Source organism: Bifidobacterium intestinale (assembly GCF_023656765.1).
GTDB classification, from domain to species: Bacteria; Actinomycetota; Actinomycetes; order Actinomycetales; family Bifidobacteriaceae; genus Bifidobacterium; species Bifidobacterium hominis.
Genome location: NZ_JAMOKR010000004.1, coordinates 1 through 57,671 on the forward strand (window position 1 = coordinate 1; position 57,671 = coordinate 57,671).

Annotated in this window: 45 protein-coding genes, 1 other RNA gene and 1 pseudogene (1 of these 47 running past the window's edge); 16 read left to right on the forward strand and 31 right to left on the reverse strand. The window is 55.8% G+C overall.

The features are described from left to right. A partial coding sequence (locus tag NBH13_RS08735) for an IS3 family transposase (protein WP_350446133.1) occupies positions 1–78 on the forward strand: 78 nt, incomplete at its 5' end. A gap of 125 nt (positions 79–203) precedes the next feature. Here NBH13_RS08735 and NBH13_RS05975 read toward each other — a convergent pair. The 3 genes from NBH13_RS05975 to NBH13_RS05985 all read right to left on the reverse strand — a co-directional run bounded on the left by NBH13_RS05975 (position 204) and on the right by NBH13_RS05985 (position 3,450). Beyond that, a complete protein-coding gene (locus NBH13_RS05975; RefSeq protein ID WP_144171178.1) occupies positions 204–2,525 on the reverse strand; it encodes a RelA/SpoT family protein in 2,322 nt (773 codons plus the stop codon). A 155-nt stretch (positions 2,526–2,680) separates the two neighbouring features. After that, complete coding sequence (dut, locus tag NBH13_RS05980) at positions 2,681–3,157, reverse strand: dUTP diphosphatase (protein ID WP_065447216.1); 477 nt, start codon at positions 3,155–3,157, stop codon at positions 2,681–2,683. After that, positions 3,157–3,450 (reverse strand): DUF4193 domain-containing protein, encoded by a 294-nt coding sequence (locus tag NBH13_RS05985; RefSeq protein ID WP_022245122.1) that lies wholly within the window; start codon positions 3,448–3,450, stop codon positions 3,157–3,159. Before NBH13_RS05985 ends, dut begins: the two co-directional genes overlap by 1 nt. Positions 3,451–3,599: 149 nt before the next feature. On the opposite strand from NBH13_RS05985, the gene sepH reads away from it, so the two are divergent. Further along, the gene (gene sepH / locus NBH13_RS05990) at positions 3,600–4,637 is read left to right on the forward strand and encodes a septation protein SepH (RefSeq protein ID WP_250779281.1); all 1,038 of its coding nucleotides are present in this window, start codon (positions 3,600–3,602) and stop codon (positions 4,635–4,637) included. 15 nt (positions 4,638–4,652) lie between these two features. Here sepH and NBH13_RS05995 read toward each other — a convergent pair whose 3' ends face one another. Next, positions 4,653–5,879, reverse strand: coding sequence for an alkaline phosphatase family protein (locus NBH13_RS05995; RefSeq protein WP_250779282.1), 1,227 nt, complete (start codon positions 5,877–5,879; stop codon positions 4,653–4,655). An 85-nt stretch (positions 5,880–5,964) separates the two neighbouring features. Here NBH13_RS05995 and NBH13_RS06000 point away from each other — a divergent pair, with 85 nt between their 5' ends. Continuing rightward, positions 5,965–8,652, forward strand: coding sequence for a DNA gyrase/topoisomerase IV subunit A (locus tag NBH13_RS06000; protein WP_250779283.1), 2,688 nt, complete (start codon positions 5,965–5,967; stop codon positions 8,650–8,652). A gap of 131 nt (positions 8,653–8,783) precedes the next feature. Here NBH13_RS06000 and NBH13_RS06005 read toward each other — a convergent pair whose 3' ends face one another. The 3 genes from NBH13_RS06005 to NBH13_RS06015 are packed head-to-tail and all read right to left on the reverse strand — an operon-like array spanning position 8,784 to position 14,177. Then, positions 8,784–13,397: a DEAD/DEAH box helicase gene (locus tag NBH13_RS06005; RefSeq protein WP_180753699.1), complete on the reverse strand. Its 4,614-nt coding sequence runs from the start codon at positions 13,395–13,397 to the stop codon at positions 8,784–8,786. Positions 13,398–13,426: 29 nt separating this feature from the next. Continuing rightward, positions 13,427–13,642: a helix-turn-helix domain-containing protein gene (locus NBH13_RS06010; RefSeq protein WP_099571257.1), complete on the reverse strand. Its 216-nt coding sequence runs from the start codon at positions 13,640–13,642 to the stop codon at positions 13,427–13,429. A 1-nt stretch (position 13,643) separates the two neighbouring features. Further along, positions 13,644–14,177, reverse strand: a complete 534-nt coding sequence (locus NBH13_RS06015; protein WP_144090572.1) for a DUF2975 domain-containing protein — start codon at positions 14,175–14,177, stop codon at positions 13,644–13,646. A gap of 295 nt (positions 14,178–14,472) precedes the next feature. On the opposite strand from NBH13_RS06015, the gene NBH13_RS06020 reads away from it, so the two are divergent. After that, positions 14,473–15,810 (forward strand): DUF4153 domain-containing protein, encoded by a 1,338-nt coding sequence (locus NBH13_RS06020; RefSeq protein ID WP_250779284.1) that lies wholly within the window; start codon positions 14,473–14,475, stop codon positions 15,808–15,810. Here NBH13_RS06020 and NBH13_RS06025 read toward each other — a convergent pair. The 4 genes from NBH13_RS06025 to NBH13_RS06040 form a co-directional block, all read right to left on the reverse strand. Next, the gene (locus NBH13_RS06025) at positions 15,795–17,000 is read right to left on the reverse strand and encodes an MFS transporter (RefSeq protein WP_099571260.1); all 1,206 of its coding nucleotides are present in this window, start codon (positions 16,998–17,000) and stop codon (positions 15,795–15,797) included. The genes NBH13_RS06020 and NBH13_RS06025 overlap by 16 nt on opposite strands. Before the next feature lie 208 nt (positions 17,001–17,208). After that, the gene (locus NBH13_RS06030) at positions 17,209–19,509 is read right to left on the reverse strand and encodes a DNA gyrase/topoisomerase IV subunit B (RefSeq protein ID WP_144171174.1); all 2,301 of its coding nucleotides are present in this window, start codon (positions 19,507–19,509) and stop codon (positions 17,209–17,211) included. A 121-nt stretch (positions 19,510–19,630) separates the two neighbouring features. Continuing rightward, the gene (locus NBH13_RS06035) at positions 19,631–20,977 is read right to left on the reverse strand and encodes an RNA polymerase sigma factor (protein WP_236824317.1); all 1,347 of its coding nucleotides are present in this window, start codon (positions 20,975–20,977) and stop codon (positions 19,631–19,633) included. Positions 20,978–21,164: 187 nt separating this feature from the next. Beyond that, the gene (locus NBH13_RS06040) at positions 21,165–21,824 is read right to left on the reverse strand and encodes a DUF4192 domain-containing protein (protein ID WP_250779286.1); all 660 of its coding nucleotides are present in this window, start codon (positions 21,822–21,824) and stop codon (positions 21,165–21,167) included. Positions 21,825–22,030: 206 nt separating this feature from the next. Here NBH13_RS06040 and NBH13_RS06045 point away from each other — a divergent pair, with 206 nt between their 5' ends. Together NBH13_RS06045 and NBH13_RS06050 are read left to right on the forward strand one after the other, a co-directional pair. Continuing rightward, complete coding sequence (locus NBH13_RS06045; RefSeq protein ID WP_144164323.1) at positions 22,031–23,119, forward strand: polyprenyl synthetase family protein; 1,089 nt, start codon at positions 22,031–22,033, stop codon at positions 23,117–23,119. Between the two features lie 138 nt (positions 23,120–23,257). Continuing rightward, on the forward strand, positions 23,258–25,462 hold the full coding sequence (locus NBH13_RS06050) for a Stk1 family PASTA domain-containing Ser/Thr kinase (RefSeq protein WP_144164325.1): 2,205 nt from the start codon (positions 23,258–23,260) through the stop codon (positions 25,460–25,462). 138 nt (positions 25,463–25,600) lie between these two features. Here NBH13_RS06050 and NBH13_RS06055 read toward each other — a convergent pair whose 3' ends face one another. After that, a complete protein-coding gene (locus NBH13_RS06055) occupies positions 25,601–26,311 on the reverse strand; it encodes a lysophospholipid acyltransferase family protein (protein ID WP_099571265.1) in 711 nt (236 codons plus the stop codon). A gap of 51 nt (positions 26,312–26,362) precedes the next feature. Here NBH13_RS06055 and NBH13_RS06060 point away from each other — a divergent pair, with 51 nt between their 5' ends. Then, positions 26,363–26,938, forward strand: coding sequence for a hypothetical protein (locus NBH13_RS06060; RefSeq protein ID WP_099571493.1), 576 nt, complete (start codon positions 26,363–26,365; stop codon positions 26,936–26,938). A 174-nt stretch (positions 26,939–27,112) separates the two neighbouring features. Here the strand turns inward: NBH13_RS06060 and trpD are convergent, their stop codons facing one another. The 3 genes from trpD to hpf all read right to left on the reverse strand — a co-directional run bounded on the left by trpD (position 27,113) and on the right by hpf (position 32,188). Next, positions 27,113–28,168 (reverse strand): anthranilate phosphoribosyltransferase, encoded by a 1,056-nt coding sequence (trpD, locus tag NBH13_RS06065; RefSeq protein ID WP_250779287.1) that lies wholly within the window; start codon positions 28,166–28,168, stop codon positions 27,113–27,115. 259 nt (positions 28,169–28,427) lie between these two features. Continuing rightward, positions 28,428–31,304 carry a preprotein translocase subunit SecA gene (gene secA / locus NBH13_RS06070; protein ID WP_250779289.1) on the reverse strand — a complete coding sequence of 959 codons (2,877 nt, stop codon included), beginning with the start codon at positions 31,302–31,304 and terminating at the stop codon, positions 28,428–28,430. Positions 31,305–31,516: 212 nt separating this feature from the next. Further along, positions 31,517–32,188, reverse strand: a complete 672-nt coding sequence (gene hpf / locus NBH13_RS06075; RefSeq protein ID WP_099571268.1) for a ribosome hibernation-promoting factor, HPF/YfiA family — start codon at positions 32,186–32,188, stop codon at positions 31,517–31,519. 177 nt (positions 32,189–32,365) lie between these two features. Between hpf and rnpB the strand changes: the two genes are divergently transcribed. Next, positions 32,366–32,728: RNase P RNA component class A (rnpB, locus tag NBH13_RS06080), an RNA gene on the forward strand. A 73-nt stretch (positions 32,729–32,801) separates the two neighbouring features. On the opposite strand, the gene NBH13_RS06085 is transcribed toward rnpB, so the two are convergent. The 9 genes from NBH13_RS06085 to miaB form a co-directional block, all read right to left on the reverse strand. Then, positions 32,802–33,482 (reverse strand): regulatory protein RecX, encoded by a 681-nt coding sequence (locus NBH13_RS06085; RefSeq protein WP_099571269.1) that lies wholly within the window; start codon positions 33,480–33,482, stop codon positions 32,802–32,804. Positions 33,483–33,485: 3 nt separating this feature from the next. Then, positions 33,486–34,667: a recombinase RecA gene (gene recA, locus NBH13_RS06090; protein ID WP_099571270.1), complete on the reverse strand. Its 1,182-nt coding sequence runs from the start codon at positions 34,665–34,667 to the stop codon at positions 33,486–33,488. 254 nt (positions 34,668–34,921) lie between these two features. Further along, positions 34,922–35,155 carry a DUF3046 domain-containing protein gene (locus NBH13_RS06095; RefSeq protein WP_180753391.1) on the reverse strand — a complete coding sequence of 78 codons (234 nt, stop codon included), beginning with the start codon at positions 35,153–35,155 and terminating at the stop codon, positions 34,922–34,924. 90 nt (positions 35,156–35,245) lie between these two features. Then, positions 35,246–35,758: a helix-turn-helix domain-containing protein gene (locus NBH13_RS06100; protein ID WP_144164028.1), complete on the reverse strand. Its 513-nt coding sequence runs from the start codon at positions 35,756–35,758 to the stop codon at positions 35,246–35,248. A gap of 59 nt (positions 35,759–35,817) precedes the next feature. Beyond that, positions 35,818–36,384 carry a CinA family protein gene (locus NBH13_RS06105; RefSeq protein ID WP_099571272.1) on the reverse strand — a complete coding sequence of 189 codons (567 nt, stop codon included), beginning with the start codon at positions 36,382–36,384 and terminating at the stop codon, positions 35,818–35,820. 7 nt (positions 36,385–36,391) lie between these two features. Beyond that, on the reverse strand, positions 36,392–37,072 hold the full coding sequence (pgsA, locus tag NBH13_RS06110; protein ID WP_099571273.1) for a CDP-diacylglycerol--glycerol-3-phosphate 3-phosphatidyltransferase: 681 nt from the start codon (positions 37,070–37,072) through the stop codon (positions 36,392–36,394). Between the two features lie 67 nt (positions 37,073–37,139). Next, a complete protein-coding gene (locus NBH13_RS06115; protein ID WP_250779290.1) occupies positions 37,140–39,938 on the reverse strand; it encodes an FtsK/SpoIIIE family DNA translocase in 2,799 nt (932 codons plus the stop codon). A gap of 138 nt (positions 39,939–40,076) precedes the next feature. Continuing rightward, positions 40,077–41,060: a tRNA (adenosine(37)-N6)-dimethylallyltransferase MiaA gene (miaA, locus tag NBH13_RS06120; protein WP_144164024.1), complete on the reverse strand. Its 984-nt coding sequence runs from the start codon at positions 41,058–41,060 to the stop codon at positions 40,077–40,079. 43 nt (positions 41,061–41,103) lie between these two features. Continuing rightward, positions 41,104–42,558, reverse strand: a complete 1,455-nt coding sequence (gene miaB, locus NBH13_RS06125) for a tRNA (N6-isopentenyl adenosine(37)-C2)-methylthiotransferase MiaB (protein WP_180753701.1) — start codon at positions 42,556–42,558, stop codon at positions 41,104–41,106. Positions 42,559–42,690: 132 nt separating this feature from the next. On the opposite strand from miaB, the gene NBH13_RS06130 reads away from it, so the two are divergent. After that, positions 42,691–43,419 carry a GTP pyrophosphokinase gene (locus NBH13_RS06130; RefSeq protein ID WP_250779291.1) on the forward strand — a complete coding sequence of 243 codons (729 nt, stop codon included), beginning with the start codon at positions 42,691–42,693 and terminating at the stop codon, positions 43,417–43,419. Here NBH13_RS06130 and NBH13_RS06135 read toward each other — a convergent pair. Further along, positions 43,406–44,401, reverse strand: a complete 996-nt coding sequence (locus NBH13_RS06135; protein WP_250779293.1) for a DMT family transporter — start codon at positions 44,399–44,401, stop codon at positions 43,406–43,408. The genes NBH13_RS06130 and NBH13_RS06135 overlap by 14 nt on opposite strands. A 118-nt stretch (positions 44,402–44,519) precedes the next feature. Continuing rightward, positions 44,520–45,353: a Bax inhibitor-1/YccA family protein gene (locus NBH13_RS06140; RefSeq protein ID WP_250779294.1), complete on the reverse strand. Its 834-nt coding sequence runs from the start codon at positions 45,351–45,353 to the stop codon at positions 44,520–44,522. A 276-nt stretch (positions 45,354–45,629) separates the two neighbouring features. On the opposite strand from NBH13_RS06140, the gene NBH13_RS06145 reads away from it, so the two are divergent. Beyond that, the gene (locus tag NBH13_RS06145; RefSeq protein ID WP_180753702.1) at positions 45,630–46,145 is read left to right on the forward strand and encodes a hypothetical protein; all 516 of its coding nucleotides are present in this window, start codon (positions 45,630–45,632) and stop codon (positions 46,143–46,145) included. On the opposite strand, the gene NBH13_RS08765 is transcribed toward NBH13_RS06145, so the two are convergent. Next, on the reverse strand, positions 46,123–46,773 hold the full coding sequence (locus tag NBH13_RS08765; RefSeq protein ID WP_250779295.1) for an AAA family ATPase: 651 nt from the start codon (positions 46,771–46,773) through the stop codon (positions 46,123–46,125). The two genes, NBH13_RS06145 and NBH13_RS08765, sit on opposite strands and share 23 nt — an antisense overlap. A 9-nt stretch (positions 46,774–46,782) precedes the next feature. Further along, on the reverse strand, positions 46,783–47,436 hold the full coding sequence (locus NBH13_RS08770; protein WP_502801762.1) for an AAA family ATPase: 654 nt from the start codon (positions 47,434–47,436) through the stop codon (positions 46,783–46,785). A 322-nt stretch (positions 47,437–47,758) separates the two neighbouring features. Between NBH13_RS08770 and NBH13_RS06160 the strand changes: the two genes are divergently transcribed. The 3 genes and pseudogenes from NBH13_RS06160 to NBH13_RS06170 all read left to right on the forward strand — a co-directional run bounded on the left by NBH13_RS06160 (position 47,759) and on the right by NBH13_RS06170 (position 51,025). After that, positions 47,759–48,178 carry a nuclear transport factor 2 family protein gene (locus NBH13_RS06160; protein WP_099571277.1) on the forward strand — a complete coding sequence of 140 codons (420 nt, stop codon included), beginning with the start codon at positions 47,759–47,761 and terminating at the stop codon, positions 48,176–48,178. Between the two features lie 446 nt (positions 48,179–48,624). After that, positions 48,625–48,861 (forward strand): annotated as a pseudogene (locus tag NBH13_RS08775) (response regulator transcription factor); the annotation flags it as partial. Positions 48,862–48,913: 52 nt separating this feature from the next. Next, positions 48,914–51,025, forward strand: coding sequence for a GmrSD restriction endonuclease domain-containing protein (locus NBH13_RS06170; RefSeq protein WP_250779297.1), 2,112 nt, complete (start codon positions 48,914–48,916; stop codon positions 51,023–51,025). A 43-nt stretch (positions 51,026–51,068) separates the two neighbouring features. Here the strand turns inward: NBH13_RS06170 and NBH13_RS06175 are convergent, their stop codons facing one another. Further along, on the reverse strand, positions 51,069–51,728 hold the full coding sequence (locus NBH13_RS06175) for a response regulator transcription factor (RefSeq protein ID WP_250779397.1): 660 nt from the start codon (positions 51,726–51,728) through the stop codon (positions 51,069–51,071). Beyond that, on the reverse strand, positions 51,728–53,077 hold the full coding sequence (locus tag NBH13_RS06180; protein WP_250779298.1) for a sensor histidine kinase: 1,350 nt from the start codon (positions 53,075–53,077) through the stop codon (positions 51,728–51,730). The genes NBH13_RS06175 and NBH13_RS06180 overlap by 1 nt, the downstream gene beginning before the upstream one ends. Positions 53,078–53,309: 232 nt before the next feature. Between NBH13_RS06180 and NBH13_RS06185 the strand changes: the two genes are divergently transcribed. From NBH13_RS06185 to NBH13_RS06195, 3 genes are read left to right on the forward strand one after another with little or no spacing between them, the layout of a single operon-like run. Beyond that, a complete protein-coding gene (locus NBH13_RS06185) occupies positions 53,310–54,308 on the forward strand; it encodes an ABC transporter ATP-binding protein (RefSeq protein ID WP_099571279.1) in 999 nt (332 codons plus the stop codon). 30 nt (positions 54,309–54,338) lie between these two features. After that, complete coding sequence (locus NBH13_RS06190; RefSeq protein ID WP_250779299.1) at positions 54,339–55,583, forward strand: ABC transporter permease; 1,245 nt, start codon at positions 54,339–54,341, stop codon at positions 55,581–55,583. Continuing rightward, positions 55,570–56,859, forward strand: coding sequence for an ABC transporter permease (locus tag NBH13_RS06195; protein WP_250779300.1), 1,290 nt, complete (start codon positions 55,570–55,572; stop codon positions 56,857–56,859). The genes NBH13_RS06190 and NBH13_RS06195 overlap by 14 nt, the downstream gene beginning before the upstream one ends. 69 nt (positions 56,860–56,928) lie before the next feature. Here NBH13_RS06195 and NBH13_RS06200 read toward each other — a convergent pair whose 3' ends face one another. Next, positions 56,929–57,671 carry the 3' portion of an AraC family transcriptional regulator gene (locus NBH13_RS06200; protein ID WP_350446137.1) on the reverse strand. It continues 337 nt past the right edge of the window, so 743 of the gene's 1,080 nt are visible here — the last part of the coding sequence; its start codon lies off the right edge, out of view; the stop codon is at positions 56,929–56,931.

A 57,671-nucleotide genomic window follows, 5' to 3' on the forward strand; every position in this document is an offset into this window, starting at 1 on the left:
TGGAACACCAGACGGCGCCAGATACGACTCGAGGGACACACCCCGGAGGAGTTCCGGAGCATGTCCCTCGCGGTCTAGGGCTGTATCCTAATTAACAACGTCCAACAAACGGGGCGCAGTTCACAGTTCACTTGAGGGGCTTTTCATTATTTCCGAGAGGATCTGCAGCAGTTCAGATGAGTCTCACGACCGCACTGATTGTGTCAGATTTTACGCAAGCGTGGTTCGGCGGAATCCTTGGCACCGGTGATACGGTACACGTCGAACACGCCTTCGATCTTACGCACTGCGGCAAGCAAAGTGTTCAAATGCTGCGGATCAGCCATTTCAAAGCTGAACTGGCTGGTGGCCACACGATCGGTACCCGTGGAAATGGAGCCGGAAATAATGTTCACACCATGATCGGAAAGCACACGCGTCACATCACTCAGCAGATGCGGGCGATCAAGCGCCTCCACTTGAATCTTGACCATGAACACGCCCTTGGTGCTGGTCCACTGCACATCGACCACGCGTTCTGGCTGACGCTTCTGCAAGTCCAGCATGTTCTGGCAGTCCACACGATGCACGGATACGCCCTGATTGCGGGTGATGAAGCCAATAATCTGGTCTCCAGGCACCGGCATGCAGCATCGGGCAAGCTTGACCCAAATGTCTCCCACGCCTTTGACGGAAATACCCAGCGCGCTGGTGGTCTTCTTGGTGCGTTCCACCTGCTTGAGCGGCAGCGCCTCCTGTTCCACTTCTTCGTTCACTTCGTCGCTGCCCGCATCGCGAACCAAGTGCGAAATGACGTTCTGAGTGGAGATCTGCCCTTCACCGATTGCCACGAACACAGCCTCAGCATTGGCGAGATTCAACTCGTCAGCAATACCGACCAACGCTTCGGGAGTCAACAATGTTGCGATCGGAAGGTTGCGCTTGCGCATGGCTCGCGTCAGTTCATCGCGACCTTCTTCAATAGCTTCGGTACGACGTTCCTTGCTGAACCATTGGCGAATCTTGTTACGGGCTTTCGGGCTCTTCGCGAAGCTCAGCCAGTCACGAGACGGACCAGCTGATTCGGACTTCGACGTGAGCACTTCAACGGTGTCGCCGTTTTCAAGCTTGGTGTCGAGCGGCACCAAACGGCCGTTCACACGAGCACCCATGGTACGGTGACCGACTTCGGTATGCACCGCATAGGCGAAATCAATCGGTGTCGCCTCGGCAGGCAACGATACGATCTTGCCTTTCGGTGTGAACACGTAAACTTCGGAAGCACCCAGATCTTCCTTCAGAGAGCCCAGAAACTCGTTGGAATCCGGAGTCTCACTCGTCCAGGCGGCAAGCTGCTGAATCCACTTGAGATTGTCGGCTTCGCTCAACTCCTGATTCTCGCCACGCTTGCGATCGGACTTATCAGGCGAGCTCAACGCGCGACCGGCCTGACCGTTCTCCTTGTACTTCCAATGCGCGGCGATACCGAATTCCGCACGACGATGCATATCCCACGTGCGAATCTGAATCTCGACAGGCTTGCCGCCAGGGCCAACCACCGTGGTGTGCAAGCTCTGATACATGTTGAGTTTCGGCATGGCGATGTAATCCTTGAAACGACCTGGAACAGGGTTCCAACGCGCATGCACCGCACCCAACGCAGCATAACAATCCTGGATCGTATCGACGATGATGCGTACACCCACCAAATCGTAGATATTCGCAAAATCATGTCCGCGTACGATCATTTTCTGATAAATCGAGAAATAATCCTTCGGACGTCCCGTCACGTACGCCGAAATGTTCTGCTCGTCAAGATCTTCGTTAATCTCAGCAAGAATCTGCTTCAAATACACGTCTCGCTGGCCCGCACGACGTGCGACAAGCACCACGATTTCGTTATAGATTTTCGGATAGAGCACTTTGAAGCTGAGCTCTTCCAATTCGGTTTTGATGGCATTCATACCGAGACGATTGGCAAGTGGCGCATACACGTCGAGCGTTTCGTGCGCTTTCTTCTGTGCGCTCGGCGTTTTGACGTAACGCCACGTACGCGCGTTATGCACGCGATCGGCAAGTTTGACGACCAGCACACGCACATCCCGGCTCATCGCGACCACCATCTTGCGGATGGTTTCAGCCTGAGCGGAATCGCCGTATTCCATCTTGGAAAGCTTGGTGACGCCATCGACCAAACCTGTCACGGTATCGCCAAACTCGGCACGGCACTCGTCAAGCGTGTAGTCGGTGTCTTCGACCGTATCATGCAGTAGGCCCGCGGCCACAACCAGCGGCCCCATGCCAAGGTCCGCAAGAATCTGCGCCACAGCCAACGGATGGATGATGTACGGTTCGCCCGACTTGCGCCGTTGTGAAGAATGCTGCTTGACTGCACGCTCATAAGCACGTTCAAGAATGCTCATATCCTCATCGGGATGATGGTATTCGCACATCTTCAGAATCGGCTCAAGCGGATCAAGCGGATTCGTGCTGATCTCGCAGCCCAACATTCGGGCAGAACGAACCTCGTGTTCAATGTCTCCCATCGTCCACCTCCTCGCTCGCAATGCTCCCTATACTACCCGTGCATCACGGTATGTCCGAGGTATCCGACCGCGTGTTGCACGGCCAGATACCCCCGAAAACCATTGTGTCGCCAGCATTTGCGGATTCTTGGCACTTATGCCTCCGCATGCTCGGTTCAGGAAGCCACGCCGGTGGATCCGAAGCCACGCTCAGCACGGTCAGATCCGGGCAACGTCTCCGCTTCGATGAACCTAGCCTCGACATAACGCTGGATGACCAGCTGCGCGATGCGGTCCCCCGGGTGGAACGTCACGGTGTGTTCCGGATCAAGATTGATCAGAGGCACCTTGATTTCGCCACGGTAGCCCGCGTCAATGGTTCCAGGTGCGTTCAACACGGTAACGCCCTGTTTGACGGCAAGACCGGACCGTGGATGTACCAAGGCCACATAACCCGCTGGAAGCGCTATCGCCACTCCCGTAGGCACCAGCGCCCTCTGGAACGGCTTCAATGTGACTTCCTCGGTGGTACGCAAATCGGCGCCGGCATCCCCGGCATGGGCATAGTACAGTTCCGCCGGTTGGTCGGGATTCAGCGACTTTACTAGAACCTCGACGTTTTCCGGCTCGTTGTATGTTTCGTCGAACGCCATCAGGCAGCGCACTCCTGACACACCGGCTGGCCATCGTCAGTGGTGTATGCGAGCTGGCTGCGATGCTTCACCAGGAAGCATTCGGAACAGATGAACTCGTCCCCCTGCATAGGAATGACGGTCACCGAAGCGTCCTCGTTGCTGAGGTCTGCGCCCGGCAGCTCGTAATCCTCGGCGATGGCATTCTCGTCATCGTCCATGTCGTTGGAAGTGTTCTGGGAGCTCTTGCCCAAAGCCTGGAGCGACTCCTCGTCCTCGTCCTTGTTGCGCGGGGAATCATAATCCTGTGCCATCGAGATTCCTTTCGTCATCTATGGTGCTTATGCGCCATAGGATACATGACTTTTACCCCGCATAGGATACACGATTCGAAATACTCGTAAAATCCGACACGTGGGGCACAATAGAATAAACAGTAATTCTTGAAGGAAAGTGGTGTGTTGTGCCTGAGAATTTACTCGAGGAAGCGCGGTTCGATCATGTTAATGATGCCGGTGAACTCGTTTTTGTTTCAGGTGCCGGAAAGTTCTCTGTAAAGGTCGATGAAGCGCTTGAAAGAGCCGTTTTGGAAGCCAAGCAGATTCGTTCCGAAGTGCAGGGGAAACAGCAGACGCACACTCCGATCACCCTGCCGATTTCACAGATTCAGTCGTTGATTCGTGCCGGCGCCGATCCCGCGCGTGTTGCGGAAAGATATTCGTTGAGTGAAGCGCTCGTTCGGCGTTTCTCGGCTTCGGTCGAAACGGAGAAACAATATGCGATTGAGCAATTCCTCGCCGTTCCGGCACCGAAGGAAAGCCGTGTACGTACGCTTTCCGAACTGATTGAACGCACATTCGCGGCGGCGCGGGTGCGTTTGGAAGACGTGACTTGGAAGGCCACCAGACTTGGCTTGGAACCTTGGAAAATCAGCGCTCAGTTCGTTTCCTCCGGCCATACTGTCTGCGCGGAATGGTCGTGGAACATGCATGACAACGCCGTAAGCTGTTTGAATTCCGCTGCACGCAAGCTCATCGGGGAGCAAGACACACCGAAGGAAGGACACGCCGAGAAACACGCCGACGAGAATTTCCTCGCTTCGCTGAATCTTCCGGGAAATTCCGCCCGATCGGCGCGAATCGAACAGACCGTATCGGCATGGAACACGCCTGAACCGTCCATGCCGGCGGCACGCCCTTCAGCGGCACCTTCCGTTCCAATCATGCCAATCGGCGCGCCTAACGAATTCGACACGCCGAACACATCGAGCATGACCGCCGACGTCCCGCCGTCAAGCCAACCGGAAAACACCATGACGACAACCGACGCCAATGCAACAGGCAATGCTCAGAACACCGTCGCGCCCACATCGGATACCGCTTCGAACACCGCAAACACGAATCAAACACCTGATCCGCACAGCCAAAACACCACCAAATCGAAGCGGCGCGCCGGACGTTCCGCCGTGCCAAGTTGGGATGAGATTCTGTTCGGCGACTGAGCCAAACCCTGCATGTTAGGCCACGTCGATCAGACAGGGGATATCGGACTCGAGCATGGTGAGCGAGCCATGCACGCTCGGCAGATGCATCGCCTTTTCCACCTGAGTACGGGAATCCACGATGGTGACGGCCTTCGTGGCCGATACGATCACATCACCAATCATCGGTTCGACGTGCGAGACCACAGGTCCGTACACACCCTCCGCAATCGCCTGCGATCGCGTACGCACTTGTGCCCGGTCTTCCAACACGTCACGCCACCGTGTGGCGATGTCTTCCGGGGCCTCGCCCTGTTCCGCATAGAGCATGACGCAACGCGGTTCACCGCCGACATGGGCGACGCCCTGCATGAGCCGCTGATCCTGTGCAATGTCAATCACGGATTCGGGATCAGTGGTGATCATACCGTGGTCCGCCACAATCACAATCAATGTGCCTTTGGGCACGCTGCGGCGGAGAAGGCCGAGCTGAGCGTCAACACGCTCGTACGTGCCAATCCATTTGTCGGAATCCCAACCGTAATTATGCCCGACCTTATCGGTATCACGCAGATACAGGTACGTCAGTCCGGGATTTTTCGCCGCCTGAGCCGCGACTGCGACACGCTTGTGCGGATCATCGTTGGAAATGTAGTCACTGCCACGCAAGGCAGCCTGCGTCAACGCGGAAAACGCGAATTTCGGCAATCCAGAACTGGTCACACGAACACCTTGCGCGCTTAGCTGTTCAAACATGGTCGGCTGCTGCTGCAACTCAAGCGGAGGAACCGCATTTTTGAAGGAAATCAGCTGGCATATTTCACCGGTTTTCGGATTGAGCTGCGTATAGCCGGTCATACCCGTCATACCGGGGCATGTTCCCGTACCGAATGTAGACATGGCCGCGACGGTAGTGCTCGGCATGCATGTGGCGATGGGACGTTGATTGGCGGACTCGTTCATGAGGGACCGCAAGTAGGGCGCATGTCCCAGTCTCATGTTGAGGTTCCAGTAGCCGAGACCATCCACGAGCACCACGACCGCGGACGCCGCGTCCGGCAGTCCAAGCGCTTCCTGCAGACCTTTCGGGTCAGAATGAATGTCCGTTGGCATGGGGCAGCCAATGGCGTTGGAAACCGCAGGAAGTACTGACGACAGGTGCAACGCTCCCCCACGGGCCCCTTCAGATGGCATGTCATCTCCGTAGCATGCCGGTTCGGTCATGGTAAGCAGCTCTTCGTCGCTTGGCACTTCAACACTCATGACTCCTATTCAAGCACCGCGGTGGTACCGGCTGGTAACATTGCTAGGTTGATTACCATTACTTTTCCGTGAGGAGATTCACCGCATGGTGTCGCACCGCAAACCGGCAAAACCAGCCTTTGACCCGCGTACGGTCAAAGAGAACATCGTCGAAACACCGTTGAACGAGGAGATGAGCAAGTCCTTCCTCGAATACGCGTATTCGGTGATCTATGCCCGCGCATTGCCCGACGCCAGAGACGGTCTGAAGCCGGTGCAGCGCCGCATCATCTACCAGATGGGTCAGATGAACCTCAATCCGGATCGTCCGTACATGAAGTCGGCTCGTGTGGTCGGCGAGGTGATGGGTAAGCTTCACCCGCATGGCGACTCCGCCATCTATGAGGCAATGGTTCGTCTTGCGCAGCCGTTTGCGATGCGATTGCCGTTGGTGGATGGCCATGGTAACTTCGGTTCTCTTGACGACGGTCCTGCGGCCTCCCGTTACACTGAGGCGCGTATGGCCCAGGCTGCGCTTGGCATGAACGCGAATATCGCCGAAGATACAGTGGATTTCACACCGAACTACGACAACAAGCTGCAGGAGCCAACCGTTTTGCCTGCCGCGATTCCGAATCTGCTCGTCAATGGCGGTTCCGGCATCGCCGTTGGCATGGCCACGAATATGGCAACGCACAATCTGGGCGAAGTGGTTAACGCAGCCAAACATTTGATGCATCATCCTGACGCCACGTTGGAAGAGCTTATGCGCTATGTTCCAGGTCCGGACTGGCCGAGCGGTGGCGTGATTGTGGGACGTAAGGGCATTCGCGAGGCCTACGAGACCGGTCGTGGCGCGTTGACCACGCGTTCGGTGACGCATATTGAAAACGTAACCGCTCGCAAGAAGGCAATTGTCGTAACGGAACTGCCGTTCATGGTCGGCCCGGAACGTGTGTTGGAACGTATTTCCGAGGGTGTAAAGAATCACAAGCTGGAGGGTATTTCCGGCGCAATCGACCTGACGGACCGCCATAACGGTACTCGTCTTGTCATTGAAATCAAAACCGGCTTCGACCCGAACGCCGTGCTTGCGCAACTGCTCAAGCACACGCCGCTGCAAGACAATTTCACCATCAATAACGTGGCGTTGGTCAACGGTCGCCCACACACCATGGGCTTGAAGGAAATGCTTCAGGTGTGGGTGGACCATCGTCGTGTGGTAATTCGCCGTCGTAGCGAATTCCGCAAAAAGAAGGCGCTGGAACGTCTGCATCTGGTCGAAGGCCTTCTGCTTGCGATGGTCGACATTGACAAAGTGATTCAGGTGATTCGCTCGTCTGACGATGCCGAAGCAGCAAAGACGAAGCTCATCAAGGTGTTTGATCTGGATGAGATTCAGGCACAGTACATTCTCGATTTGCGCTTGCGTCGCCTGACGAAAATGAGCCGCATCGAGCTTGAAGCGGAACGCGACGATTTGAAGCAACGTATCGAGGAGTTGGATCGCATTCTTGCCTCCTCTGAGGCTCTTGACGGCGTGGTGATCGCCGAAATGGACGAGGCTGTTGCCACGTATGGCACGCCACGTCGCACTGTGCTGTTGGATGAAGATGCTGACGGCGGGCTTGTGCCCGTTACGGCGCATGGCGATGATGGAGTATCCGCCTCCGCTGTGGCTGCGGCGCGCGCCGCAGCCACAGTGTCGTCAGCTGCCGCCGATGTCGCCGCCGCCGCGAAGGCCGCGAAAAAAGCCGGCGAAGACAATGCCGCAGCCATGGCTTTGCAGATTGATGACGAACCGTGCGCTGTGATGTTGTCAGCCACTGGTCTGATCGCACGTACCTCCGAAGACGCTTTGGAGCGCTGGGAGAATCGCTCTTCTGCCGACCAGCGTGTAAAGGATGATCAGATTATTTCGATCTTCCGCACGACCACGCGTTCTTCATATGGTTTGATCACATCTGCCGGCCGTCTGATTGTGGCGCATGTCGTGGAATTGCCAGTTGTGTCTGCAGATGGGCCGCTCCACGTGACTGGCGGCGTTCGCGCCGAAGAATTGATCGGTATGACGGAAAACACCGATCCAATTCGTGGTGAACGTGTAATCGCCGCGATCGCCATGCCATCCGCCGACGATTCCGGCGATAATGCCGTAGAGTCCACTCCTCTCGCGTTGGGTACGCGTAATGGTGTAGTCAAGCGTTGGAATCGTGAATCGCCCACCACCATGGATTCATGGAGTGTCATCGATTTGAAGGATGATGATGAAGTTCTGGCCGCCGCCGAGGCGCGTGACGAGGATCGGCTGGTGTTCGTATCCACCGACTCCTCCCTGCTGACGTTCGAGGCGAAGAACGTACGCCCGCAGGGACGCACCGCCGGAGGCATGGCAGGCATTCGCCTGGCTGAAGGCTGCTCAGTGGCTGCGTTCGCTGTGGTTCCCGCCAGCAAGGTGGCATGGAATTATGAAGAAGGCGAGAATGGCCTGTTCTCCGCGTCTGGAGCTGTGGTGTTGACGATTGCAGGTGATTCCGAAGCGTTGCCGGGTACGGAGAATGGTTCCGCGAAGGTAACCCCGTTGGAAATGTATCCGACGAAGGGCCGCGGTACCGGTGGCGTTCGTTCGCAGCGCTTCCTCAAGGGACAGGATACGTTGATTCTCGCATTTGTGGGCACATACCCCGTACACGCTTCCACGCAGGGCGGTGCCGGCGTGGAATTGCCAAAGCCGGATATGCGTCGTGACGGTTCTGGTACGGAACTTTCCACGCCAATCGCCATTGTCGGCTAACCCATTGCAATATGACGTGCCCGCGTTTTGCGAAGTTTGGAATCGTTTAGGATTCCGTTCGTGGGACGCGGGCATTGTTGTCCTGCGTTTTCGTCCGCGCTGTCACTATGCATTAGCGATGATGATCTTTTTCAACAGTAAAGTTTCATGCCTTGCGGACTATCGACGAAACCTGCGGCGTAAAGGATTTGCCGGTATTCATTGCGTGCTTTCAATGATGTTCCGTTCATTTCGCTGAAGCTGATGCTGCCGCTGGGTTGGCGCTGCAATACATAGACAAGTTCGGCGCATGACGGTCTTAATATTGTTTCGTCTGCGGTGAAGCTGACAATTTTATGGCTTTTTGGCACGGAGAACAGTACCGGTTCGCCTTGTTTGAGCACAATGATGGAACCGGATCTGCGTGCTGGTTTGAGGTAATCCTGTTCTGGCCAGGCGATTGCGGAACCAGTGAGATTGGCGGGATCGGTCACGTCGAGCGCAACGCAGGATTGACTGTGCCATTGCGTGTCGCTGCGCAGCGCGTCGACGGTGTCTCGTTCCGCGAATTGTGCCGCGCCAAAACCTTTCACGAACATGCCTCGGACCAGTGTGCCATGTTCTTCCATTCGTTTGAGTACCGGATAGAGCGCTGAAAATCCTCCGGCAATCCGTTCCTTGTCAACCAAAGGAGCGGCAATCACGCCGTATCGGTCCAGTAATGAGTCGATGAGCGCCAGCTCACGCTCCTCTACACTTGCCGTATGCGCCATGTCAATGCCGGTATCGCTGTTTTCGAGCATGCCCGGCTCGATAACACCGTCTAGTGGTTTGTTTGGCATAACGGTTCGCCCGTCGCCACAAGATACTGCGGACCATAATCCACTCAGCGCCAATGGTGTTGGAGGACGCATGGTGACGCGTCTACGCGCGGCACGACGGGGTGCGTGAACGGTTTTGCCTCCGTGCAGAAGCGCTCGTACTGGTGCGAACGAACTGTTCGTCATTTTCCCCTGCCATACCAGTGACCATAAGGCTTCTTCGAACTGCCGCTCGCCCCATGCCGGAAAGATGATTTCGCCCGTTTCGGGGTTCACCTGCGCTTCGGCATGCTCAAGCCAGATGGTTTTTGTCACGGCTGAAAGCAGTTGAATAGGAAACGCTCCGCCACCGCTTAACGCCGTTAACACGGCATCCGGCATGGTCAACGTTTCATTATCGTTCAGCTTATCCACCGCCGATTCAGGCTGGTTGAGCAGCAAGGAACCTGCTGGATAGAAGGCGATCTCACCAGCTTCTTTGGCGTTGGATCCACTTGCTTTCGAACCGACCCACACCACATCCGACGATGAGATGAGTTCGTCGAGCATACTAGGCTGATAGTCACGCACACGTGCCGGGAATACCATGGACTCCCATACCGAAGCGTTCAGGAACACGCCTTCCAACTGCTCGATGACACGCATCAGACCATCAACGCCTTCGTAGCGTTCACCTCCAACAGGGCCAACGCCCTGACGATTAAGCAGAAACGCCTGATAGACGCTCGAATCGACCGGTTTGACGGCCTTTCTGGCCTTGGCAAGAGACAATGCTCGAATACGCCGGAAAACATCCTTGTGGAGCCATTGCTGAATATCGTTCTTTTCGGAAGTCTCACCTGAATCAGTGAATCTTCCCTTGATGAGTTCTCCTCGGGCATCCAGTTCATCAAGCGCATGCACCGCCTGAGCCGCGTCAATGCCCAGTTCGGCAATCATCTTGTCAGCGGTGAATGGTCCATGCGTTTTGGCGTATCTTGTTACGCGCCCGCTGATATCTTCTTCGGCGAGATCATTCCAGAATGTTCGCCCAGCAAGCTCGCCCTCCACTTGTGTAATAGCTTCGGCGTCCAACAACGATGCCATATCCGTGCTTCCTAGAAGCCGTTCGAGCACTTCCAGATCCATGGACAGCAACTGCGTGCTTCGTTCGGCCTGCGGCACGTCATACTGGTACATCACCGATCCAACGAAACCAAACAGCATGTTCTCCGCGAACGGAGACGGCGTTTCGGTAACCGCTTCCGACAGCAGTATCGTTCCAGCATTCAACCCGTTCATAATCGTGTGCAATGCGGGAAGATCGTACACATCCTGCAGGCATTCGCGCGCGGTTTCCAGCAATAGGGGAAAATTCTTACGGGTACGGGCCGCATTCAATAGTTGTGCGGCCTTCAACCTCTGCTGCCATAGCGGCACACGCTTGCCTGGACGAGTGCGCGGCAGAAAAAGTGACCTGGCCGCGCATTCGCGGAATCGGGCCATATAGAGCACGCTTTCGCCAACCTGTGTCTCAACGATGCGCTGCAATTCGTCCACGTCGAACAGCAGAAGCTCACACATCGGCAAATCGCCATAACCGTCCGGCAATCGTAGAACGATGCCATCGTCGGCCGCATACACTTGACCATCGAAACCAAACCGCTGTTTGATTCGCGCGGTAATAGCCAACGCCCAAGGCTCATGCACGCGCCTACCGTATGGCGAATGGATGATAATGCGCCAATCCCCACCTTCATCCTGACAACGTTCCACCACGAGATCACGATCCGAAGGAATCACACCGGTCGCCTCACGTTGTTCGTCAAGCAGTTTGGCAAGATTGCTTATGGCATTGCGGTCAAGACCGTCCCGTTTCAAACGTTGTGTGGCCTCACGGTCAAACCGCACTTCCGATACAGTTTGGACCGTATTCTGATCACCATTCTTTTCTGGTTCATGTCTGTGCAACCTTTGGCTGAGTTCGCGTGTCAAACGCCCTTGTGCCAATCCGAAACCATAATCGCGCCCGTCCTGGTCCCCATGCCAGAATGGCAGGCGTGCGGTACGGCCCGGTGCGGGGACCACCACTACCCTGTCTCGTGTGATCTCTTGGATCTGCCAAGTCGAAGTCCCCAAGGTGATGATGTCTCCCACACGGGATTCGTATACCATTTCCTCGTCCAGCTCACCTACCCGCCGAGGGCCCGGACCGGAGCCTTCTTCTGGAAGCACCACCGTGTACATGCCACGGTCAGGTATGGTGCCGCCGCTGGTCACTGCCAAACGTTGCGCTCCTGGACGTGCGGAAATCAGTCCCGCTTCTTCGTTATATTGCAGCGGCGGTCGGAATGCGGAAAAGTCCTCACTGTTGTACGTGCCTGTCATCATGCCGATAACCGCATCGAACATGGACCGGTCGAGATCTCGGAAAGGCGCGGAACGACGCACGAGGTCGTACCAATCATTCGTGGGAAGATCTTCCATGGCCGCGGCCGCAACGGTCTGCTGTGCGAGCACATCCAGAGGATTGCGGGGCATGCGCAATGGTTCTATAGCCCCTTCCCGCATACATTCCATGCTGGCTGTTACGCCAATAATCTGCTGTCGGGTGACGGGGAAGAACAACGCATGCGAGACTCCCCCGACATTGTGGTCGGCACGGCCCACTCGCTGCAATCCCGATGCGATCGACAATGGGGCAGCCACCTGAATCACCAGATCCACAGAGCCCATATCGATGCCGAGTTCCAAGCTGGAAGTGGCCACCACACAACGCAACTGACCGCATTTCAACTGCTCTTCGATCCATTTGCGCCGATCTTTTGACACGGACCCGTGATGCGCCATGGCAATCACATTAACATCGTCATGCGATTCAACCAGCATGGTGGTGGACCCCACCACCGAATCGTAATGCCCGGCAAATTGCTCGCGGCCTTCCGGTGAGCCCAAGTCACGGTGCTCATTCAAATCGGTTGCTTCCGTGCCCTGTTTCGACTCCGCATACATATCGTTGAGCCGTGCAGTAAGCTTCTCTGCCAATCCACGCGAGTTGACGAACACCAATGTGGTTCGGTGCCGCAACACCTCATCGAGAATGGACCGTTCAAGAGCCGGCCATACCGAACCACCTGTAGCGCTGGTGTCAAGCATATTGCGCAACGGTACCACGGCCCTCAAATCCATAGCCGGAGCATCGCCGGGGTTCACCACCGTTACCGGTTGCGAACCTCCAAGGAACCGCGCTACTTCCTCAACGGGATTAACGGTTGCCGATAACCCTATGCGCTGCACTGGATGTCCGATCATATCGTCAAGGCGTTCAAGACTTAATGCGAGATGCGCGCCTCGCTTCGTACCTGCTACCGCATGCACCTCATCGACGATCACTGTTTCCACACCCACCAATATGCTGTTCGCTTTAGAGGTAAGCAGCAGGAATAATGATTCTGGCGTGGTGACGAGAATATCCGGCGGATGGCTGACGATTTTTCGACGTTGTTCAGGTGTGGAATCACCGCTGCGCATAGCCACTTCAACATCGGGAACGGGCAGCCCCATCGCCTCGCACTGTTGAGAAATTCCCTGCAATGGCAGTTCAAGATTCTTCGTCACATCGGCGCCAAGCGCCTTCAACGGCGAAATATACAGCACTTTGACGTTACGCTTCGTTTTCTTGCGGGAACCCTTCTTCACAGTTCTTCGTTCCGTATGGCTCTCGGTTGCCGCGGTTTCGCCATGAATGTCCACTCCTGCGGAACGCGCTCCGCCCGCCATAAGCCGGTCAAGAGCCGAAAGGAACGCACAGAGGGTTTTACCCGACCCAGTGGGCGCCACAACGAGCACGTTCCCGCCGGAATGGATGGCTGGCCACGCCTGCCGCTGGGCTTCGGTGGGCCGATTGAACGCATGTTTGAACCATGCTTTGGTCGGCTCTGAGAACAAGTTCAAACATTCGTACATACGTTCGATTATTGCATCACCGTGAGACGTCACTCACCTTCGCCATCAACCCATTCGAGCACATCTCCCGGTTGGCAATGCAATGTCTCACATATGGCATCAAGCGTGGAAAACCGTATTGCCTTGGCACGTCCGTTCTTCAACACCGAAACATTGACCGGCGTTATGCCTATAGCCTCCGCCAGTTCATTGACACTCATTTTTCTTTTGGCGAGCATCACATCAAGATTCACGCGAATGGCCATATCAAATCACCGCCGCCAATTCGTCACGCTGTTCGATGGCCTGCATCAGCAGCGAGCGCATCACCACCATCAACAGTTCGAACGCTGCGATCAGCAGAAGCGTTGCCGCACCGACCGCCAGCACGACGTATGGAAACATTTGCCAGTCGACCCCCACCGCAGCCATCAGAAAGCGCGAAGGCGACAACCAGATTTGACCAACCATCACAGCGAGCACCAGTACGCCTTCAATCCCCGCATATACGAGAATGTGATTCACCCAACGCATGGCCTTACCGGAAAAGACATCGCGTTTTTCAACCAAGGTCAGCAATCTCCACAGCGGTACCAACGCGGACTCGAAGCAAGCGACAATCAGCACTGCGGCAACCGCATACAGCCAATGCATCGAGTCAGCGTCGGCATACTTGGAAGCAACGCCAGCGGATGCCGCAATCGCACTGACCTGCAGTCCGAGGCAGCATATTGCAATTATCACAATCAGCACACGCAATACGCCAATCACCATGGAACGTTTCGCCGCGGAATTCGACATAATATCCGTCTCCTTCAATCCAATAAACCTGAATATCGATAATAATCTATCGATATTCGATATGCAAATCTTGTGAAAGTATGTTAGTCGATATTTTTCTATCGTTTTTCGATATGTACGATGACATCCAACACACTCAAGGAAGGAATTTGTTATGACGGAACCAGCCAGCGCTTCCCCATCACAATCTCAACAATCATCGTCATTACGAGAAATGCGAGAGACTCAAGAAACACCAAGAGCACAAGAAAACCAACCAACACAAGAATCATCCGCACATCAGGAGGAACAGCCTTTGTCGAAACCCAAAATCACGCAGGAAGAAATAGCGCAACGCCCCCTCGACAAACGCGCGGCCATCACCATTGGCGCTGCATTTCTCATCACTTTCGCATTCGACCGTCTGATCTGCAGCATACCTCCGACATGGCTTATCGGATATGAACTGCCGGTTTTCTGGATCATCTGTGCGCTTACCGTAACCGCGCTGCACTGGAAAACCGCACGAAAACAAGTTCTTGTTTGGCTTGCTTTAGGAAGCATCGTCGCCATTGGCGTGTGGAATATACTCGCCCAAGCGACCTGGTACTATTCGGGAAACGACGAATACGCGCTCACCACGCAATTCGTTCAACCGGCGTTGCTTATGCTGCACTGTCAGCTGGTCAACGGGCGTTACGATGTTCGTCGTCCACTTCAAGTTGTCTGGAATTGGTTTACCGGCTGGTTGCAGCAGCCGTTTATTCACATTCGCGATTTTGCGGAGCCGTTTTCCGTCATATTCGCAAGATTCGCAGTCGCGTCGAGACAACGTTCAAAAGTGCGCGAAATCGGCATCGCGCTGCTGATTTCCATTCCATTGCTTTTGACGATCATACCGTTGCTTGTCGGCGCCGATCAAATAGTGCAATATGAGGTGTTGAACGTTTTCCGTGATTTCAATCCGATGGCGCTCATTCTTCACATCATGTTCATCGTATTGCCGTGGCCATTGCTGTTCTCTCTGCTCATCAGCATCGACACCGAACCCACTTCCACACCGCCGAAGCAACGTTTCTCCCTCAGTTCAATAACAGCGTTCGTGGTACTGGCCGTGACCCTGATGGTGTACGCGCTGTTTTGTGCCGTACAAGTCCGGTTCCTGTTCGCAGGATCGCTCACTGACGGTTCAATCGCACTGCCAGATGGATTGACCTATAGCGAATACGCACGCAGCGGATTCTTTCAACTGTTGGCAGTCACGACCATTAATGTGACCTTGTTCGGCTTGGCGATCACTCTCGCGCCACGCACACGCATGCTCAACATCACATTGGTCGCATTGCTGGCGTTAACAGCCATTATTCTGACCTCAGCGGCACTTCGACTAGGGCTGTACATCAACGCATACGGTTTGACTTGGCTACGCTACCTTTCGGCATCATTCATCGCCTTGCTTGCCACTGTAATCCTGTTATGTCTTATTCGTTTGAAAACACAACGACTGCCATTGACCGCGACCGTGGCCGTACTGTTTATCGTATGGTATGTGGCGCTCGGTTTCAGTAGCCCTAACCGTATATGCGAAATCTACAATGCTGCTCATGGCATCGCAGACGCAGTGGCGGCAACGCCCTATCAGCCGATGGTCTGACCAGCGCACTTTTTACGCAGGCTCTCGTGCATGATCACCATCAGCACCAGGAAAACCAACATGTACAGAGGGAACCACAGCACGCTGACATGCTGTGCGATCAAGCCGAATACCGGCGGCATGCACATCGAGCCGACGTATGCGCATGCCATCTGCATGCCGACGATTGCCTGTGATTTGTCTTCGCCAAAATATGCCGGCGTGGAATGAATGACGCACGGGTAAATCGGAGCGCAGCCGAGACCGATGACCATCAGCCCCATAATAGTGCCGATATTGTGCGGCAACGGCAATAACATGCTAACGATACCGGTCAGTACGAGCGCCTGGCCCAGACGAATCATGGTCGGATCGTCGAACTTCATGGTCAGAAAGCCACTCGCCAAGCGGCCTACGGTGATGCCGATGCAGAACAGGCTGGCCCACGTGGCGGCCGTGGTCTTATCAATGCCTTTGCCGAGCACCATGTAGCTACTGCCCCACAGCATGGCCGTGGATTCCAGCGCACAGTAGCAGAAGAACATCACCAGGATTTCTTTGGCGCCGCGAATGGCAAGCACGCCTCGCACACTAAGCGGTTTGCGAGTTTCATTATTGGCTGTTCCGTCGGATTCGCCGGAAACTTCGCCCGTCTTCACCTCGGAACGCTTCTTCCACAGTGGCAGGCTGAAAATAAGAACGGCGGTGAGCGCAACCTGCAGTATGGAGATGTAACGGTAGCCCCACGACCAGCCTTGGCCCGCACCCAAAGCGAATCCCATGATGTATGGGCCGGTCAATGCGCCGATGCCCCACATGGCGTGCAGCCAGCTCATATGACGGCTCTCGTAGTGAATGGCCACATAGTTGTTGAGGGCCGCATCAACTCCGCCAGCGCCCAAGCCGTACGGGATGGCAAGCAGAATCAGCACCCAATAGTTCGGAGCCACCGAAAAGCCAAACAACGCCAACGCCGTCAAAGCCACGGAAACCGCGGTGACTTTGCCCGCCCCAAAACGCAAGGTCATACGGTCGGAAAGCAGCGCGGAGACGATGGTTCCAGCGGAAATCGTCATGGAAATGCCGCCAGCCCAAGAGATGGGCGCACCCAAATCGACACTCATCGTCGGCCATGCGGCACCCAACACCGCATCCGGCAAACCAAGACTGATGAACGCCACATAAATCACGGCAAGCAAAAGATTGACCACGTCCTACTCCCTCTTAACTGATAGCTGCCGAAGACAATATCAGCCATTATTGTAAACATATCTATCTACCGATCGGTAACTGCTCAATTGCACTATTTACCGCAGAATCTTAAATCTTTACCGCGCGAAATCACATACCTCTTCGCTAAGAAAACGCCCTCCGCAACGTCTTTGACGCAGCGGAGGGCGAACCATCGAAAAGCACCAATCAGGTATCGATCTTGGAACGGTCGAAGTCATCGGCATTCTCAACAATGAATGCCTTTCGAGGAGGCACATCATCGCCCATCAGCAGACTGAAGATCTGACTGGCCTGTTCGGCATCTTCCATACGAATACGGCGCAGCATGCGCGTGCGTGGATCCATGGTGGTGTCAGCCAACTGATCGGCGTCCATCTCACCAAGACCCTTGTAACGCTGGATGTCCTCGTTGTAGCTGATGTGCTTCTTGTCAAGCTCAGCCAATTTTCCGGCAAGCTCATCATCGGAATACGTGTAGATGTACTCCCCCTTGCGAGCTCCGGTCAAGGCGATGCGATGCAATGGAGGCACAGCCGCATACACATGGCCATGCTCGATGAGCGGCCGCATGTAACGGTAGAACAAGGTGAGCAGCAGAATGCGGATATGCGCACCATCAACATCTGCATCGGTCATCATAATGACCTTGTTGTATCTTGCCTGCTCAATGTCGAAGCTTGCACCGGAGCCAGCACCGACCACCTGAATAATCGCCGCGCATTCCTTGTTCGACAACATCTGTGACAGCGACGCCTTCTGCACGTTAAGGATTTTGCCGCGAATCGGCAACAACGCCTGGAAGCCGGAGTTACGTGCGGCCTTGGCGGTACCAAGCGCGGAATCACCCTCCACGATGAACAGTTCGGCTACATCGTCATTACCCGGCTGGCAGTCAGACAGCTTCGGAGGCATGGACGCCGATTCGAGCGCGTTCTTGCGACGGGTCACCTCTTTGGTCTTACGCGCCTGAATGCGGGCATGCATTTCGCCGACGATCTTCTCAAGTACGCGACCGGACTGTTCCTTGTAGCCGCGCTTGGATCCGGTGATCATCTCACCGAACTGCTTGTCGGTCATTTTGCTGACGATCGGCTTGACCTGCGCGGTGCCAAGCACATCCTTGGTCTGGCCTTGGAACTGCGGTTCGGCGATACGCACGGTGATGACGGCCACAAGACCGGCCAGGATATCATCACGTTCGACCTTCATGTTGGAATCTTTGAGATTCACCTTGAGCTTGCGCGCATTGTCTTCAATGGCCTTACGAATCTGCTTGGTCATTCCTAACAAGAAGCCGTCCACATGCGTGCCGCCGCCGGGGGTCTCCACCACATTGACGAAACTGCGCATGGTGGTGTCGTAACCGTTGGTCCACCGCATGGCGATGTCAACGGCGCACTTTCTTGTGACCTTCTGCGCATGCAACTCGCCGCCGTCGCCAACGGCCTGGGTTTCTTCAACGTACGTGTCTTCGCCAGTAACGCGCCAAATGTCAGAAACGGCTTCACCCTTGGACAGGTAGTCCACGAAATCCCTCACGCCACCGGTATGGCAGAATTCCTCGATACGGGCGTGAGTATACTTCGATCCCTGAGGTTGTGCCGCAACATCGGTTTCCTCGATCTGCTCCGCAGCTTCCTCGTGCTCGGCAGCGTCATGTTCAGATTCATCGCTTTCGGCAATTTCCTGCGGTTCATCACCTGCAGCATTTGCAATATCGTCGACTTCCAGCATTTCGTCGACTGATTCATCGCCGGTTTCCGGAATATTCTCGTCGATGACGGTGATTTTCAATCCCGGCACCAGGAAGCTAGTTTGCCTGACACGGTCGATCAGCTGCTCGTAGCTGAATTCTGCGGTATCGTTGAAAATCTCCGGATCAGCCCAGTAACGGATGCGGGTACCGGTGGTCTTCGGACTGACCTTGCCAATGATCTCAAGTTCGGTCGGGCGGTTTTTGCGCGTGCGCTTGAACGGCGCATCCGGCGACGGATGCTCCGGATCGACGTCGGTATACACACCCGGGTGACCCTGATGGAACGACATGTGATGGGTTTTGCCATCACGATCCACTTCCACATCAAGCCTGGAGCTCAACGCGTTCACCACGGACGAGCCCACACCATGCAGGCCGCCAGAGGCGCCGTACGAAGAGTTGCCGAACTTCGCGCCGGCATGCAGCTTGGTCAGCACCACTTCCACGCCGGTAAGCTTAGTCTTCGGCTCAATGTCGACAGGGATACCTCGTCCGTTGTCGGCAACTTCCACGGAACCGTCGGAATGCAGCGTCACAACAATATGGTTACAGACACCAGCAAGGGCCTCATCGACGGAATTATCGATGATCTCCCATAAACAGTGCATCAAACCTTGGCTATCGGTGGTGCCGATATACATGCCTGGGCGCTTGCGCACCGCGTCAAGACCTTCAAGCACAGTAAGACTGCCTGCGCCGTAATTGTCCTTGTCCTTCGCCATTTCCCTCATTCCGACTTACTTATTCGCTTCGGTCTTTCAAAAACATAAAAACGTCTTGTAGACGTAAGAAGCCGAGAAATTCGACATTCCCGCCGGATTTCTCGACTTCATTCACATATGTATCGTCTGATCACTGATCAAGGAAGTCACGCAACGTCTGCGAACGAGACGGGTGGCGCAGCTTCGACATGGTCTTCGACTCGATCTGGCGAATACGCTCACGGGTAACACCATACACACGGCCGATGTCGTCGAGTGTCTTCGGCTGTCCGTCTTCCAAGCCGTAACGCATCTTGATCACACCGGCTTCACGCGGCGACAGCGTCTCAAGCACCTGCCTGAACTGCTCCTGCAACAGCGAGAAAGCAACCGCATCGGATGGCGCGATGGCGTCGGTATCTTCGATCAGATCGCCGAACTCGGAATCGCCGTCCTCGCCCAGTGGAGTATGCAGGGAGATAGGTTCACGACCGTACTTCTGCACTTCCTGCACCTTCTCGACCGGCATGTCAAGCTCGCGCGCAAGCTCATCCGGCGTAGGTTCACGACCAAGGTCCTGAAGCATCTGGCGCTGCACACGGGATAGCTTGTTGATCACTTCGACCATGTGCACAGGCACGCGAATGGTACGCGCCTGATCGGCCATGGCTCGGGTAATGGCCTGACGAATCCACCACGTGGCGTAGGTGGAGAACTTGAAGCCCTTCTTCCAATCGAACTTTTCGACAGCTCGAATCAAACCAAGGTTGCCTTCCTGAATCAAATCCAAGAACAGCATGCCACGTCCGGTGTAGCGCTTGGCCAGCGACACCACGAGTCGCAGGTTAGCCTCCAACAGGTGATCCTTGGCGCGCCTGCCATCGTTTGCGGCCCACTTAAGCTCGCGCTTGCGCTTGAAATCCATCTGGTCGGATTCGGTGTCCAGCAGGTGCTGGGCATACAGACCAGCCTCAATACGCTCGGACAGGTCGACTTCCTGCTCCGCGTTCAGCAGGCTCACTCGACCGATCTGCTTCAGGTAATCCTTGACCGGATCGGCGGTCGCTCCTGCTGCGATCACACGACGCTTCGGATTGCCGGACGGAGTCAGATTCTCATCATCGTCATCGTCTCGCACCACGAAAGCGCCCTTTTCCTTGGGCTCTTCCGGCTTCTTGCGTTCTTCCTCATCCTCGTCGTCATCCTCCGGCTCGGATTCCTCGTCATCATCGAGATCGTCGTCACCATCCGAATCGACGTCCTCGAGATCGGCGTCGAAATCGTCAAGATCGGCGTCGTCTACCTGAGCGTCCTCATCGTCAAGTGCATCATCCTCGAGCGGCTCCTCCTTCTTGGCAGGGGCGCTCTTCTTCGCGGTAGTCTTGCGAGGGGTCTTCGTTGCGGTGGTTTTCTTCGCTGCGCTTTTCTTGGTGGAGGCCTTACGCGTAGCGGCTTTCTTCGTGGAGGTGGTCTTTTCGGTCAGATCAGCCTGTTCCATGCTTGCCGTCGTTTCCTTGGTGGCCAAACTTATCCTCCTATTGATCCTGCCAGAAGCGTATACCACAAGGACCCACTTCTGGCAAGGGCAAATCGTCAACTATGTGAGTAAACCATCTTGCAAGGACGATTATTCCCGCATAATGAGGCCTTCACGCGCAAGTCACGCCACTTTACGGCGTGTTGCCTTAGGTTTCCGATGTCCAGGCAGGCCCGATATGCCGTTCGACCGCCGAACATACGATCGCCGCCAGCGAACATTGATCATCTATCGCGAGCGCGCTGATGGCGGCTGCCATGGCGCCTTCCTGCCCCATCCACCACATGATGTAGCTGATTACGGCGAACGGCTGCGCCCGATATGTCTTCGGAATCATATCGATAATGTCGAACAGCATGTTGATCGCCTGATCGCAACGTTTCATATCGGGTCTGGCTAGGGGATCACGGAATGAATCGCTGAGCAGCTGTTCCAAACGTTGCGCGTTGATGGACTGCTTGGGTCGTTCGGCGAAATCCATAAGGAACTCCCGACTGGCGCGTTGCTCGTCGACTATGGCGGAGATGAGGAACGCATCGCGTATGGACAGCATTTCGCCCATGCCCACTGTAATTCGTATGACCGTGTCCCTATCGAGGCTGCATTCGGTACGTGTCACGCCTACTCGCCATGGCTCGTCGTTCTCCACCGACGCCTGTTCGAGTGCGTCCATCCATATGAGGAACGCCTCCGATATGAGGGAGTGTACCGCTTTGCGCGTGCCATTCAATCGGCAATCTTGTTCGAATTGGTTGATGGTTTCTTTCATTTCCATTCCGGTGATGTGTACGGTCCTGTTGGCTGTCATTGTTCTGCCCTCCTTGGCATGATTGATCGGCTTCTCTGCGCGCCGCTTGTATGGCACTATGCCTGATGCGTCGAGGCGATGCGCTGTTTTTCGAGGCCTGTGGTCGGAGGATGGGTCTTTCGGCGTTTCGCAAAATGGTTTCGCTGCCACAACTATTGCAATCATTGAGATTTGGTCTTGTCGAATGCCTGTGGATAACTGTTGGTATGACTAGCTCCTCCGATTTGGAACAGATTGAATCACGCATTGTTTCGTTAGTGAAGGATTTTGCGTTCCCTCATGCGGACGATTCGATTGCCTCTTCCTGCAGGCCTATCGCAGACATGGTCGCCACGCAGGCGGTCACTTCGAGTGAGGGTGGCAAGCGGCTTCGCGCCTTGCTGACGTTGGATTCGTTCCGCGCGTTCGCTTCGAAGGATGTGCTGGAACGCGATTTCGATGCGCTACTTAATTTGGCGTGTGCCGTGGAGGTTTTTCAGACCGGCGCCCTAGTGCATGATGACATCATCGATGATTCCGATCTGCGGCGCGGCAAGCCATCCGCGCATCGTGCGTTTTCCACCGATACGCATAGTGAGGCTATCGGTCATGGTTTGGGTATCATGCTCGGCGACATGTTGGCCACGGCGAGCGTGGATATCGCGGATAAGGCCGCATCCAAGCTTACTTATGGTTCCGATGTGGTTGCGGCGTTGCTTAATATGCATCGCGAGGTCGAGGTTGGCCAGATACTCGATTTGGCGGTGGAGCTCAACTCGTTGGACGATCCGAACGAACTGGTGGAGGCTTCGTTGAATGTATTCCGTTGGAAGACTGCCAGCTACACCACCATCGCCCCTTTGGAATTCGGCATGCTTGCCGCTGGTTTAAGCAAGGATGATGCTCGAAGGCACGCAGTGGCGGTCGGCTTGCCGCTCGGTTTGGCGTTCCAACTTGCGGATGACCTTTTGGACGTTGTCGGATCAAGCAGGAATACCGGAAAACCTGTTGGCGGAGATATTCGCGAAGGCAAGCGTACCGTGCTTCTCGCCGATGCCATCAACGCTGCGGATGATGGGCAGCGACGTGAGCTTATCGACATGTGGGAAGCCGATTCGCGTTCCGAGACTCAAGTGCAACGCGCCATTGAACTGTTTGGACAGACGGGAGCCATCGCGCGATCCCGCAACAGAATCGCAGATCTGTGGCATGCGTCGAAATCGGCTATCGATGCGCTTGATCTTTCTGAGTATCGCAAATCGCCGCTCGTCGAGGCCTGCGCACGTTTCGTACCTGACATACGTGCAAATGCGTGACGAGATCCGCGTATCTTCTGACCAGTCTCCGGACAGGACGCACGGTCGTTGCATAATCCGCAAACCTCTGCTTGTAGACTACAAATGAGAACACGTTCAGCGTGAAGCGTTTTGAAGAAGGAACCGCAGCAATCAACCATGAGTGAAGCTCCACATGCCCCCGAAGGTCAGGTCATCGAAGGCCGGTATCGGGTCGTCAGCAGAATCGCCGATGGCGGCATGGCCACGGTGTACCAGGCGGTAGACGAGCGCTTGGGGCGCACTGTCGCCATCAAAATCATGCATACGCAGCTGGCTCAGGGGCCGCACCGTGACCAATTCGTGGAGCGGTTCCACCGCGAGGCACGCTCCGCGGCCGCCATCGCCAATCCGCATATCGTGCAAGTGTATGACACCGGCGAATTCGACGGTCTTGACTACCTCGTCATGGAGTATGTTCACGGCGTGAATCTGCGCTACGAGATGAACCAGCAAGGCACGTTCAGCGTTCGTGAAACGTTGCGTATCATCGGCGAAACGTTGGATGGCCTTGCTTCCGCACACCGCGCGGGCGTGGTGCATCGCGACATCAAGCCGGAGAACATTCTGCTCAACAACCGCGGCCATGTGCAGATCACCGATTTCGGTTTGGCCAAAACGGTTTCACAGGCAACGCTTTCCTCCACTGGCGTTCTACTTGGAACGGCCGCATATCTGGCGCCGGAAATGATTGAGAAGAATCAGGCCACGCCTCAAGGCGACTTGTACTCAGTAGGCATCATGGCTTGGGAAATGCTCGCAGGCAAGGTGCCGTTCACTTCGGACAATCCGGTGACGTTGGTATTCAAGCATGTTCATGAGGATGTGCCAAGCATCGTTACCGCCTGTGAGGGCATCAATGCCCATGTGGCTGCATTCATCGCTCACCTCACGGCGCGCGCGGTCGAAGCACGCCCCGCAGACGCTTCCGCCGCATTGGCCGAGCTGCAGCGACTGCAATCCATGCTCGCGGTCAGCGATTGGCAGTATAAGCTTCCCGCGGCAAACGTCAACGTATCGCCCAATATCGCACAAGCGAAAGATGCCGTTGCTCCGATGAATGAGGGTAATCCGACCCCGCCCGCTCCCCCTGCTCCACCGACGCAACAATTCGACGATCGCACACGCAAGCTGGACAGGGTCAAACCGAACATGACGACCGTCATGCCGGTGCAACAGCAGAACGTTGATCCCGAGGCGACAACGCGCTTATCATTGCCGCCGGATGTAGACGCCAATGCCTCAGACGACGGCACGACGTCACAATCCCCTGTCGTGCAGAACGGCGATTACGGCAATGTGGGAAAGAACAAATCTTCGAAAAAGCATCATACGCCGCTTATCATCGCAGGTGTGGCTGCACTTCTTCTGGCATGCGGCGCAGGCGGCTGGGCATGGTGGTATTACCAAGGCCCCGGCAGTTATTGGACCATGCCTCAGCCGGATGGCATGTCGTGCAGTGATTCCGTGGCCTGCCCCATCACCGGTGTGAAATGGAGTGATTATGAGAGTCTGCTGAAGGTTTCCGATATCGAATACGAAGTGTCGGAAGAGTATAGCGATTCCGTAGCGGAAGGCGATATCATCTCCACCGATCCGGCGAATGTCGGCGATCGTGGCAGCAAGCGTCGCGGTCAGAAGGTCAAGGTCGTGGTTTCCAAGGGAGTCAGGCCGGCGACGGTTCCCTCCGATATTCTCGACGCGACCAGCGCATCCGGCAAGGATCCGATCAATGCGTTGAAGAAGGCTGGATTCGATAATGTCGAGCAGACCGCCGCTTCCGATGACACGTATTCCATTGACGTGCCTCAAGGGGCGTTGCTGTCGTTAAGTGTGGATCCCGGTGCCACATTGCCGCATAATACGACGATCACCGTCACGGTGTCGCAGGGACCAAAGCCAGTCACTATGCCCGATATCGTCGGCAAGACGAAGGACGAGGCACAGCAGGCGCTGGATGATCTTAGACTCACCACCAATTGGACGGAATCCTTCGACGACAAGATTCCACAAGGGCAGGTGATTTCCGCTTCCGTCAACAACGGTGATACGTTGCATTGGGGAGACAGCGTCGACGTGGTGGTTTCCAAAGGACCGGAAACCATAACCCTGCCGAATTATGTGGGGCAGAAAGCCTCTGACGCCAAAGCCGCATTGGAAAAACTCGGATTCACGGTCAAGGTAAGTTCGCAGCTCACGTTGGATTCCAACCAAGACAAGAAGGTCGCTTCGCAGGATCCGGTAGGTGGCACCGAAGTGCGTCTTCGCGACGAGAACGGCATACCAACCACCATCACATTGAAGATGTATTCCTCACTGTTCTAAAACGTAAGGGAACCGCCGGATACGGCAACGTGCTTCCCTACAATAAAGTGAGCCCATCCGGTTTCTTGGATGGGCTCACTGATGGCGTTCCGCCTCCGCTTTCTAACCATCTTTGCGGTTGCGCGGCAACGACGAAATTCAGTCCTGCTTCGGTTGCTCTTCTGCTTTCTTGGTCGCCTTCAGCAGTTCCTTGACCTTCTGCGCGTATTCGTTCACATATTCCTGACCACTCATCTTCTGAATCTCCATGGTCACACGGTCGGTGAGCGAGCGCAGATCATCGTGCGTAATCTGATCCACCGGCTTTTTTTCGACCTCGATCGGCTTGCCGTAAATCACCGTGGTCTTGCCTTTGTCGGGAATGACCTGCCCTGGCTTCTGCAATTCTCGGGAGCCGATGATGGCGGTCGGAACAATCGGGCATCCGGTTTCGAATGCCAGACGCGCCGCACCGGTGTGGCCTTTATAGAGACGTCCATCAGGACTGCGGGTGCCTTCGATGTGGATGCCGAACAGGTGGCCGTCCTCAATGATTTCACGGGCATGGTTCAACGCGCCCAACGACTTGGAGCCACCGGAACGGTCCACGGGAAACACGCCAACGGATGTAAACCACCATTTCTTGAACTTGCCTTTGATGCCTTTACCTTCGAAATATTCGGCTTTGCCCATGAAATGAATCATGCGTGGGCTGGTCAGTGGCAACAGTGCATCATCGATGACGGCAAGATGGTTGGCCGCAATGATGGCACCGCCTTCGCGAGGAATGTTTTCAAGCCCTTTTGCGGTCGGCCCCAAACGGTGGATGGCGATCGGTCCTAGGCCTTTAACGAAAAACCAGTAGAGCATTCTTCACGGTCCTCCCAGCGGATGGGCATCCGCTTGATTAAAGTTATCAGTATGACTGACCTCAACAATAGCAATGCCGATGAAGAACACCCAAATGCCGAGTCGCATGATGGAGGGAATGTTCCCTCCTCTGATGCGAACGATCTGGATGCCGCTTGGGCAGAGTTCGCCAGTTCCCATGCCGACGATTTGAAGGCCGTGGAGCACTCGCGAAGTGCGAAGCGTTTCGAGAAGCATGCGCAGCGACGCGAAAAAGAGGCGCTGCTATCGATTCAGGATCTAGATCAGGGCACATTCACCGACGATATGCCGCAAAATCGTGGACCACGCGATTTCACGGGTTCCAGCTGGTTGGACACCGATAGCATGATGGACCGTTATGGAGATGATTTCGTGCCTCCGAATCCTGAAATCGGGCATGTCAAGATATCGAAACTGGTGTTCTGGGTGCTTTTGGTCGTCGGTGTCGCTGGTATCATCGCTTCCGTGTTCATGCCTGCGTTGGCGGCGATTCTGGGGTCGATTTTCGGCTTGTGTGCATTGGTTGGCGCTGCAGGGCTTATTGTGCAGCACAAAGGACACTCGCAGACTCGCTTTGATGAGTTTGATGATGGCGCGAGGGTCTGATTTCGGTCCTTTCTCCACCGCGCATATTCTCATAACATCATAAGAATCCCGGCAACAGAATTTCCATATCGAAAGCCTCGCATCAGAAAAATGCGTGTGCGGCACCGGATATTTCGATGCCACACACGCATTTGCTATTCAGTTATTGACGAATACCGGTCAGAAAGTCTTGAATCAGGCATTTTTCTTCGACTGAGCGGTGGCGATCCATTGATTAAGCAACGCGGATGCCTTGCCGGAGTCGACGGTCTCTTCGGCGATGGCGTAGGCCGCTTTGAAACGATCGGCGAGGCTGGCTTCCGTTGGCACCAAATGTCCATCGGCGACAATCGCGGATGCCGCATTGAGCAGAGCGGTAGTACGGAACGGCAAGTCCTTGCCTGCGAGGAAGTCACGGAATAGTTGGGCATTAAGCTCCGGTTCACCACCCTTGAGGTCGGCAACGGTCACTTTGGCGAGACCGAGTTCAACGGTTGGATCAAATTCGTTTTCCGTGACCTTGCCGTCCTTGAACTCCCAGACGGACACCGGGCCAGTCGGAGCCATCTCATCCAAACCTTCGTTGGAGGTGTAGACCATACCGGTCTGACCGTTCGCCGCATATACTTCGGCCATAATCGGGCTCATCTTGCGATTGGCGCAACCGACCGCCATATGCTTCGGAGCGGCAGGATTGGTCAGTGGACCCAGCACGTTGAACACGCAGGGCACTCCCAGCGCGGCACGAATCGGACCAACGAAACGCATCGCCGGATGGAAGGTACGTGCGAAAGCGAAAGCGATGCCACACTCATTGCCAACTTGGGCAACCTGCTCCGGATCCAGATCAAGAGGCAGTCCCAGCGCCTCGAAGCAATCGGCAGTGCCACACTTGGAAGAGGCTGCGCGATTGCCGTGCTTCACGACCTTCACTCCGGAGGCGGCGGCCACCACCGCACCCATGGAAGATAGGTTCACCGTTGCAGCACCGTCTCCACCGGTACCGACGATATCGGTGGTCTCACCGTCGATATCAAGTTTGATGGCATGGGAGACCATGGCCTTGGCCGCTCCACGCACCTCATCCGGAGTCAAGCCAAGCTGCTGCTGGGTTGCCAGAACCGCACCGACGGCCGCCGGATTAGCGTTGCCGTTCATGAGGTCATCGACGAACCACTCGGATTCCTCGGCACTCAGATGGTCCCCTCCGACCAGCTTGGTGAGGATCGACTTCCATGTGATTTCAGCCATGATGCCCTCCTTGACGCTTCAGCATGTCACGTTGTTGACACGATATCGCCGCCATTGTAACCGTTCTACATTTCATGGTTTTTCAACGTCCATATCACGAACAGGTAATTGCAGAAAAGCGCTCATCATAAACAACACAGACATTTTCAATATCTATCTTCCGCATATCGAGCAACGAGCATGAAACAAAAAGGCGGTCTGCGAAAAATCCGCAAACCGCCTTCATTATGCGCGAATCATCAGAGCATCACACGATATTTCACTGTTCGTTCTGTCCGTGGCACATCTTGTACTTGCGACCGGAGCCACACGGGCACTGGGCGTTCTTGCCAGTTCCCGGGAAGGTACGGCCATCCGCCCATGGGGAGTGCAATTCCGCGCTCTTCGGACGCTTGTTGGACGGAACTTTGCCTTCGGCGTGGCTGATCGGCTGCATGCCAACGATGCCAGGTTCGTTCTTCTGCTCGTCGGCCAGTTCGTCGATGACGGTCTTTTCGGACTCATCATCGGTTTCCGGCTCGGCAGGAGCAATTTCGCCGGTAGGTTCGGTCTCGCCTTCCAGTCCCATCACCGCTTCAGCCGCGTTCACGGCCTCATCCTCGTCGGATTCGGTATCGGTGTCTTCGGTGGTGGCGACACGATCGATATCGACATGGAACAGCAGCTGGATGGTCTCCTCCTTGATCGCTTCGATCATGGAGTTGTACATCTGGTAGCCTTCGCGCTGGTATTCGACCAGCGGATCGCGCTGGCCCATGCCACGCAGCCCGATACCATCCTTGAGATAATCCATCTCATACAGGTGTTCACGCCACTTGCGGTCAAGAACCGCGAGCACGACACGACGTTCCAGCTGACGCAGACCCTCTTCACCAAGCTTGCCTTCGAAGTCGATATACTGGTCCTTGGCGTCGGAAACGATAAGCTCCTGCAAGGCCACGACGGCCTTGTCTCCCTTGAGCTTGGAGACAGCATCCTTGGCTGCTTCCGGATCGACGGCAATCGGGTACACGGCGTTCAGAGCCTTGAACAGGCCTTCCCAATCCCAATCCTTCGGCTTGTCAGAGCCCTTGTTGGCGCCCTTGATGTAGCTCAATACCGTATCGTCGATGAACTTGAGGATATCCTCGTGGATGTCCTCGCCCTTCAGTACGGCCTGACGCTCGGCGTAGATGACGGTGCGCTGCTTGTTCATCACATCGTCGTACTTGAGCACGTTCTTACGGATTTCGAAGTTGCGCGATTCCACGGCCTTCTGCGCGGTGCGCACGCCCTTGGAAACGCTCTTCGCCTCGATCGGCTCGCCTTCCGGCATGCCCTTGGCCATAACGCGAGCCACGAGCTGCGTGTTGAACAGACGCATCAGATCGTCTTCGAGCGACAGATAGAAACGGGACTCGCCCGGATCGCCCTGACGTCCGGAACGGCCACGCAGCTGATTGTCGATACGGCGGGACTCGTGACGCTCGGTACCAAGCACGTACAGACCGCCGAGCTCGACGACCTCTTCATGCTCGTCCTTGACCTGCTCCTTGATTTCGGCCAGGGTGCCCGGCCAACGCTTTTCATACTCGTCCGGAGTGTCATCCGGAGAGTAGCCTTCGGACTTGAGCTTCGCATCAGCGAGGAATTCGACGTTGCCGCCGAGCATGATATCGGTACCACGGCCTGCCATGTTGGTAGCCACGGTGACGGCGCCCTTACGGCCTGCGACGGCCACGACGGCGGCTTCCTTGTCATGCTGCTTCGCGTTCAGCACTTGGTGAGGAATGTTGGCAACGTCAAGCAGGGACGACACGATTTCAGAGGATTCCACGGAAGCGGTACCCAGCAGCACCGGCTGGCCCTTCTTGTGGCGCTTGGCCACATCACGCACGATGGCGGCCAGCTTCTCCTTCTTGGTACGGAAAATCAGATCGTCCTTGTCTTCGCGAATCATCGGCTTGTTGGTCGGAATCGGGAGCACGCCCAGCTTGTAGGTGCCCATGAACTCCGCGGCCTCGGTTTCTGCGGTACCGGTCATGCCCGACAGCTTGTCGTACATACGGAAGTAGTTCTGCAGGGTAATGGTGGCGAAGGTCTGGTTCTCAGCCTTGACTTCCACGTTTTCCTTGGCTTCGATGGCCTGATGCAGGCCCTCATTGTAGCGACGCCCCGGCAGGATACGGCCGGTGTGTTCGTCGACGATGAGCACCTCGCCGCCGGTCACCACGTAGTCGCGGTCGCGCAGGAACAGTTCCTTGGCCTTGATGGCGTTGTTCAGGTAGCCGATCAGCGCGGTGTTGTTCGGCTCGTACAGGTTGTCGATGCCGAGATAATCCTCGATCTTGTTGATGCCTGGATCAAGAATGCCGACAACCTTCTTTTTCTCGTCGACCTCATAATCCTCGTCGCGGGTGAGCTTGAGCACCAGACGTGCGAACTGGCGGTACCAACGGGTCACGTCGCCTTCGGCCGGACCGGAAATGATCAACGGGGTACGGGCCTCGTCGATGAGAATGGAGTCAACCTCATCGACGATGGCGAAGTGGTGGCCGCGCTGCACCAAATCGGACTTTTCCCACGCCATGTTGTCGCGCAGGTAGTCGAAACCGAACTCGTTGTTGGTGCCGTAGGTGATGTCGGCGTTGTACTGCTTGCGGCGCTCCGGCGGCTTCTGGTTGGTGATGATGCAGCCGGTGCTCATGCCAAGGAAGCGGTAGACACGGCCCATGAGTTCGGCCTGATAGCTTGCCAGATAGTCGTTGACGGTGACGACATGCACGCCTTGGCCGTCAAGCGCGTTCAGGTATGCCGGCAGGGTTGCCACAAGGGTCTTGCCTTCACCGGTCTTCATTTCGGCGATGTTGCCCCAGTGCAATGCCGCGCCGCCCATGAGCTGCACGTCGAAGTGACGCAGACCCAAGGTGCGCTTGGACGCCTCACGTACGGTGGCGAAGGCTTCCGGCATCAGCTTGTCGAGTGATTCGCCGTTGTCGAGACGCTGCTTGAACTTGGCGGTCTGTCCCTTAAGCTCCTCGTCGTTGAGCGCTGCGATCTCGTCCTCCAGCGCGTTGGTTGCCTGAGCGACGTGCTCAAGCTTCTTGATCTGTCGGCCTTCGCCCATTCGCAGGGCTTTGTCAACGATATCTACCACAATCACTCCCTTTGTGTATGTGAGTTACCTTGTCCGAGACTAGTCGCTATTTAGCGATTTTCGAAAAACATCGTCCATTTTACGTAATTTCCAGCGTGTTGCATCTTCCCGCCATTTAAAGCACCTTCTCAAACATGAAAAGAGGCTCGCACGTACGACGCGCGAGCCTCCGTTCGGTCAGATCATCTCCCTATCCAACCATGTTGCATGTCTTACTTTGCCACGTTCTCCGGGGTGTCGATCTCGAAGACGCCATAGCTCCAGCCGTGACGATGGTAGACAACGGACGGACGGCCGGTTTCCTTGTTCACGAACAGGAAGAAATCGTGTCCGATCAGTTCCATCTCATACAGTGCCTCATCGATGGTCATCGGCTCCGCGATATGCAGCTTGCGACGGATGACGATCGGAGTGTCGCCTACCTGGACCTCGACGGACTCGCCTGGACCAAGTTCGGCGGCGACGGCGTCGGCCGGGCTGTTGTTCGGCTCTTCGACCTCTTCCTCAGCGGTCTCCTCGACTTCCGGAGTCGGCTCGACGACGCCAAGATCAACCGGGACCGGATCGCTGTAGCCACGACGATGATCCTTGCGACGATCACGGGTGCGACGCAGACGGAGGGTCAGCTTGTCGAGAGCCATGTCCAAAGCGCTGAACTCGTCGGCGCTTGAAGCCTCGGCACGCACCACAGTACGACCGGCGATGACAGTGATTTCAACGCGCTTGGCAGTATCGGCCTGACGCGGATTGCCCTCATGCGACAGCACAATCTGAACACGCTGCGCATCCGGAGCGATAGCGGTCACACGATTCATCTTGCTTTCGACAACGTCACGGAACCTTTGCTTGATCTGCGTATGACGTCCGGTAACGACGATTTCCATGTGGACCTCCCTAGACTCAAGCGGTGTTACCCGCTATATACGGACCAAACAGCTGCTTCGCTGTTCGGTAGTCAACATTGTAGCCGCAACATTGTGATTTCACTGAAAAGTTGACGAAAGAATAATAAAGTTTTTTTGATTTTCCTTTCGTCCGTTTTCTTGCTATTATAGTGCGTTTGAGACCTCTTGATGGCCGCGACCGATCCGTCGGTTGAGGAACTTCCGGGCTCCATAGAGCACGATGGCGGATAACGTCCGCCCAGGGAGACCTGAGAGATAGCGCAGCAGAGAACAGACCGCCTATCGGTTTCGACCGGTAGGTAAGGGTGAAACGGCGGTGTAAGAGACCACCGGGCCACTGGTAACAGTCGGCCGCATGGCAAGCCTCATCGGGAGCAAGGCCAAGCAGAAGGCGTTTGAGGGCTGCTCGCCCGAAGCCTTCGGGTAGGCTGCTAGAGCCTGGCGGCAACGTCAGGTCGAGATGGATGGCCATCCGTGCCTAAGGCACGACAGAACCCGGGGTATAAGAGGTCTCACTCCCTTATCGCATCGACCGATCCCCGTGGCGAAACAGTGTTCAAAAACCGCATAGCCACTATGCGAATCAGCCGTTTCAGACGAACAATTCCTGTGCGATTTCCCGCAGAACTTCAGGATTATGGCCTTTCCTACCACCAGCACTCCAGAACCGTCTTTTACGCACCTCGACATCCAATCCAGCAGTTTTTCTCGCCGTCCGACGTCCCAGCTCCCATGCGGCCTCGGCGAACACGCCTTGGGATTCGGCCTCATCGCACACACGTTGCGCAAGCTGGCGGTCCACACCTTTGCGTTTGAGCTCCATAACCGCTCCCCTATGCCCCATCAGTCGTGATGCGCAGTACCGCACCGCGGACTGGGCGTACGCCTCGTCATCGATGAGACGAACCCGAATCAGTCTGGCAATCACATCGTCCACTATTTCGGGAGCGTACCCTTTGCCAACGAGTCGCTCCCTCACCGCACCTGACGGACGCGGCGCCGCATCAAGCAACCGGAGGGCGGCCTCCCTGCACGCATCCAGATTATTCGGATCGTCAGGGGTTCGCGACACGCCGACCACGACACGCCCTGCGTGTCGTGCGTGTCGCGCACGCTTCGGCGTGTCTTCTTCATCATTGCGCAAAACCTGTCCGCAGCCGGATTCGATTCGGTCGTCCTGCAGCCGCCCGCCGCAGGCAAGGGCAGGGCCCCCAGCCTCGGACGATACCGGCTGGAGGCCCTGCTGTTCAAGAAATTGCTCGGCACTGATCATACGTCATGCCTTGTCGGCGGTCTTGGAAGACCTTACCGCGCCCTTGGCCGTTTCCGGCTTGGCAGCAGATTTCGCCTTTTCCTCGCCCTTGGCATCCTTCGCCGACGCATCGTCACTATCCTCGGCGAATTGGTCGGTAGGCTCAATGAGGCCGAATTCGGCTTTCACCTTATTCTCGATCTCTTCAGTGAGCTCCGGGTTGTCTTTGAGGAACTGACGCACGTTCTCACGCCCCTGCCCCAGTTGATCGCCACCATACGTGAACCACGATCCAGACTTCTTCACGACATTGACCTGCAACGCCATGTCAAGTACAGATCCTTCTTTGGAAATCCCCTCGCCGTACAGCACGTCGAACTCAGCAGTCTTGAATGGTGGAGCCATCTTGTTCTTGACGACCTTGACCTTGGTGCGGTTGCCCACAGCCTCGTCGCCGTTCTTGATGGTCTGGATGCGACGAATATCCATGCGGACGGACGAGTAGAACTTCAATGCCTTGCCACCGGTGGTCGTTTCCGGATTGCCAAAGAACACGCCGATCTTCTCACGAAGCTGGTTGATGAAGATGGCCGTGGTGCCCGCCTGAGCCAAAGCGCCAGTCATCTTACGCAATGCCTGGCTCATCAGTCGCGCCTGCAAACCGACGTGGCTGTCGCCCATTTCACCTTCGATTTCGGCCTTCGGCACCAATGCCGCCACGGAATCGATGACGATCACGTCAAGCGCTCCAGAACGAATCAGCATATCCGCGATCTCCAGCGCCTGTTCGCCGTTATCGGGCTGAGAGACGATTAGCGAATCCGTGTCGACGCCAAGCTTGCGCGCATAGACAGGATCAAGTGCATGCTCCGCATCGATGAACGCGGCGACCCCACCGTTTTTCTGAGCATTAGCCACCACATGCAGCGCCAGCGTGGTCTTGCCGGAGGATTCCGGACCGTAGATCTCCACAATACGACCCTTCGGCAAACCTCCGATGCCCAATGCCATATCCAATGCCAGTGATCCGGTAGGAATCACCTCGACATCCTGCTCGGGACGATCGCCTAATCGCATGGCTGACCCCTTGCCGAAACTCTTCTCGACCTGCGCAAGCGCCGTATCAAGCGCGGCCTGACGACGCGGGTCGATGCCGTTCGCGGACTTGTTCTGTGCGGCTCCCTTTGCCGCGCTCGTCTGTGCCATGACTACTCCTTCTGCCGACTATGACGAATGGTGGCTTCACCGTAAGGCCACAGCATTCGTTCTTGCAAATCCAACGACCGTTGTGGTCGGAAGACATGCAATCCAACGAGTCATAAACCAACATTCCTTGGAAAATCAACATTCTCACGCGACTTGAGGAATTTGGAAACAGCCCGTTTATGTTGTTGTCTGTGGATAACTATATCCCAACATGCGAACATCTGTTCGAAAAGGTGTGTTGTATTCGAAAAAACTCAACGAACCGGCATGGGAGGCGCGTTATGATCTTTGCCCCAACGTTGGGAATCCGGGATGCCCATCTGGTCGCATAGCACATTCCAGACCACTCGAGGCTCCTCGCCCGCACTGAGCGCGTCGACCGCCGTCATACCGCCAAGGCGATCAAGTACCTGATCATGAGCCAACGATCGACCATAGCTACGTCCGAGCACTTCCTCAAGCAACTGCCAAAATTCACGTTCCTGCACGCGCCCCAGTGTACACAGACTTGATTTATATACGAAAAGAGAAACGCCCAGCGAACAATCGCCGGGCGTCATCATGTCATATTCCACAAATCAGACAGTCACGGAATCAAGATAGTCAGCCACCATGCGAAGCATCTGGGCTGTGGACAACCCCAAGGACTGCGCGATGGACGACAGTAGCTCAGAGCTGGCTTCCTTCTGCCCGCGTTCCACTTCGGAAAGGTACCCCAACGACACACCGGCCTTTTCGCTGACCTCACGAAGCGTCCTATGGTCTCGCGTGCGCAGGTCACGCAGCACATGACCGATGGCCTCGCGCAACGAAACCTCCTTGGCCTCATCAGACTGCTCCGGAGCATGCTGCACAGCATGCGTGCGTACACGCTCGGAGTCCTCTTCCTGCCACATTCGCGTCAACGCGGCCTGACGCTCGTCCTTGGCTTTCTTGGCCGCACGAGCACGGAGCACCTGCTGCTGCGCGAACATCACCGCACGCCTCTGAGCTGGTGTGAGTTCCCTGACACGAGCCCCGGCAGCCTGCGCGGTTGCGGGGGCCATAGCCTTGAGTTCCCTCTGTTCTTCGGTGAGTGTCATCGTTTCCATTCATCAGCCCCTTTTCGTGCGTACGTCTGTCCATTATGGTCAACACTCATCTTTGTAGATTATTCCTGTGAATCCACTGAAAGCTCCCTCAGTTTTTGCAGAATACAATGCACGACTCCACGCCGTACGCTTTCCCTATCTCCCTGCAGGCGCAGCTCGAAAGCCTCCGTTCGCCTGGAGCGAACAGATCCAAAACCGTCCGGCAGGGAACAGCCGACGTAGGCAAGTCCCGCAGGCTTGTCTCCGTCAGGTCCAGGACCTGCAACACCGGTGGTCGACAATCCGACGACACAATCGCCGTCCTCCCGCTGCCGGTACAGCCTCGCCGTTCCGAAAGCCATCTGGCGCGCCACTTCGGGATGGACAGCCCCCTCTCGGCGCAACAACTCGGCATCCACACCAAGAATCGACGCCTTGGCGCGAATGTCGTATGTCACGGCGGAGCCAAGAAACACTTTCGACGCCCCCGGCACACGCACGAAAGCATCGGCCAGCAAACCTCCCGTCAACGACTCGGCCGCCGCGATTTTGAAACGATTAGTTTCGCAATATGCAAGAACGGCCGCCGCCAATTCATCGCATTGCGATTGGTTGGCGGCAGCCGTCTGGTTCAAGGATTCAACCATGAATACCCTACTTGGTTTCTTTTCCGGTCTTGTCTGCGGGCTTCTTACGACCGCCGAAAGTATTAACCAGATACTCGCCGCCGGAATACAGGCAGAGAATCAGCGCAAGATAAATCAGCGCGTACGTGATGATGTAGTAGACGGTCATCCACATCGGGATGTCGTTAAACCCTTTCGGAGCCAAGCTCCACATCGGCAGCATCAACATAGCCAGACCGATGCACTGGCAGAGCGTCTTGTACTTGCCCGCCTGGGATGCGGCGATAACCTTGCCGCCCGTGTCGATCACGAAGAAGCGCATGATGGTGATACCGATCTCACGAATCAGGAACAGGGCGGTCACGACCCATCCCAGCACCGGATTACCGAATTCGTTGAAGATGGCGGCAACGATCAGTGTGCCACAGGTGAGCAGTTTGTCGGCGATCGGATCCATCAGCTTGCCAAGCTCAGTAACTTGGTCGTATTTGCGAGCCATCCAACCGTCAAGCTTATCGGTGCATGCCGCGATGATGAAGATGACCGCGGCAACCCAACGCATGGTGACGTTGTCCACGCCCCACGCGCCGGCTTTGGCGTACAGCACCAAAAACACGATGACCAAGATGATACGAGAGAAGGTGACAAGGTTCGGCGGCGCATTCCAGCCGTCAAGCAACGATGATTTGCGTTCTTCTTGCTTTTCCATACCGTTCACGTTACCCTGACACTTCTACTTGCTTACCAATTTGCGTTTCACACGGAGCGTTCCCCGATCACATCGCCTCTTCGGAATCCGCTGCCGAAGAAGCTGCCGAATTCAGCGACGAGGTCTCGCCTTTGATGAAGGCGAGCACCTGCGGCAGATCCTGGGGCTGCACCAACACCTCACGCGCCTTGGACCCTTCGGACGGCCCCACGATGCCACGCGACTCCAGCAGATCCATGAGACGTCCTGCCTTGGCGAATCCGACGCGCAGCTTGCGCTGCAACATGGACGTCGAGCCGAACTGCGATGTGACCACCAGTTCCGCCGCCTGCAACAGCACGTCCATATCGCCGCCGATGTCTTCATCCGGTTCGATGGCCTTCTTGTCGGCTTCCTTGGACATTTCCTCGATATCTTCGCGGTAATGTGGCTTGCGTTGAGTGCGCACGAACTCCACCGCACGACGGATTTCCGATTCGTCGACCCATGCGCCCTGCACGCGCAACGGTTTGGCCTGTCCCATCGGCAAGAACAGCGCATCGCCCTGACCGATCAGGGTTTCCGCCCCGGTGGAGTCGAGGATGACTCGAGAATCCGTGGCGGACGAGGTCGCGAAAGCAAGTCGTGAAGGAATATTCGCCTTGATCAGACCAGTGACCACATCAACCGACGGACGCTGGGTGGCGAGCACCAGATGCACACCTGCCGCTCGCGCCAGCTGCGTGATGCGCTGGATGGAGCTTTCCACATCGTTCTTGGCCACCATCATCAGATCGGCCATCTCGTCGACGACCACCAGAATGTATGGATATGGGGCGACCTTCCGTTTCGACCCGGCCGGCGCGTGCACTTTGCCTGCACGCACGGCCGCATTGAAATCCTTGATGTGACGGAATCCAAAGAATTCAAGATCGCTGTAGCGAGCATCCATCTCCTTGACCACCCATTCAAGCGCCTGCGCGGCCTTCTTCGGATCGGTGATGATCGGCGTGAGCAGATGCGGTATGCCCGCGTATGCCGACAATTCCACTCGTTTCGGATCAACCATGATCATGCGCACCTGGTCAGGCGTCGACCTCATAATCACAGATGTCAGCATGGAGTTAATGAAACTGGACTTACCGGAACCGGTGGCACCTGCCACCAGAAGATGCGGCATCTTGGTGAGGTCGGCCGTTACAAAATGACCTTCCACATCCTTGCCCACACCTGTGAGCATAGGGTTCGGATCATTCCTTGCCTTGTCCGAACGAAGCACGTCACCAAGCACCACGGTTTCACGATCGGTGTTCGGTATTTCGATGCCGATGGCAGACTTGCCCTCGATCACCGACAGGATGCGCACGTCGGAGCTGGCCACCGCATAGGCGATGTTCTTCTGCAGATTGGTGACCTTCTCCACTTTCACGCCAGGACCAAGCTCCACCTCGTACATGGTTACGGATGGACCGCGCAGGAAGCCGATGACTTTGGCATCGACGTTGAATTGCTGGAAGGTGACCGTAAGCGCACGAATCACACGATCGTTCTCCGGCGTGTGCACGGCGTGCGGCGCGCCTTGCTTCAGCATGCCGAGGTCAGGTAGATGGTATGGGCCTTCCGGAATCTCGTCGGATTCATCGGAAACGCCTTCTTCGCTCAAACCGCCATTCAGATCGTCTACGACCTCGTTGGTCGCCGCATCGACCATGACCTGCGTTCCGTTGGATGTGCCGTTCTCATCGATGACCGCCCACGGATCGTCCGCAGCCACGCCGATTGACTTGATTTCACTGGATGGCACCGCTCCAACCATCGCAGGGACGGTTTCTGGAATTTTCGGCATGGTGCCACTTGCAATTCCGATCGGATCTGACGAAAGGGAACGCGCCACAGGCATCTGAGTCATGACGACGGTTCCGCCAGAATCCTGAGCGGAATGTTCGCTGGATGAAATGCTGCGCGGCTGCGAAACACTCTGATATGGTTCGTCAAGCATGGTTTCCGCCGTTTCGCCATGTCGTTCGGCGGCATTGCGAAACGCCTCATCGCCGTCATAGTATTCGAGTCCGTCCTGAGCGCCCTGTTTCTTGGTTTTTGATGATATCAACTGCTTTAAGCGAGAAAACAGCATCGGTTTCTTCTCTTCGGCTGCCACATCGTCGGTCCCATCATGCGCCGGCACTCCCTCGGCAAAGGACAGCGTGGTATCTCCGATGCGCACCTCATTCGGGAATTGCTCAGTCTCGTCATCGTCCGTCTTATTTGCACCGAAACCAAAACGGGACATCAACGCGCATATTTTGTCGGGAACCTCATCAACCCGCGTACGGGTGATCAGCAACAGCGAAAACAGAATGACGACCGCGAAAATAACGATGGCAAATGCTTTGGAAAGCCCCCATGCCAACGGGCAACCAAGCACGTAGCCGAGCAATCCTCCCGATTTCTGCAGCAGTGCCATATCGAAGCCTTGGATGTCGGACGCGAGTGCCGCGTCAAGTATGGAACAGACAGACCACAAGATCATGGACCATCCCGTCGCCATACGCGCATTGTCGCTTTTGCGCTGGGTTTTATGCATAAGGCTGAACACCACTAGCATTAGGAAAACCGGCAAAATGATGCTCATCAGGCCAAACAATCCGGAAGCCATGGCATGGAGCGCCCGGCCGAACGCACCTTGCACCCGGAACCATTCCGAGGCGCAGAACAGCACCGCGAGAATCACCAGAACAAAACATGTGATGTCGCGCCTGTACTTGGTCAAGACGCCCATCACTGGCGATGGTTCGACCGCGTCCATGACCTTGGTCTCGCCGGAACGGGCCTTGCCAGCGGATCTTTTGCCGCTGGATTTCGTGTTGGAAGATGCTGTTCGTGCCATAACGGTCATGATTTTACCCATGGGATGAACCATGACATGTCATTTCCTCGAATCGCACACATTTTCTAACTTAAGGCGGAGGGGAGGCATGATACTGCGAATGAAACCCCGTTGCCGATATGGCAGCGGGGTTTCATTTCAGGCGAGGTCTCCGAGATGATGCTGGGTGTAGGCGTCCGCCTGCACGTCTATGGCGTCGTAGGCGCCTGCATCGGCATGCTCGATGATGGCCATCGCATTGTCTAGCAGCGCCGGATTGAGCGCTTGGAGCCAGTGGATGCGCGGGTCACGGCCGAACCATCCCATCTGTTTGCGTGCCAGACGCTTCGTTTTCTGTGCAATGTCCATGAACGTGTCGTTCAGGTCACGCAACCCGTCCAAATAGTCGACGACCTGCTGGTAACCGAGCGCTTTGGCTGCGGTGATGCCCAGTTTGGGGCGTATGCGCTCCACTTCTTCGATGAATCCGCCTTCGAGCATCTGCTTGGTGCGAATGTCGATGCGACGGTCCAGTTCCTCCCGAGGCAGATCGAGACCGATTTGCACGGTAGGAATGACGTACCGATAGTGCGGAAGGCTTGCCGAATAGGGACGTCCCGTCACTTCGATGACTTCCAGCGCGCGGATGGTTCGTCTCGGATTGTGCGGGTCCATGCGCGCCGCCGCTTCGGGATCCTTGGCCTTCAGCTCGTCGAACAGCGCGCCCGCACCTTCGGCTTTCTCCCGTTCCTCAAGCGCCTTGCGTACTTGCGGGTCGGTGCCGGGGAAGGAGATGTCGTCGATAGCCGCCCGTGCGTACAGGCCGGAACCTCCAACAAGGATCGGACGCACTCCCCTGGCCTGTAGTTCGGCTATTTTCTCGCGGGCGAGCTCTTGGAACCGCGCCACGGACATGGCATCGTCCGGCTCGATGATATCGATGAGATGATGCCTGACCCGTGCCTGCTCCTCAGGGCTCGCTTTGGCCGTACCGATATCCATGCCCCGATACATCTGGTATGCGTCGGCGTTGATGATTTCCGCCTGTTCGCCTTTGCGCGCCAACGCTTTGGCGACGGCAATGCCCAACCCGGTTTTGCCGGATGCGGTTGGACCGACAATGGATACGACCTTACGCTGCAAGGCAGGATCGGCATCCCCTGTTTTGCCTGTTGTTTCAGAAGTCTCAGTGTCGAACGGCATAGGTCTGCCCCGCCTTCAAATCGGGATCGGCGATGAGATTGTGGCGCCCCGCATGGGTGATGGTGGCGGTCACGAAATCGCCTACCTGCGGCATTGGCTCGCCTTCGGGCACACCGACATGCACGAGCACGCCGGTTTTCTCTCGCCCGGTGACGCGATGGGTTGCGGCATCCTTCTTGCCGGATGCGCCGGTGACCATCACTTCGACGTCACGGCCTTCGAAGGTTTTGAGATTTTCTTCGGTGATTCGTTCCTGCAATGCCACGAGTCGTTCGAACCGGTCTTGGGCCACGTCGTGCGGCACCTGCTCCATTTCGGCGGCCGGAGTGCCTGGGCGCGGCGAATAGATGAAGGTGAATGCGGACGCGAATCTCGCCTCTTCCACCACGCGCAAGGTTTCCTGGAAGTCCTCTTCGGTTTCACCCGGGAAACCGACGATGATGTCGGTGGAAATCTGCGCATCCGGCATTGCCTCACGAATTTTTCGCAGAATGTCAAGGAACTTCGCGGAACGATACGACCGGCGCATGGCGCGCAGGATTCGGTCAGATCCGGACTGCAGCGGGAAGTGCAGCTGGTGCATGACATTGGGCGTTTCGGCCATGGCTGCGATTACGTCGTCGGTAAAGGCGGCGGGATGCGGCGAAGTGAATCGCACGCGCTCCAATCCTTCGATCTCACCGCATGCGCGTAATAGCTTGGAGAAGGCGAAACGGTCTCCGATGCCGTAACCGAACGAGTTCACGTTCTGGCCGAGCAGCGTGACTTCCTTGGCTCCTTCATCCACGCACTGGCGAATTTCGGCAAGAATGTCTCCCGGGCGACGATCATGTTCCTTGCCTCGGGTGGTAGGCACAATGCAGAATGTGCAGGTGTTGTTGCATCCGACGGAGATGGCCACCCAGCTTGACACCTTCGACGCACGGTCGGTGGGAAGCTGGCTTGGGAAGTAGTTGAGCTCCTCTTTGACCTTGACCTGGGCATGGCCTTCGATACGTGCCTGATCGAGCAGCTGCGGCAGTGAGCCGATGTTCTTCGTACCGAACACGGCATCGACCCACGGCGCCTTTTTGGCGATTTTCTCACGGTCGAGCTGTGCCATGCAGCCGCCGACGGCGATCTGCAGGTTCGGGCGCTGGCGCTTCATTTCGGCCCACAGGCCGATGGTACCGTACATGCGCTCCGCCGCGTTTTCTCGCACCGCGCACGTGTTCATGACGATGAGATCCACGTCATGGTCGAGGTATTGCCCCTCGGTGGCGGGCACGTAGCCGTCCGCTTCAAGCACGCCTGAGATACGTTCGGAATCGTGCACGTTCATCTGGCATCCGAGGGTGTGCACATAGAACACGCCTTTGCCTCTCGTGGCGGTGTCTTCTGCGGTAGGTTCCGCGAGTTTCGAGGCGCGCTCCGCCTCGGTCATCATGTCTTCGTTCATAGTGTTCCATGCTATCGGCAGGGATTCCCAGCACGCGCCGTACTGTGCTTGGCATGTTGAAGGATTGAAGGAATAACGTTTTTTCAGCGCTTTTCCAGTTTTCCACGCTCCTTTTGGGTACACTATGGAACCGTGATACTTGATAGACAGAGCCGCATCAATACCAGTGAACTGCAAGCGCGATTGAAATCGATAAATTTCGACGATGGTTCGTTGCCATCCAATCAGATCACCGAGTTCATCGATCAGATGCAGGTGTACGAGGGTGCGATGTATGAGATTAGCACCAAGTTGGAGATTCTTGATTCCGAATTCCAGGTACGTTTCTCCCATAATCCCATCCATCACATAGAACGCAGGCTGAAGTCCATCAATTCCATTCTCGGCAAGCTGGAACGTAAGGAGCTGCCGCTGACGGTGGAGTCGATCAAAGACAATCTGTTTGATGTGGCCGGCATTCGCGTGATCTGCAATTATCGCGATGACGTGTATTCAGTATCGAATTATCTGTCTGCCCAGAACGATATTCAGGTGTTGCGCGTGAAGGATTACATCAAGAATCCGAAGCAGAATGGTTACCGTTCGCTGCATGTGATTTACGCGGTGCCTGTTTTTCTGTCTTCCGGACCGCATTACACGCCTGTGGAGGTGCAGTTCCGCACTATCGCCATGGATTATTGGGCGAGTTTGGAGCACGCTCTGCGCTATAAGACGGATCTGCCCGACACGAAGCTGTCGGAGCATTCGCAAACGCTGCTTGATTGTGCGAGGAGTCTGCAGAATATCGAAACGCAGATGCAGAACATCCACCGCGACATTAATGGCGCGCCTCAGGCTGGCGAGGCCCCTAAGGCCGATTGACGTCCGCCTGCCTGCGTTTGGCCGCGTGCAGAAGCTGGTCGATGGGCAGCTGGGCGAGTATGGTGCCTGCGAAGATGAGCGCGCAGCCGATGTAGGCTCGGGTGGCCATGACCTCGCCAAGCAGGAGTGCGCCGCCGACTGCGGAGAAGAACGATTCGAGCGACATGATCACGGACGCTCTGGTCGGAGGCACAAGTTGTTGGCCTACGACCTGCAGCGTATAGGCTACGCCAGCGGAGCAGACGCCCGCGTAGACGATGGCAATCCAGCTTTGCGCGGCACCGGCCCAGTCGATGGACCCTTCGATGATAGAGCCAATCCAGCTGAGGACCGCGGTGGTGGTGATCTGCCCGAATGACAGCAGGATGGGGTCCATGTCTCGCCCGAAGGTGTCTATGACGAGGATATGCCCAGCGAAGAGAACCGCGGTGAACAGCAGCACCATGTCCGCCAGGGTGATGGATTCAAATCCGTCTGTGACGCACAGCAGGTAGAAGCCGATAACGGAGATGGCGACGCTGATGACGACGCTGAGGTGCACTCGTCGACGCAGTATGACGAAGGCAAGCAGCGGAGTCATGACGATGTATAGCGCGGTGATGAAGCCAGATCGTCCCGCCGATCCGGAGTAAAGGATGCCGTATTGTTGGACGGTGCTTGCGGTGAAAAGCACGATCCCACAGATGATGCTGACCACGATGGGATTGCCGGTCCATTTAGGCATGGCGACAATTACGCCGTTGCCGAGGGTGATGGACGGTTTTCCCTGGGCTTCACGACGTTTACGCTCTTGTTCCGCTATGGTGCTGCGACGAAACCAAAGCAACGGTATCAGCGAGATGGCTCCGAGGGTGAATCGGGTGGCTCCGAAGAACAGCGGTGTTGTGGAGTCCATGCCTTGCACTTGCGACACAAATGCGAATCCCCAAATGAGGGCCGCCAGTACGAGGCATGCCATGCCACCAATCTCTTTTCTCTGCATGAACACCCACCGTAAAGCATGTCTTTTACCAACAAATAAAGCCTGACCACATTCTGGTCAGGCTTTATCCGTTACATCGACCGAGGAGCAATTCCGAGGACGTTCCATCATTTGGATTTCAGTCGCGATTGCCAAGGAGTTGGAGAATATACATGAACATGTTCACGAAATCCAAATACAGATTCAACGCGCAAAGGATGGAAACCTTCTTGACCATTTCGGGGCCTTGGGCGGAATACTGTTCAAGCATGGCGCGGGTGGCTTGGGCGTCGTAGACGGTCATACCAGCGAAAAGCAGGAGGCCGATGGCGGAGACGATCATGAGGGTGGTGTTACCGGGGGCGAAGATCATGAGAAGCACTTCGGCGATGATGAGCACGATGAGGCCGATGAAAAGGATGGGGCCGGCCTTGAGCATGTTAATCTTGGTGGTGCGTCCGAACATGGTGAGCGCGAAGAAGAAACCGGCACACAATGCAAGGGAAATGCCGATGGTACCAAGATCGTAGGCCATGAAAATGGTGCTGAGGGTGAAGCCCATGAGCGCCGCATACACGTAGAACATGACGTATGCGGTGGAGACCTTCATTTTATGGATGCGCGCGCCAAGGTATATGGCAAGCACGATTTCAATGACGGCGGGGGCGAAGATGCCGATAATGCCCGTGGTTTGGACGAGCGCTAGGTACGCGCCGCTCATTTGGGTGATGATGGCGACCACGGCGGTGACGATCAAACCGAGGGTCATGTGCGCGTATGCGCTGTTGACGGAACTGCGTTCGGCCTGCTCGTAGGAATAGGTGGCCTGCACGTTGACCGCGGCGGTACCGTTGGGCGCGTAGGCGTATTGCGGCTGCGCATTGTACTGGTTGTACTGTTGGTTGTACTGGTATTGATTGTTGAAGCCGTTATTCTGGGCGTTGTTACCCTGGGGCTGCTGACCGAATGCCATAATCGCTCCTTTTTGCTCGATTGCGCATCACGATACGGCATTTTCCTGACGATTTCATGAATATTGGCTTAATCTCGTATTTTCTTCAGAGCCCGCATAGGTTTCGCGTTCGACACGAGGAGTGTGCCGGACGCGAAAGACTGGGACATGCCATGTCAGGTGGCGAACTTGTGCGTCACTTTGGCGGTGTCGAGTTCCTGACCGTTTTGGAAAACTTTCGGACCTTCCCCCGTCGACGTACCGGTACGCACCAGAATCTGGTGCACCATACCGATGATGGCGTGCGCTAGTTTCGTCTGTCTGGCGCAGGCATCTTTCGCGTCCCAACAGTATGCGCAGGATAGCGCACCTTATTTATGGATGATCCTATGCGCGCTCGTTGCGATTTCTTCGGGCTTGATCCTTCTGTCCCGCAATAGCCACCCGCAGGCAGTGTTCTGGACCGCATGCCTACTGGTGGTGCTCCCCTTCGATTCGCTGATCGTGCTTATGGCATTGACTCCGCTGCTCGCCAGGCGTCAGGATGTCAAGATGACGCTTCGTTCCGTATTGACCGCAGCGGCGGCGACCATCTGGTCCCAGGTGCGCGATGCGTTGCAGTCTGCCGAATTGACCCGCGATTCGCTGTTGCGGTTGATTGGTGACGTTCGCGCCGCGGGCATGCGGATCGACACGTGGATCGATATTCAGCAGTTGGGCCAGTTAGATGATTCCATCAGCATGATCGCGTATCGTGTGGCGCAGGAGGGGCTCACCATGAAGCGTTTTGTCAAGTGCTTTTTGAGTTATTGACGCAAATTATCGTGAAAGTGCGAAAGTGCAAAGGGTCTGCGTTTTGCACTTTCAGCTTGCGGTTTCGGGGGGGGGCTACTCCTTCTTGATGAAGTTGTACCATTGAACCGCCCACGCGCCTTGCGCCTAAAACCGCGCTCATGTTGCGCTTGGCGTTCTGCACCGTTCTCTCGGATATTCCGGCTTCGGCTGCGGCTTTTACAATGTCCTCGCTGGCAAGCTCTTTCCCGTCTGCAAGCAGGTCAAGTATCAGCCTTTCAGCCTGTTCGGTTTTGGTGGCGCTGTTGCCGCCCGCGCCGGACAGCAGCTCGTCGGCGGTGATGTCATATTCGCCTACCCACGAAAAGACCGTTTCGGGGTCAAGACAGAACGCCATCGGCTTGCCCTCCGGCGCAAGAGAAGATTTGTCATGCACGATTACCCGGATATTCGGCTCACGCTTCACGCACCCGATCAGCAAGACGCTCCTTGCTGCGGCGCGAAAGTCGATAGAACCTAATCCCCGGTATGCGCTCTGCCCTCCGGCTGATTTGTTTAAGTGTCCAATAAGCACAACGGCGCACCCGGCACACTCCGCAACATCGGCAAGGCGGCGGAACATGGGGCGCACTTCGTTTGCCCGGTTCATGTCGGTTTTTTAGCCCATGTACGCTTGTATGGGGTCAAGGATAATCAGACGCGCCCCGTTCTGTATGATTGCTTTCTCTATGCGCTCGTCGGACAGGGTAAGCTCCCGTTTTGCTTCATCAATCACAAGCACCCGGTCAAGGTCTGCGGCAGCTTCTATCAAGCGGGGCTTGACGGTATCGCCCAAACCGTCCTCGGCGGTCTGATAAATCACTTGAAACGGCTGCATGGGCTTCATGCCCGGAAGCGTCCCGCCAGTGATGCAGGCAGCGGCAAGGCGCAGCGCAAATGTGGTCTTTCCCTCGCCGGGGTTGCCCTGTACTATGGTTATTTTCCCAAAGGGGATATACGGTTTCCATAGCCATTCGACGGTCTGTGTGTCAATCTCGCTCATGCGGATAATCTCAACGATTTCCTCCTGCGGTGGCTCTTTCAAGCCGTAGACTGCTTCCCGCAAAAACTTTCCGTCTGTGATTTCCGCCCGGTGCTGCAACACCTCGTTCCAATCCTTGAAAAGAGGGATAAGCCGGTGGACGGCGCAGCCCTCCGGCATGAGCTTCACGAGGCGGCTACAAGCGTCGTTTCCGGCTTCGTCGCTGTCAAGGCAGAGATAAACGGTCTTGATGTCCGGCGGTTGGGCTGCGCCTTTTTCTCCTGTCAGCAGTTCAACGGCTTCGGTGAAGCTCTTGCCGAAAACTCCATGACAAAATCAACGGGGCCGCCGCCTTTGCTTTGGCTGTGGCGATACCATTTGTTTCCCCGGACGGTCAGGCTGTCGTGCCGCGTCCAGCGGTATTCCTGTCCGGCGCGGGTAAGCTGCTCGCCCTGTGATTGCAGGAACAAAACAAGGTCAGCTTAGTTCGCCCGGTCTATCTGTTCTTGGGTGTAATACATAAGTTTTGATACCTCGCTTTCTACGGTTGAATTGTTCATAGTTTTGATGTAGAACGAAACCGAAAAATCGGAAGTTAGTGAGGTGCCGGATTGTGAATGAAAGAGAAAGAATTATTCACTTATGGTTTGAAATGTGGCTTACAAAACAGGATTTAGGTATTGATAATATTTTTGCAGAAGATGTAATTTATACTGAAAGTTGGAGTCCAAAATATAATAACCGTCAAATCGTAAAACACTGGTTTCAGGAATGGAATACTCGTGGCAAAGTCGTTGCTTGGGAAATCAAACAATTTTTCCACAAAGGAAATCAGACGATTGTGGAGTGGTATTTCAAAAATGAAATGAACAATGGGAGCATAGAGGAATTTGATGGAATTTCCCTGGTTGAATGGACAAAGGATAATAAAATAAAATCATTGAAAGAGTTTGGTTGCAATTTGAATAATTATAATCCTTATGAGCATAGTGACTTGCCCGAATTTAGGGACGAAAGAGCAAGTTGGTTTTAATATTAGGAATCAATAGCGTCCATTTTATCGGAAAACATTTAGGACGGACAGGCAAAGCAATGCGCGTAGACATGCGCTTGGAACGCCGGTGACGTTGCAGGTCAATGCGAATCCTTCACAAGGAGTGCATGTGCATGTCAGCAATCCGACGATATCGCAATCTCATCCCGATACGGCAAATCCAAGGAAGGGGGCTGGACTTCCCAGTTTGGCGGAACGTGTTCGGAGAGCTGGTGGAGCATGCCAATATGGTTTTGACCAACATAACGTCTTCCACCTTGATGTGCGACTACCATGGGTTGGGTGAGCACCGAGCGTAACCATGACGAGCAGCCGATCACCGTCGGCGTGATTGATGATGATCCGATGATCTGCCAGATGATGCGTTTGATTTTGGAGGATTATTCCTCCGGACGCATCAGCGCTGTGTTCACCTGCACCAGCAACAGACTCAGTCCCGACGTGACGAAGCACGCGCCATGCTCGACGCTTTGCCGGAGCGCGAACGTGAAGCGGTCATCCTCGCGGCCGAAGGATTCGCAAATGCAGAAATCAGTGAAAGAATGTTCATTTCCGAACGCACGGTCAAAGCGCATCTTTCATCAGCCGCAGACAAACTCTACATGGGCCGCGTGCAAATGGCCCGCCTAGTGGAACGCGCCAACCTGCCGCCACGACTATGACATCACACACTCGTACACTTGAACACAGAGCAACGCAACGAGGGGGAACGCCATGTCAATCAACGCAACGGAAAAACCATTAGGCAAGATTTTCACTTCGGATTACCGATTCGTCATCCCATCATTCCAACGCGCGTACACCTGGCAAACGGAAAACATCGCGCAACTGGTCACCGATCTGCAGGACGCATGCCACGATCCGGACACACCGTATTTCCTCGGATCGCTAATACTCGTCCATGATGGACAAACCAAATACCAGGTCATCGACGGACAACAACGCCTCATCTCACTTTCCATCATCATTTCCGTACTACGCGAACTGGAAGACGACCCCGAACTCATCGAAAGCCTCAACGACCTCATCGTCGAACCGGGAGACAAACTACGCGGCATCAAAGCCGAGCCACGCCTCAAACTACGCGAACGCGACACCAATTTCTTCCGCATGTACGTGCAGGAAGGCGATCTGGAAGGACTGTTCGACCTGCGCGACAACGACATCGAATCGTACGCGCAACGCAACATCGCCATCAACACCAGACAAGTATTCGACGAACTCGCGAAAATGCCAACCCAAGACCGCCGCGCATTCGCCTCATACCTCGTCAACGAAGTCACCCTCGTCATCGTAACCACCGACGACCTCGCCGGCGCACACCGCATCTTCGACGTCATGAACATGCGCGGAGTGCCCCTCACCGCATCCGACGTATTCAAAGCAAGAACCATCGCGGAAATCTCCCCAGCCGCACGCAACGCCTACGCCTCCCGATGGGACGACATCATGGACCCGCTCGGCGATGACGCACAAACACTCGAAGCGTTCTTCAGCGATATCCACCTCATCATCTCGCATAAAGCCGTCTGCACGCAACTGCTTGAGGAATTCCGCAAAGACGTGCTCAAACCGTACGTCAAGAAACAGAACGTCATCTCCTTCATCGACGATCTGCTAGCCCCCTACGCCAACGCCTGGCGCATCATCGACCATCCGACCGATGCCAACCTGCCAGATGACATCATTGGCCAACTCGTATCCCTCAACGACTACCAAACCACCGACTGGAAACCAGTAGCCATGTGGGCACTCGTCAACTCCATACGCAACCTCGGCAACCCCGACACACGCATATTCTCCGCTCCAGGCACACACGCGCCAACAGCCACACGCACCTCGAAAAAAGACCTCGAAGAACCACAGCTGCACGACCTCGAACGACTCCACGACGTACTCGCGGCCCTGGAACGCGCAACCGGTGTGGATAGTCTCAACAGACAAACCCCACTCAGCCGCCGCACACGCTCAGCCAGCACCATTCGCGACCTCGACAAAAACCACACCATCCAACAAATACGAGGACTGCTCATCACCGACGAAGACCGCCGCAGCGCGCTCGCCCACCTGCGTGGCGAGTTGCAGACCAGTCCCACCATGAAGAAACTGCTGCTGGTACGCGCCAACGAGCAGCGAGCCGGACATCGTATCATCCGTCCACGTAGCCTCAACGCGTTGCCGATCATGCCGGAGCAGGTGGCTTCCGATTCATCGTTCGCCGCATGGCCTGAGGCGACGCGCGACCATTGGACCAACCGCATCGGCAATCTTGCGCTCAGCCAGGCCAACGACAAGCAGATCGCAGAATTGGCCTCCTATGAGGACCGTCGTGACCGCATGCTGCTGTCATCGAGTTCAAAACGGTTCCCACTCACCGCGGAGCTGGCCGATATCGCGGACTGCACGCCTCAAACCTTGCAGTATCGACAGGATGAGACCGTTCGTCTGATCGCCGACTATTGGAATATCCGCTATGATGCCGAACGCAATGATCTGTCCACGCTCAGCGAGGAATCGTTGAGCGTTAAGAACACGTCCACCTCGCCGACGTCCAAACGTGTGTCCATCGCGCAGGTGCTCGCCGCTGGTCTGCTCATTCCCGGCGAGACGCTGGTGTGGGATCGGCCTCGCAAGGGCGAACGTTGGGTGGCAACCGTCACCGCGGAAGGCAAGCTGCGCATGGATGACGGCAACGAATATTCCACGCCAACCGCGGCCGCACGCGCCGTCGGCGGCAGTTCGGCGGGATTAACCGTATGGAAGCGCACGTCGAACGGCCAGAAGCTCAGCGACGTGTGGAAGGCCTATCGCCTACGCAAGCACTGAAACCGCTGTTCGTTTTGATGAGTTTGCCGTTTATCGACGTTTCCTATTGGCATGCGAGCCATTCGACCGCAAGTTTCGTACGATTCGTAATGTTCGTTTTCGCGAGAATATCACTGATACGATTGCGAACCGTGCCTTCGCTTAAAAACAGTTTCGCAGCGATCTCACGATTATCGTACCCCTCGGCGACCAGTTGCATCACGTCCCGCTCACGCTCAGTGAGATTCGCGAAACGACCGGAAAAACAATTTTCCCCGTTATCGCCAGCTTGCGAAACGTGACGCTGCGTCTGACTCGCTTTATTGACATGCAGTTTCCGCAACACCTGCGCTCCCATAACCACCTGTCCGGCCATCACCGACTGCACTGCGGGAATCACCGATGAGACATCCTGTTTGATCAGGTAGCCTTTGGTGCCGATTTCCAACGCCTCAGCGATGTACGATTCGTCCGCGAATGTGGTAAGTATCAGGATTTTCGCATTCGGATGGGCGTCGATGATCTTTCGCGACGCGGCAAGACCGTCCATAACCGGCATTTGCACGTCAATCAGCAGCACGTCCGGATTATCTTCTTCATACTGCCCTACCGCGGTTTCGCCATCATAGGCCGTCCATGCAATATCGGCCGTGCCTGTCGCTTTGAGAATCGTGGACAGCGACGAGCATACAATTGGATCATCATCGACGATTGCGACTCGCATCATACGTTCTCCTTCGTTGTTGCGGACGCTGCCGCATCATCGTCCGTTTTGGGAATGGACATGAACACCCGCCACCCCTCATGATACGGGCCGCACACCGCGGTACCGCCGAGCGCCCGCGCACGCTCCTCGATATCCGCCAATCCAATGCCTGAAGCATCACGCATCGTCGCCGTACGCGCGGCATCATGGAACTGGCGAAAACGAGCGGAAGACTCCCCCATCATACCGTTGATGTTTCCTTGGGAGCCATCGCTCCACAGGGCGCCATCATCCTGTATGCGCAGCTGCCATAACGCAGGAAAATCACGCAAGGTGATATCGACATTGCGCGCCATACTATGGCGAATCGTATTGTTCAACGCCTCGCGAATCGTCGTGGCGAAACAGCGTGACACCGCAGCCGGAGCCGCATCGATGCCGTTGCTCAAGGTGACGTTCACTGTACTGGAATCGTCCAAACCATGCGCGGACGCCTCAATCTGCGCCACGAAATCCATGCCTTCGTCTTTCAGATCATGCACCGCGCCCCGCACCAACGTCATCGCCTCGCCCACCGTGTCGTGAATCTGCGCGAACCCTTGAGCCGCCTGCCCCCGGCCAGAAACCTGAGCCACCACTTGAGCCGCTTCGGACTGCATGATGGCCCGGGTAAGCATATGGCCGACATTGTCATGAATCTCGCGCGCTATGCGTGTACGCTCCGCGAGCGTGGCCACACGAACCGATGCGGCGCGATCTTCCTCGCTTTCCGCCAATTGCGAACGCAGTCGGCGGATCTGGTCACGTTTGGAATCCTGAAGCCGCTTGTTCTGCCGGGTGAGCGTGACATTGCGCGCACACAACAGGCCAACCATGAATCCCAACACTATATGCAATGCCATCAGTACGGCGATGAATGCAGCTCCCATATCATCCGCATGCGCGCCTGCATTACGGCAACGGACCAAGGTCGCCACTACGGGAATGATCCACGCCCATCGTGCGATGACCGTCGTGATTTGCATCGCATCGTATTGTGGCATGCTCAGCAATTGCGAACGCAAGCCGGCATGGTTCCGTCCCGCACGGGGTTGTTCGACGTTCTGTGATATGGCGGGCAGCATGGCCGCGTTGTATGCGGCAACCGGCATCATCGCGCCCCATGATGGCGTGAAGCATGCGCCGCAATCCAACATCAACAGTATGGCGATGGTCCATGCCGACGAGCGCGCGTATTCCCCTACCGAGGCACAGCATATGCCCAGCAACGCGCCGCATACCAGTTCAGCCGATACGTCTCCGACGATATACAGGTTTGCGATCAGCCCGAACGTGAGGAATATGGCTTGAAGCAATAATCGCCGCATGCCTTCCTCCATCGTCGACGCTTCTTGTGGTTATGTCTTACCAGCGTAGTGTACGTTGCCGCCGTTGCGGGCCATCTTTGCCACGAAGGTGACATTTGTCATCTTCCATATGGCTGTGTTGCGCCAGGTTTATGACCTCAGACACCATGTCGTCGCCGTTTGGTCGGAGACAATGGAATCATATCGTAAACGGCGGTTATCGCTGTTGGAACATGCGAGGTAAGGAGAGCCGATGAGCGAGCGTACGGAAAGGCAAACAGGTGAGAGCTCCAGCAGCGCGGTCAAGGTGTCGAAGCTGGTCAAACGGTATGGGGATATGCTGGCACTTGACTATTTCGACCTTGACGTGCGTGAAGGTGAGATTTTCGGTTTGCTTGGACCGAACGGTTCCGGCAAGACCACAGCGATTAACTGCATTCTCGCATTGTTGACGTTCGATGAGGGCACGGTACGTGTGTTTGACGAACCGATTGGCCCGACTAGTTATGCGCTGAAACGCCGCATCGGCATTGTGCCGCAGAATGTGGCTGTGTTCAATGAGTTGACGGTTGAGGAGAATATCGATTATTTCTGCTCGCTGTATGTGCCTGACAGGGCACGCCGTCATGCGCTGGTTGAGGATGCGCTGGATTTCGTGGGCTTGCGCGATTACCGCAAGTTCCGTCCTTCGAAACTGTCGGGAGGTTTGCTTCGTCGATTGAACATCGCATGCGGTGTGGCGCATAAGCCGGATCTGATTTTCTTCGACGAGCCGACCGTCGCCGTCGACCCGCAGAGCCGCAATGCGATTCTGGAAGGCATTCAGCGGCTTAACCGCGAAGGCGCGACGGTGATTTACACGAGCCACTACATGGAGGAGGTCGAACAGATCTGCGACCGCATTCTCATCATGGATCATGGCAGGCATCTGGCATTGGGCACCGCCGACGAGTTGAAGAAGATGATCGACACCGGAGAACGTATCAGTGTGGAAACCGATGACTTGGGCGGTGCTCACGATGAGTCCGGCACAAGGAAGACGTTGGAAGAGTTGAGAGCGCTGCCATGTGTGGTCGGCGCCGATTATGACGGTCACGAATTGACGGTGCGCTGCCGCAGAGGCGACCACAATCTTCTTGACGTGCTGACGCTGCTGAAAACCAACGGAACGAATATCGGGCATCTTTCCTCTCGGCAGCCGACGCTGAACGACGTGTTCCTCGAGCTGACCGGCACCGCGTTGCGCGACTAGTGGAAACCATGATCTGAAAGGTTTGGCATTATGCTGCAGACACTGCTGGTCAATCTGAAACTTCATTTCAGGGAAAAGTCGCAACTGTTCTGGCTGTTCGCTTTTCCCATCATTCTGGCGACCATGTTCAACGGCATGTTCGGCAATATCGCGGAAAGCTACGAATTGCACACGATCGATGTCGTCGTGGTCGATAATGACGCTTGGCGCGCCTCCCCTGGCGCACAAACGTTGGTTGACGGCATTTCGTCCGACGCCGACGACGATCATAAAAAGGCTGATAGTGATGATGGTGCCATGCCGAAGCTCATCACGGCCACGAAAACCAGCTCAGTGCAGGCCGCGAATCAGCTGCTTTCCGTCGGGAAGGCGCAAGGCGCGCTATCCGTCGACGGCGAAGGGAAACTGCAGTTGGCCATTTCGCAGGCCACGCAATCGTCCGTCACGGATGTGATGGCGTCAAGCAGCGGCTTGGACATTTCCCTGACGGTATTGGGCAATATCGTAGACTTGTACAATCGCAACAACGATGTGGTGGTGAATACCGCGCAGCATAATCCGTCGGCTTTGTTGGATGACGCATTCACAGGCAGTATCGGATCGTCAAGCGGGTTCACGAAAGAAATCCAGTTGACGAATTTCAAACCGAGCAGCACCGCACGCTACTATTACGCACTGCTTGGCATGGCTGCGATGATGGCCATGAGTTTCGCCGTGAACGCGGTGTCGATGGCACAGGCGAATCTTTCGGCGCTTGGCATCCGACGTTCCGTCGCTCCCTTGCCGAAATCGCAGCAGTTGCTTGCCGGTTTCCTTGCCAGTTGGATCTGCTCGTTCCTGAGTCTGACCGTAGCCATGCTGTACATCCGTTTCGGTTGTCAGATCTCCCTTGGCGGCCGTGAATGGGCAGGTTTGTGCGCATGTTTGATGGCATCGTTCGCCACGAGCGCGTTTGGCACGTTAATCGGTGCGTTGCCGGGTCTTTCCACAAGCGCCAAGCAGGGATTGTGCACGGCTCTGGCTTGCATTCTTTCACTGTTTTCCGGTTTGTATGGTTCGTTCGCCATGGCTCTGAGCGATCAGATAGCGCAGCACGCGCCCATATTGAGCACATTGAATCCGGCACAGCAGGTAACGAACCTGTTCTACGACATTCTGTATTACGACAGTTTCCTGCCGTTCCTCACCACGGTGGGCGTGCTGGCTGCAATGAGCCTGGTCTGCCTTGCCGTGGCGACCGTTCTGCTGAGGAGGCAGCGTTATGAACACCTGTAAAGCTGCGATGCGCATTCTCAAGGCACGCAAATTATATGTGATCATCTACTTGGTGCTGATCGGCACGATGATGCTCTCCATCAGCTGGCAGATCATGCGAGGCTCCTCAGCTACCGGATCGTCGACGTATGAGCCGAAAGCAGCCCGTATCGCAGTGATCGACCGTGATAACAACGCTGAGCATGTGGCGGAATCATTGCGTTCCTATCTCGCCTTGGATGGTGAGATGGTCGGCATTGACGACGATTCCGTATCATTGCAGCAGGCTGTCGCATCGAATTATGTTGATTTGATTGCGATTGTGCCAAACGGTTTCGCCGAGCACTATTTGCAGTACGCTGACGGCGGCACGGATGTGCAGCCAACCATTGACACCGTGGTCAGCTATGCTTCCGGCGCTGGATCCCTGGCCCAGCTGGAAGTCAACGAATTCCTTTCTTTGACGCGTACCTCCTATCTTGGCCTGCCGCAATCGCAACGCGAACTCGGCACAGCCATGACAACGGTATTGGATATTGCCAACGACGATACGAAACAATCGCATATCGCCGTGGTGTCTTCGCCTTCCGAAGATGAAAGCATAGCCAAACCGGGTGCGTCGGCATTCGCGGGCACGATCAAAACCGGCCTGTATCCGTTGCTGCTGGTCATGCCGATATGCACGTTCCTGGTGGTCAGCACGTTCAACGACAGTGAGATCAGGCGCAGACTCTACTCGTCGTCCGCACACACGGTATCGTTGGAAGCGCCGCAAATGTTGACATGCGGAGCGTTCGGTCTGCTGGTATGCGTGGCCTACACTGCGGTAACGTTTCTGCTGATGATGTTGGCCGGAGTCTCCTTTGACGGGCTCACCATCATAAATGTCGGACTGGCATTCGTGTCGCTGCTGACTTACACGTTCATGGCGATCGCATGCGGCTTTCTGCTGGGATCGACAGGCTTCAACGAAATGGCGACGAATGGCTTCGTCAACGTGTTCGCTCTGCTGGTCATGTTCACCTCCGGCATGTCATTTCCTACGGACATGATGCCGGATCCCATGATCACCATCGGCAAGCTGTTGCCTGGATGGTGGTTCTGCACGTCAATCGATCAGGTGTTCGGCATTGGCACCGCAGCATCCACCGGCGTGAATATCGGCCTATGGGCATCATCCATTGGCTTGGTGGCACTGTTCGGAGTGACTTTTATCTGTCTTGGCCTCACTTTTGGACGCATCCGACGTACAAGGCCAACACTCGCCTCCCCCGCTACCACACAACTCGCCAAATAACATAGGCGATCACATATGTCTTCAGCATTGCGCTGATCACGCACCCCGTCGGCCTACCGCAAAACGCGTTTATCTGCGCATGCTTCTGCGGTAGGCCGATGGCGTAACATGCATATATCGTTGAAACACTCGCGCAAAAAACGACGAACGTGAGAATCCCACCCGCACCGCAATCTCCGCAACCGGCAATTGCGTGGTCGCCAGCAATTCAGCGCCAGCGCGAACGCGCACATCATTCACAAACTCAATCGGCGACTGCCCAACCATGTCGTGAAACAACACCGCGCATTGCGTGCGTCCCACACACCCCGCAGCAGCAATCTGCGCCAACGTAACCCGTTGATGATAATGCTGTTGCACATAATCAATCATGCTGCGCAGCGCGGCAATTTTCGCCTCATCAACGCCACCAACACGAGAACCATCCCCTTCTCGTTCCTCCGCAAACGCCGTCAATGCTCGTACCATGGCATAGAAACAACTCAGTACAGTCAACGATTCACTATCGGACCACAGCTTTCTATACAGCATGTCAACCGGTTCGGATGAAACGAATTCAGAAGAAACCGGACCAGACAACGCCGGATGTTCGTTGCATGTCGAACAGCCGAATTTCGCGCGATGGATTCGTCTGATGCCGTCAACCAACGCATTACCATATTCGCTGTCGGTATCGAACACGATATATGGCATTGATGAATCCGCCAGAATCGGCGCTATGAATCGTTCGTATACCGCATTGGGCGCGCCCATTCGCGTGGGATTGAGCAATGTGCATGAGAATTCACATTCCGCATTGTCTTTGGTGAAAC

Coding starts and splice junctions, on each gene's coding strand:
- NBH13_RS05975 (WP_144171178.1), bottom strand. CDS start 2,525: ATGGGAGACATTGAACACGAGGTTCGTTCTGCCCGAATGTTGGGCTGC.
- dut (WP_065447216.1), bottom strand. CDS start 3,157: ATGGCGTTCGACGAAACATACAACGAGCCGGAAAACGTCGAGGTTCTA.
- NBH13_RS05985 (WP_022245122.1), bottom strand. CDS start 3,450: ATGGCACAGGATTATGATTCCCCGCGCAACAAGGACGAGGACGAGGAG.
- NBH13_RS05995 (WP_250779282.1), bottom strand. CDS start 5,879: ATGAGTGTTGAAGTGCCAAGCGACGAAGAGCTGCTTACCATGACCGAA.
- NBH13_RS06000 (WP_250779283.1), top strand. CDS start 5,965: ATGGTGTCGCACCGCAAACCGGCAAAACCAGCCTTTGACCCGCGTACG.
- NBH13_RS06005 (WP_180753699.1), bottom strand. CDS start 13,397: ATGTACGAATGTTTGAACTTGTTCTCAGAGCCGACCAAAGCATGGTTC.
- NBH13_RS06010 (WP_099571257.1), bottom strand. CDS start 13,642: ATGGCCATTCGCGTGAATCTTGATGTGATGCTCGCCAAAAGAAAAATG.
- NBH13_RS06015 (WP_144090572.1), bottom strand. CDS start 14,177: ATGTCGAATTCCGCGGCGAAACGTTCCATGGTGATTGGCGTATTGCGT.
- NBH13_RS06030 (WP_144171174.1), bottom strand. CDS start 19,509: ATGAGGGAAATGGCGAAGGACAAGGACAATTACGGCGCAGGCAGTCTT.
- NBH13_RS06035 (WP_236824317.1), bottom strand. CDS start 20,977: ATGGAACAGGCTGATCTGACCGAAAAGACCACCTCCACGAAGAAAGCC.
- NBH13_RS06040 (WP_250779286.1), bottom strand. CDS start 21,824: ATGACAGCCAACAGGACCGTACACATCACCGGAATGGAAATGAAAGAA.
- NBH13_RS06045 (WP_144164323.1), top strand. CDS start 22,031: ATGACTAGCTCCTCCGATTTGGAACAGATTGAATCACGCATTGTTTCG.
- NBH13_RS06050 (WP_144164325.1), top strand. CDS start 23,258: ATGAGTGAAGCTCCACATGCCCCCGAAGGTCAGGTCATCGAAGGCCGG.
- NBH13_RS06055 (WP_099571265.1), bottom strand. CDS start 26,311: ATGCTCTACTGGTTTTTCGTTAAAGGCCTAGGACCGATCGCCATCCAC.
- NBH13_RS06060 (WP_099571493.1), top strand. CDS start 26,363: ATGACTGACCTCAACAATAGCAATGCCGATGAAGAACACCCAAATGCC.
- trpD (WP_250779287.1), bottom strand. CDS start 28,168: ATGGCTGAAATCACATGGAAGTCGATCCTCACCAAGCTGGTCGGAGGG.
- hpf (WP_099571268.1), bottom strand. CDS start 32,188: ATGGAAATCGTCGTTACCGGACGTCATACGCAGATCAAGCAAAGGTTC.
- NBH13_RS06085 (WP_099571269.1), bottom strand. CDS start 33,482: ATGATCAGTGCCGAGCAATTTCTTGAACAGCAGGGCCTCCAGCCGGTA.
- recA (WP_099571270.1), bottom strand. CDS start 34,667: ATGGCACAGACGAGCGCGGCAAAGGGAGCCGCACAGAACAAGTCCGCG.
- NBH13_RS06100 (WP_144164028.1), bottom strand. CDS start 35,758: ATGGAAACGATGACACTCACCGAAGAACAGAGGGAACTCAAGGCTATG.
- NBH13_RS06105 (WP_099571272.1), bottom strand. CDS start 36,384: ATGGTTGAATCCTTGAACCAGACGGCTGCCGCCAACCAATCGCAATGC.
- pgsA (WP_099571273.1), bottom strand. CDS start 37,072: ATGGAAAAGCAAGAAGAACGCAAATCATCGTTGCTTGACGGCTGGAAT.
- NBH13_RS06115 (WP_250779290.1), bottom strand. CDS start 39,938: ATGGCACGAACAGCATCTTCCAACACGAAATCCAGCGGCAAAAGATCC.
- miaB (WP_180753701.1), bottom strand. CDS start 42,558: ATGAACGAAGACATGATGACCGAGGCGGAGCGCGCCTCGAAACTCGCG.
- NBH13_RS06135 (WP_250779293.1), bottom strand. CDS start 44,401: ATGCAGAGAAAAGAGATTGGTGGCATGGCATGCCTCGTACTGGCGGCC.
- NBH13_RS06140 (WP_250779294.1), bottom strand. CDS start 45,353: ATGGCATTCGGTCAGCAGCCCCAGGGTAACAACGCCCAGAATAACGGC.
- NBH13_RS06145 (WP_180753702.1), top strand. CDS start 45,630: ATGGCGTGCGCTAGTTTCGTCTGTCTGGCGCAGGCATCTTTCGCGTCC.
- NBH13_RS08765 (WP_250779295.1), bottom strand. CDS start 46,773: ATGAACCGGGCAAACGAAGTGCGCCCCATGTTCCGCCGCCTTGCCGAT.
- NBH13_RS06170 (WP_250779297.1), top strand. CDS start 48,914: ATGTCAATCAACGCAACGGAAAAACCATTAGGCAAGATTTTCACTTCG.
- NBH13_RS06175 (WP_250779397.1), bottom strand. CDS start 51,728: ATGCGAGTCGCAATCGTCGATGATGATCCAATTGTATGCTCGTCGCTG.
- NBH13_RS06180 (WP_250779298.1), bottom strand. CDS start 53,077: ATGCGGCGATTATTGCTTCAAGCCATATTCCTCACGTTCGGGCTGATC.
- NBH13_RS06185 (WP_099571279.1), top strand. CDS start 53,310: ATGAGCGAGCGTACGGAAAGGCAAACAGGTGAGAGCTCCAGCAGCGCG.
- NBH13_RS06190 (WP_250779299.1), top strand. CDS start 54,339: ATGCTGCAGACACTGCTGGTCAATCTGAAACTTCATTTCAGGGAAAAG.
- NBH13_RS06195 (WP_250779300.1), top strand. CDS start 55,570: ATGAACACCTGTAAAGCTGCGATGCGCATTCTCAAGGCACGCAAATTA.